50 protein-coding genes, 2 tRNA genes and 2 pseudogenes (1 of these 54 running past the window's edge) are annotated in these 57,671 nt (G+C 50.5%); 21 read left to right on the plus strand and 33 right to left on the minus strand.

Annotated features, from left to right (window positions below; translation table 11 throughout):
* Positions 1-389: 389 nt before the first annotated feature.
* From DRI82_RS19960 to hutW, 3 genes are read right to left on the minus strand one after another with little or no spacing between them, the layout of a single operon-like run.
* Positions 390-1,007, minus strand: coding sequence for an SDR family oxidoreductase (locus DRI82_RS19960; protein WP_114195668.1), 618 nt, complete (start codon positions 1,005-1,007; stop codon positions 390-392).
* Complete coding sequence (hutX, locus tag DRI82_RS19965) at positions 1,004-1,495, minus strand: heme utilization cystosolic carrier protein HutX (RefSeq protein WP_114195669.1); 492 nt, start codon at positions 1,493-1,495, stop codon at positions 1,004-1,006. The genes DRI82_RS19960 and hutX overlap by 4 nt, the downstream gene beginning before the upstream one ends.
* The gene (hutW, locus tag DRI82_RS19970; RefSeq protein ID WP_114195670.1) at positions 1,476-2,804 is read right to left on the minus strand and encodes a heme anaerobic degradation radical SAM methyltransferase ChuW/HutW; all 1,329 of its coding nucleotides are present in this window, start codon (positions 2,802-2,804) and stop codon (positions 1,476-1,478) included. The genes hutX and hutW overlap by 20 nt, the downstream gene beginning before the upstream one ends.
* A 344-nt stretch (positions 2,805-3,148) precedes the next feature.
* Between hutW and DRI82_RS19975 the strand changes: the two genes are divergently transcribed.
* Positions 3,149-3,367 carry a hypothetical protein gene (locus DRI82_RS19975; RefSeq protein WP_114195671.1) on the plus strand — a complete coding sequence of 73 codons (219 nt, stop codon included), beginning with the start codon at positions 3,149-3,151 and terminating at the stop codon, positions 3,365-3,367.
* Between the two features lie 50 nt (positions 3,368-3,417).
* Here the strand turns inward: DRI82_RS19975 and DRI82_RS19980 are convergent, their stop codons facing one another.
* On the minus strand, positions 3,418-4,074 hold the full coding sequence (locus DRI82_RS19980; RefSeq protein WP_114195672.1) for a DUF3313 domain-containing protein: 657 nt from the start codon (positions 4,072-4,074) through the stop codon (positions 3,418-3,420).
* A gap of 265 nt (positions 4,075-4,339) precedes the next feature.
* Between DRI82_RS19980 and DRI82_RS19985 the strand changes: the two genes are divergently transcribed.
* Together DRI82_RS19985 and alr are read left to right on the plus strand one after the other, a co-directional pair.
* Positions 4,340-4,723 (plus strand): VOC family protein, encoded by a 384-nt coding sequence (locus DRI82_RS19985; RefSeq protein WP_114195673.1) that lies wholly within the window; start codon positions 4,340-4,342, stop codon positions 4,721-4,723.
* A 127-nt stretch (positions 4,724-4,850) separates the two neighbouring features.
* Positions 4,851-6,080, plus strand: coding sequence for an alanine racemase (gene alr, locus DRI82_RS19990; protein ID WP_114195674.1), 1,230 nt, complete (start codon positions 4,851-4,853; stop codon positions 6,078-6,080).
* 242 nt (positions 6,081-6,322) lie between these two features.
* Here the strand turns inward: alr and DRI82_RS19995 are convergent, their stop codons facing one another.
* Positions 6,323-7,912, minus strand: a complete 1,590-nt coding sequence (locus DRI82_RS19995; protein WP_114195675.1) for a hypothetical protein — start codon at positions 7,910-7,912, stop codon at positions 6,323-6,325.
* A 112-nt stretch (positions 7,913-8,024) separates the two neighbouring features.
* Between DRI82_RS19995 and DRI82_RS20000 the strand changes: the two genes are divergently transcribed.
* The 4 genes from DRI82_RS20000 (at position 8,025) to DRI82_RS20015 (ending at position 12,803) form a co-directional block, all read left to right on the plus strand.
* Positions 8,025-9,350 (plus strand): Gfo/Idh/MocA family protein, encoded by a 1,326-nt coding sequence (locus DRI82_RS20000; protein WP_114195676.1) that lies wholly within the window; start codon positions 8,025-8,027, stop codon positions 9,348-9,350.
* 4 nt (positions 9,351-9,354) lie between these two features.
* Entirely contained in the window at positions 9,355-10,533 is a 1,179-nt protein-coding gene (locus DRI82_RS20005; protein ID WP_114195677.1) for an oligogalacturonate lyase family protein, read from the plus strand.
* Between the two features lie 15 nt (positions 10,534-10,548).
* Positions 10,549-11,844 (plus strand): ABC transporter substrate-binding protein, encoded by a 1,296-nt coding sequence (locus DRI82_RS20010; RefSeq protein WP_114195678.1) that lies wholly within the window; start codon positions 10,549-10,551, stop codon positions 11,842-11,844.
* 143 nt (positions 11,845-11,987) lie between these two features.
* Complete coding sequence (locus tag DRI82_RS20015; RefSeq protein WP_114195679.1) at positions 11,988-12,803, plus strand: sugar phosphate isomerase/epimerase family protein; 816 nt, start codon at positions 11,988-11,990, stop codon at positions 12,801-12,803.
* A gap of 94 nt (positions 12,804-12,897) precedes the next feature.
* On the opposite strand, the gene gap is transcribed toward DRI82_RS20015, so the two are convergent.
* The 9 genes from gap to DRI82_RS20060 all read right to left on the minus strand — a co-directional run bounded on the left by gap (position 12,898) and on the right by DRI82_RS20060 (position 21,430).
* Entirely contained in the window at positions 12,898-13,908 is a 1,011-nt protein-coding gene (gene gap, locus DRI82_RS20020; RefSeq protein WP_114195680.1) for a type I glyceraldehyde-3-phosphate dehydrogenase, read from the minus strand.
* Positions 13,909-13,985: 77 nt separating this feature from the next.
* On the minus strand, positions 13,986-14,966 hold the full coding sequence (locus tag DRI82_RS20025) for a GlxA family transcriptional regulator (protein ID WP_114195681.1): 981 nt from the start codon (positions 14,964-14,966) through the stop codon (positions 13,986-13,988).
* A gap of 30 nt (positions 14,967-14,996) precedes the next feature.
* Positions 14,997-15,512, minus strand: a complete 516-nt coding sequence (locus tag DRI82_RS20030) for a protein disulfide oxidoreductase (protein WP_114195682.1) — start codon at positions 15,510-15,512, stop codon at positions 14,997-14,999.
* Entirely contained in the window at positions 15,509-16,237 is a 729-nt protein-coding gene (locus DRI82_RS20035) for a DsbA family protein (protein WP_425452682.1), read from the minus strand. Before DRI82_RS20035 ends, DRI82_RS20030 begins: the two co-directional genes overlap by 4 nt.
* A gap of 34 nt (positions 16,238-16,271) precedes the next feature.
* On the minus strand, positions 16,272-18,296 hold the full coding sequence (locus DRI82_RS20040) for a protein-disulfide reductase DsbD family protein (protein WP_114195684.1): 2,025 nt from the start codon (positions 18,294-18,296) through the stop codon (positions 16,272-16,274).
* Positions 18,297-18,348: 52 nt separating this feature from the next.
* Positions 18,349-18,732 carry a copper resistance protein gene (locus tag DRI82_RS20045; protein WP_114195685.1) on the minus strand — a complete coding sequence of 128 codons (384 nt, stop codon included), beginning with the start codon at positions 18,730-18,732 and terminating at the stop codon, positions 18,349-18,351.
* A gap of 250 nt (positions 18,733-18,982) precedes the next feature.
* Complete coding sequence (locus tag DRI82_RS20050) at positions 18,983-20,284, minus strand: cytosine permease (RefSeq protein WP_114195686.1); 1,302 nt, start codon at positions 20,282-20,284, stop codon at positions 18,983-18,985.
* A 20-nt stretch (positions 20,285-20,304) separates the two neighbouring features.
* A complete protein-coding gene (locus DRI82_RS20055) occupies positions 20,305-20,994 on the minus strand; it encodes a helix-turn-helix transcriptional regulator (RefSeq protein WP_114195687.1) in 690 nt (229 codons plus the stop codon).
* A gap of 25 nt (positions 20,995-21,019) precedes the next feature.
* On the minus strand, positions 21,020-21,430 hold the full coding sequence (locus DRI82_RS20060) for a GNAT family N-acetyltransferase (protein ID WP_114195688.1): 411 nt from the start codon (positions 21,428-21,430) through the stop codon (positions 21,020-21,022).
* 722 nt (positions 21,431-22,152) lie between these two features.
* On the opposite strand from DRI82_RS20060, the gene DRI82_RS20065 reads away from it, so the two are divergent.
* The 3 genes from DRI82_RS20065 to DRI82_RS20075 are packed head-to-tail and all read left to right on the plus strand — an operon-like array spanning position 22,153 to position 28,025.
* The gene (locus DRI82_RS20065; protein WP_114195689.1) at positions 22,153-24,492 is read left to right on the plus strand and encodes a tellurite resistance TerB family protein; all 2,340 of its coding nucleotides are present in this window, start codon (positions 22,153-22,155) and stop codon (positions 24,490-24,492) included.
* Positions 24,493-24,495: 3 nt separating this feature from the next.
* Positions 24,496-25,824, plus strand: a complete 1,329-nt coding sequence (locus DRI82_RS20070; RefSeq protein WP_114195690.1) for an ATP-binding protein — start codon at positions 24,496-24,498, stop codon at positions 25,822-25,824.
* Positions 25,821-28,025 carry a DEAD/DEAH box helicase gene (locus DRI82_RS20075; RefSeq protein ID WP_114195691.1) on the plus strand — a complete coding sequence of 735 codons (2,205 nt, stop codon included), beginning with the start codon at positions 25,821-25,823 and terminating at the stop codon, positions 28,023-28,025. Before DRI82_RS20070 ends, DRI82_RS20075 begins: the two co-directional genes overlap by 4 nt.
* Positions 28,026-28,259: 234 nt before the next feature.
* On the opposite strand, the gene DRI82_RS20080 is transcribed toward DRI82_RS20075, so the two are convergent.
* From DRI82_RS20080 to gpt, 6 genes are all read right to left on the minus strand, one after another.
* Positions 28,260-28,335 (minus strand) — tRNA-Thr (locus tag DRI82_RS20080).
* A 165-nt stretch (positions 28,336-28,500) separates the two neighbouring features.
* Positions 28,501-29,754 (minus strand): glutamate-5-semialdehyde dehydrogenase, encoded by a 1,254-nt coding sequence (gene proA / locus DRI82_RS20085; protein ID WP_114195692.1) that lies wholly within the window; start codon positions 29,752-29,754, stop codon positions 28,501-28,503.
* A 9-nt stretch (positions 29,755-29,763) separates the two neighbouring features.
* Positions 29,764-30,867, minus strand: coding sequence for a glutamate 5-kinase (gene proB, locus DRI82_RS20090; protein WP_114195693.1), 1,104 nt, complete (start codon positions 30,865-30,867; stop codon positions 29,764-29,766).
* A gap of 141 nt (positions 30,868-31,008) precedes the next feature.
* Entirely contained in the window at positions 31,009-31,410 is a 402-nt protein-coding gene (gene crl, locus DRI82_RS20095; RefSeq protein ID WP_114195694.1) for a sigma factor-binding protein Crl, read from the minus strand.
* A 61-nt stretch (positions 31,411-31,471) separates the two neighbouring features.
* Complete coding sequence (frsA, locus tag DRI82_RS20100; RefSeq protein ID WP_114195695.1) at positions 31,472-32,722, minus strand: esterase FrsA; 1,251 nt, start codon at positions 32,720-32,722, stop codon at positions 31,472-31,474.
* Positions 32,723-32,906: 184 nt separating this feature from the next.
* Positions 32,907-33,365, minus strand: coding sequence for a xanthine phosphoribosyltransferase (gene gpt, locus DRI82_RS20105; RefSeq protein WP_114195696.1), 459 nt, complete (start codon positions 33,363-33,365; stop codon positions 32,907-32,909).
* A 295-nt stretch (positions 33,366-33,660) separates the two neighbouring features.
* Between gpt and pepD the strand changes: the two genes are divergently transcribed.
* Positions 33,661-35,121 carry a beta-Ala-His dipeptidase gene (gene pepD, locus DRI82_RS20110; RefSeq protein ID WP_114195697.1) on the plus strand — a complete coding sequence of 487 codons (1,461 nt, stop codon included), beginning with the start codon at positions 33,661-33,663 and terminating at the stop codon, positions 35,119-35,121.
* 122 nt (positions 35,122-35,243) lie between these two features.
* Here the strand turns inward: pepD and dinB are convergent, their stop codons facing one another.
* The gene (dinB, locus tag DRI82_RS20115) at positions 35,244-36,302 is read right to left on the minus strand and encodes a DNA polymerase IV (protein ID WP_114195698.1); all 1,059 of its coding nucleotides are present in this window, start codon (positions 36,300-36,302) and stop codon (positions 35,244-35,246) included.
* A gap of 313 nt (positions 36,303-36,615) precedes the next feature.
* Here dinB and dpaA point away from each other — a divergent pair, with 313 nt between their 5' ends.
* Complete coding sequence (dpaA, locus tag DRI82_RS20120) at positions 36,616-37,338, plus strand: peptidoglycan meso-diaminopimelic acid protein amidase (protein WP_114195699.1); 723 nt, start codon at positions 36,616-36,618, stop codon at positions 37,336-37,338.
* Here the strand turns inward: dpaA and DRI82_RS20125 are convergent.
* Positions 37,309-38,076 (minus strand): class II glutamine amidotransferase, encoded by a 768-nt coding sequence (locus tag DRI82_RS20125; RefSeq protein WP_114195700.1) that lies wholly within the window; start codon positions 38,074-38,076, stop codon positions 37,309-37,311. The genes dpaA and DRI82_RS20125 overlap by 30 nt on opposite strands.
* Before the next feature lie 41 nt (positions 38,077-38,117).
* The gene (gene lpcA, locus DRI82_RS20130) at positions 38,118-38,699 is read right to left on the minus strand and encodes a D-sedoheptulose 7-phosphate isomerase (protein WP_114195701.1); all 582 of its coding nucleotides are present in this window, start codon (positions 38,697-38,699) and stop codon (positions 38,118-38,120) included.
* 238 nt (positions 38,700-38,937) lie between these two features.
* On the opposite strand from lpcA, the gene fadE reads away from it, so the two are divergent.
* A complete protein-coding gene (gene fadE / locus DRI82_RS20135) occupies positions 38,938-41,391 on the plus strand; it encodes an acyl-CoA dehydrogenase FadE (RefSeq protein ID WP_114195702.1) in 2,454 nt (817 codons plus the stop codon).
* A gap of 84 nt (positions 41,392-41,475) precedes the next feature.
* Here fadE and DRI82_RS20140 read toward each other — a convergent pair whose 3' ends face one another.
* Positions 41,476-41,943, minus strand: a complete 468-nt coding sequence (locus DRI82_RS20140) for a YehS family protein (RefSeq protein WP_114195703.1) — start codon at positions 41,941-41,943, stop codon at positions 41,476-41,478.
* Between the two features lie 75 nt (positions 41,944-42,018).
* Between DRI82_RS20140 and DRI82_RS23915 the strand changes: the two genes are divergently transcribed.
* Entirely contained in the window at positions 42,019-42,225 is a 207-nt protein-coding gene (locus DRI82_RS23915) for a hypothetical protein (protein WP_157968108.1), read from the plus strand.
* Here the strand turns inward: DRI82_RS23915 and DRI82_RS20145 are convergent.
* Together DRI82_RS20145 and DRI82_RS20150 are read right to left on the minus strand one after the other, a co-directional pair.
* Complete coding sequence (locus DRI82_RS20145) at positions 42,211-42,984, minus strand: amidohydrolase (protein ID WP_114195704.1); 774 nt, start codon at positions 42,982-42,984, stop codon at positions 42,211-42,213. The genes DRI82_RS23915 and DRI82_RS20145 overlap by 15 nt on opposite strands.
* Positions 42,972-44,132, minus strand: coding sequence for a pyridoxal phosphate-dependent aminotransferase (locus DRI82_RS20150; RefSeq protein WP_114195705.1), 1,161 nt, complete (start codon positions 44,130-44,132; stop codon positions 42,972-42,974). The genes DRI82_RS20145 and DRI82_RS20150 overlap by 13 nt, the downstream gene beginning before the upstream one ends.
* Positions 44,133-44,271: 139 nt before the next feature.
* On the opposite strand from DRI82_RS20150, the pseudogene DRI82_RS20155 reads away from it, so the two are divergent.
* Positions 44,272-44,397, plus strand: a pseudogene (locus tag DRI82_RS20155) (acireductone dioxygenase); the annotation flags it as partial.
* Positions 44,398-44,589: 192 nt separating this feature from the next.
* On the plus strand, positions 44,590-45,327 hold the full coding sequence (locus tag DRI82_RS23920; RefSeq protein ID WP_157968109.1) for a phosphoribosyltransferase: 738 nt from the start codon (positions 44,590-44,592) through the stop codon (positions 45,325-45,327).
* A 281-nt stretch (positions 45,328-45,608) separates the two neighbouring features.
* On the opposite strand, the gene DRI82_RS20160 is transcribed toward DRI82_RS23920, so the two are convergent.
* Positions 45,609-46,853, minus strand: a complete 1,245-nt coding sequence (locus DRI82_RS20160; protein WP_114195706.1) for a pyridoxal-phosphate-dependent aminotransferase family protein — start codon at positions 46,851-46,853, stop codon at positions 45,609-45,611.
* A 283-nt stretch (positions 46,854-47,136) separates the two neighbouring features.
* A complete protein-coding gene (gene gdhA / locus DRI82_RS20165) occupies positions 47,137-48,480 on the minus strand; it encodes an NADP-specific glutamate dehydrogenase (RefSeq protein WP_114195707.1) in 1,344 nt (447 codons plus the stop codon).
* Positions 48,481-48,915: 435 nt separating this feature from the next.
* Between gdhA and kdoO the strand changes: the two genes are divergently transcribed.
* Positions 48,916-49,815, plus strand: coding sequence for a Kdo hydroxylase KdoO (gene kdoO, locus DRI82_RS20170; protein ID WP_114195708.1), 900 nt, complete (start codon positions 48,916-48,918; stop codon positions 49,813-49,815).
* Between the two features lie 78 nt (positions 49,816-49,893).
* Here kdoO and DRI82_RS20175 read toward each other — a convergent pair.
* Together DRI82_RS20175 and dnaQ are read right to left on the minus strand one after the other, a co-directional pair.
* A tRNA-Asp gene (locus DRI82_RS20175) sits at positions 49,894-49,970 on the minus strand.
* Between the two features lie 127 nt (positions 49,971-50,097).
* The gene (gene dnaQ / locus DRI82_RS20180; protein ID WP_114195709.1) at positions 50,098-50,856 is read right to left on the minus strand and encodes a DNA polymerase III subunit epsilon; all 759 of its coding nucleotides are present in this window, start codon (positions 50,854-50,856) and stop codon (positions 50,098-50,100) included.
* On the opposite strand from dnaQ, the pseudogene rnhA reads away from it, so the two are divergent.
* Positions 50,810-51,384, plus strand: a pseudogene (gene rnhA, locus DRI82_RS20185) (ribonuclease HI). The gene dnaQ and the pseudogene rnhA sit on opposite strands and share 47 nt — an antisense overlap.
* On the opposite strand, the gene DRI82_RS20190 reads toward rnhA, so the two are convergent.
* A complete protein-coding gene (locus tag DRI82_RS20190; protein ID WP_114195711.1) occupies positions 51,381-52,100 on the minus strand; it encodes a class I SAM-dependent methyltransferase in 720 nt (239 codons plus the stop codon). The pseudogene rnhA and the gene DRI82_RS20190 sit on opposite strands and share 4 nt — an antisense overlap.
* Before the next feature lie 43 nt (positions 52,101-52,143).
* Here DRI82_RS20190 and gloB point away from each other — a divergent pair, with 43 nt between their 5' ends.
* On the plus strand, positions 52,144-52,899 hold the full coding sequence (gene gloB / locus DRI82_RS20195; RefSeq protein ID WP_114195712.1) for a hydroxyacylglutathione hydrolase: 756 nt from the start codon (positions 52,144-52,146) through the stop codon (positions 52,897-52,899).
* Between the two features lie 70 nt (positions 52,900-52,969).
* Complete coding sequence (mltD, locus tag DRI82_RS20200; protein ID WP_114195713.1) at positions 52,970-54,382, plus strand: murein transglycosylase D; 1,413 nt, start codon at positions 52,970-52,972, stop codon at positions 54,380-54,382.
* Positions 54,383-54,562: 180 nt separating this feature from the next.
* Here the strand turns inward: mltD and DRI82_RS20205 are convergent, their stop codons facing one another.
* Positions 54,563-55,363 carry an endonuclease/exonuclease/phosphatase family protein gene (locus DRI82_RS20205; protein ID WP_114195714.1) on the minus strand — a complete coding sequence of 267 codons (801 nt, stop codon included), beginning with the start codon at positions 55,361-55,363 and terminating at the stop codon, positions 54,563-54,565.
* 239 nt (positions 55,364-55,602) lie between these two features.
* Complete coding sequence (locus DRI82_RS20210) at positions 55,603-56,778, minus strand: MFS transporter (protein WP_114195715.1); 1,176 nt, start codon at positions 56,776-56,778, stop codon at positions 55,603-55,605.
* Positions 56,779-56,884: 106 nt separating this feature from the next.
* On the opposite strand from DRI82_RS20210, the gene yafC reads away from it, so the two are divergent.
* Positions 56,885-57,671, plus strand: the 5' portion of a protein-coding gene (gene yafC / locus DRI82_RS20215) for a DNA-binding transcriptional regulator YafC (RefSeq protein WP_114195716.1). The gene runs 110 nt beyond the window's last position; only the first 787 of its 897 coding nucleotides appear in the window; its start codon is at positions 56,885-56,887; its stop codon lies beyond the right edge, outside the window.

The following is a 57,671-nucleotide window of genomic DNA, read 5'->3' on the forward strand; positions in this document are numbered from 1 at the left end:
TTTGTCGGTTGAGGCTTCGAGGCTCAAGTAGAAAAATACATTTATATCAACCGAAACCTGCTCCAAGCCTGCTTTTAAACAATAGTTCACGCATGACCCGAACCTAAAGCCGACCCGTCCGCCGGAGAGATGAGGGAAGGAACCGGCGCAGCCGGCGAGGAGTGCCGCGAAAAAGCCCGGGTTCAAAGGGCCGCGGCGACTGGCGGCCCTTTGTCGGTTGAGGCTTCGAGGCTCAAGTAGAAAAATACATTTATATCAACCGAAACATGCTCCGAGCCTGTTTTTAAACAACACGTCACCTTGAGAAATCAAGTCCAGCATGACAGCTAAAAGCCCCCCACGCAGTGGGCAATAAAGCGTGGCTGCAAGGGGTGCGCTTCACCCCTTGCTTACCGCTTCAACATTGGATCAATTAGCGCATAAATCCGCTGATAACTCCCCTCATCCTCAACCATCTGACTGAGATGCAGCGCCACATCGGCGCGGGTAATCATTCCGTGCGCTTCGGTTTGCATACGCTGGGCGTTGCCTGTCGCGGGCTGATCTAATAATCCACCGGGTCGCACGATGGTATACGTCAGGCTGCTGGTTTGCAGCCAACTTTCTGCCAGCGATTTTTCCCGCACGGCCTGACCAAAAATCGCGCGCGCCTTGGGCGATAGGCTAGGCCAGCTATCACCGCAACCGATAGAGGTAACCAGCAACATACGTTGCAAGCCAAGTTGCTCGGCAGTATCAATAATCAGGCGATTGGCGTGATAATCGGCACTTTTACTGCCCAGTGTCGACACGATCGCCGCCTGCGTCCCGGCCAACCGGCAGGCTGACTGGACACTCGGCGGATCGCAGGCGTCCCCGCACACAACGTTTACGCCGCTGGCGCGCAGAGCATCAGCCTGTTGTGGATTGCGGATCAGCAACGTAACAGGCCGCTGTTGCTGTCGTGCCAACTCAAGCAAACAGGCTCCTATGCCACTCCCAGCGCCAAACAATAACCAGGGCGTCATACTGTATCCTTCAGTTGTTGTGCCAATTCACGGAAAGCCGCAAGTGCATCAGCCCGCAGTTGGCGATGCTCATCCCGCCCGACAAATACCTTCAGCATCACGCCGCCCTGTTGGTTGAAAAACTGCACAGAGGCCGTTTCCATCCCCATGAATGGACGTTCCACCAGCGCAATGGTCTGGCAGTTTTGCGCGCGAATATGACCACTCAATCCCTGTTTGGCGCGCAGATTAAAATAACCATGGCGATGGAAACCGCTTGGCAGCGGACCATGAAACTCAAGAATGACATCGGCTGTGTGCACCAATGTGGTGACCTCGCCCCATTCGGTCATGGTGTCCCAGACCGCATCGAAATGCTCAGCAGAAACTATCGTCCGATGGGGCAGTGCTGACACGACGTCCAGCAATGACACCTGATACTCCGTGGCAATTTGCTCCAGCGTTCCGTCAGGCTGGCTGGCAAGATATTCAGCTAAAGGTTGCTTCATGCAATTTTTCCTTAGTGATAAGTGGAGGAATGAGCTGTTGCAGGGCCTGCATCAGGTTACTGGCCCAGAAACGTCCATGGTTGGTGAGACGCAGACAGAATCCCGCATCTTTCAGCAAATGGTGCTCATGCCATTGGGCAATCAGTGGCATCAATGGTTGAGGGTTATCCAACAGTTCACCCAGATCCAGACGTCCCACCTCAATACCACTCTGTAACTTCGCACGCCAGTTATGCTCAGTATTGGACTGAGTCATCATCATCAGTGGCTTCTTGCCGTCATCAAGCATTTGATAGTAGCGGTCAAGATCCCGGTGCAGCATGTAAGAGTGCCCCCGAAGTGAGCCACCTCCCCCACTGCCGAGGGCCAAACAATCCGCACCTTGCTTAATCAACAGGTTATAGAGATTACGTTCCCGGGTCGTGCGCGCCCAGTGGCTGTTACTCAGTTGATGCCAGCCCGCCAACTCCAGAGTCTCCGCACCCGTGCGATAAAAATCACACTGTTGATCGGGAGAAAGCACCTGCATTCGCTGATTGGCAACTGATTTTGCCAAGGGTGTCGTCGGCAACAAATTAAGTGCGTACAGATCGACGCCATCCAGCGGCAGTTGTTTAACAATCGCCAGATCCTCACGCCAGGTCTCAGGCGTTTGCAGCGGCAAACCAAACATTAGGTCACAGACCACGGCAGCACCGTCTCGATCCGCCAGATCGCTGAGAAAATGAATTGCCTGATCGCGATCTGCCTTGCGCCCCATACGTTGGCGAATACGGGTATCAAAGGTTTGAATACCAATGGAAAAACGATTGGCACCGGCGCTCAGGCAGGCATCAATACGCTCGTCATCAAAATTGAAAATGCGCCCTTCCACGGTGATTTCGCAGTCCGGTGCCAACGGTAAACTCTGGCGTAATTGACGAATGATTCGATACAACTGATCTGCTGAAAGCGCACTTGGCGTCCCTCCGCCAAAATAGACCGCGTGAATGGGACCGCCCTGCAGGAGAGGTGTTTCGGCTTCCAGACTCAGCTCCTGCAAGAGATAGCGGGTGTAGCGCTCAGTGCTGTCCGGTTGCAGGGGGTTTTGATAAAAACCGCAAAAGGTACAGTGAGTTGCGCAGAAGGGAATATGCAGATACAACAGCCGTTTTTTTCGTGGGAGCGGCGTCAACAGTAAATGCTGCCAATGGTCAGTCATTGACTCCGCAGGCAGCGGCCTATTGTCGCGCCAGGGCATGGTCGCCCAACGTTTGGGAAACGGCAACGGACCAGGCTCAGCGAAGTAGGGTGTCAAATCGGGTGTCATGGTTTGCTCGTTAGCTCTCAAATAAGAAACGAAATGATAATCATAAACATTCAATCATAAATTGAGAAAGATGACATTGATTTGAATCACCTTCCTGGCTGGCAGTTTCGGTGAGTGAGTACACAGCTTTCAACGCTTTGAGCATGAACTTAAACAAAGGGTTACTGGCGATGATCGGTTTTATCGCCATCATGAACGAAACTGTGTTAGCGCAAGGCAGCGAGGAGTCAGGTCTGGTAAAATATAATGGTTAATTAGCATACAATTTTCCTATGGGGTTGAATCCTCCTTCTCCACAGGTCAAAATATGTACTGTTTTTATCTAAGGTTTCGTTATCAGAATCATGCGCAGCCCCAAACCACGTCGTCCCCATGGGCGGTGGACTTATTACATTCTGCATGAAGACATCCTGTGGCCTTGCCCCGTTCGTTGGGAGTGGGAAAGTGGCTACGGCGGCTGGCTGCCTTTTTATTACTCCCCAACGCTGGAGTTTGTGGCGGGCGATCCGGACAAAGCGACCAAAGTGGTGAAGGCAAAAACCCAGGCAGGAAGAATTTCCTGAAGACATTATCCCCTGGGAAACCAGGGATAATGTCATGGTCGCTATCAGTGCTACTGTCTGGGAAAATTGACGATATCCGTGACCATATCATCGATCGCAGATTTTACGTCTTCAGCAGTGATCGGCGCATTGCTGTTACTCACTTGCTTGCCCATCCCTTTACGAATTACCGCAAGTACCGTTCTGCCCGTATCCTGATCAATGAACTGAGCCTCAAGAAACAACGTCGTATTCTGCGATCTATTGCCGCTGGCTGCCATCGTCGTGGCCACGACTGCCGCAACAGGAACCACTTCATAGAATTGAATATCTTTGTCTTGCGCAGAGACCGCAGTAATCGCCACCTTGGCGATCAGCACGCGCTTGCCTTTTGGGCTATCCAATACGGTGATACGTTCAGCCATGGCTGCCCTGATGCGCTGGTTGGCATAGCGCCAGATTTTGTCCAACGTCTCTTTGCTGACACGCTGTGTGGGTTTTGCGGAGGGGAAAAAGACAAATGGAGCAAAATAGACACCGCGATAATTAGATTCTTTGAAATCTGGGTCAATCCACCGTAATACGGTATGTCCACTTGGCGTCGTGGCTTCTTGCAGTTTAGTGTAATCGGGAAGGAAACCTGAATACTCTTCCCTGGTTGCGACCTTGGAAGCGCAACCCGCGACCAGTAAAGCTAAAGACAAAGCAGCTATAGTCATTCTTTTCATGGGCACTCCTACATTTAACATTGTTATTAATAATGCTGTTTTATAGTTCCCGAATTTATTGCTGTTAGTCGTTGCTCTTACCCGATCAACAAGAGCCAGCACCTCACAGGCGTTCTTTCCGCTGAAGAAGGGATCTTTAAAAGTAAAATTAATCCTGGATTTACCGGTTAGGATTAACGCCTTAAAGATAAATGATATGAATTAAGGGTAGACTCAAAATATAATTATTACCTGATCTAAACGGTTTTATAGAGAGGGATATTTTATGATCGATCACACGGGCATCAACGTTTCCAACCTATTAAAAAGCAAAGATTTTTACAGTGCACTCCTGCTACCTCTGCGTTATGAAATTCGCTTGAGTCTCGGCACTGCTTTCGGCTTCGGGGCAAAGAATGCGTTGGAGGGAGACGATCCGGGTGGGGATTTCTGGATTTCGCAAGGAATACCCCATTCCCCAAGAAACCACATCGCATTTCGTGCGGCTTCTATGGCAGAGGTCGATCAGTTTTATCACGCCGCAATGGCTGCTGGTGGTGTCTCCAACGGTGAGCCGGGTTACCGCCCCCATTACCATCCCAACTATTATGCCGCATTCGTTCTTGATCCGGATGGCTACAATATTGAAGCGGTATATCACGGCAAGTAAATGCCAATCGTAAAAAGTTGAGTTGCCACGCCTGTTGCAGGTGTGGCCGAGCCCACCACCAGTAAAACATGGATAACAACGGATTCAGGTCGAGCGGCCTGGTTCTGCTAATTGCCAAGGAGATAGCATGCAGTTTCATTTACGCCATTTGGTTTTAATCCCGCTTTTGACGCTCGCTGCCTGTAACCAGTCAGCCACCGTAACCCCGACCAGTTCGCAACCTGCCACATCTAAACATCAGGCGGCGGTGGTGAATAACGCCCGACTTGAGATTTCGGCCAGTGCACTGGAATACAACACACAAAAAGTCCAGAAGCTGTTGGGGAATAAATCCTCACTCTGCGCCATTTTGAAAGGGGATGCCTACGGACACGATCTTTCCCTCGTCGCCCCGGTCATGATGAAAAATAATGTGCAGTGTATCGGTGTCGCCAGTAACCAGGAGTTGCAAACCGTACGCGAGTTGGGTTTCAAAGGACGCCTGATGCGCGTCAGGAATGCCACTGAACAAGAGATGCGCCAAGCCACGGAATATGATGTTGAAGAACTGATCGGTAATCTGGACATGGCCAGACGCCTGGATGCCATCGCCGCGCAGCAGGGAAAAACGCTGCGTTTCCATTTGGCACTCAACTCTGGCGGCATGTCGCGTAACGGGCTGGAAGTCAGCAATACCGCCGGTCTGAACGAGGCCAAAGCGATCTCTCAATTAAGCCATCTGAAAATTGTTGGCATCATGTCCCATTATCCTGAAGAAGACGCCAATGCGGTGCGTAAGGATCTGGCCCGTTTCAACGCCCAGTCAAAGCAGGTTCTCGCGGTTACCGGACTCAAGCGTGATGACGTGACACTGCACGTTGCCAATACCTTCGCGACCTTGACCGTTCCTGAATCCTGGCTCGATATGGTTCGCGTCGGTGGGGTGTTTTATGGCGATACCATCGCCAGTACGGAATATTTACGCGTCATGACCTTCAAGTCGTCCATTGCCGCGCTTAACCACTACCCGAAAGGCAATACCGTCGGCTACGATCGCACTTACACACTGGAACGTGATTCAGTGCTGGCGAATATCCCGGTGGGTTATGCCGACGGTTATCGCCGCGTATTCAGTAACGCAGGCCATGTGCTCATTCAGGGGCAACGTATCCCTGTGGTGGGTAAGACCTCCATGAATACCGTGATGGTAGATGTGACCGATCTGAAAAACGTCAATCCGGGTGATGAAGTCGTGTTCTTTGGCAAACAAGGAAATGCTGAAATCACAGCCACGGAAGTCGAAGATATTAGCGGCGCACTGTTTACGGAAATGTCGATCCTCTGGGGCGCAACGAATAAACGCGTTCTGGTGGATTAATGCAACTGACTGACAGCGGCGCAAGCCGTTGTCAGTCAGAGAGTTTGCTCCCCGCTTTGGCGTAACGGGACGATCGACATCACACTTCCACGCTGTCGACCTGTGATCGCTGTCACGCGCAATCGGCAGGTTCTGTGAAACCTTTCACACTTCCCCCCAATAAACCCCTCTCACCATCCCCGTCCCCCGGCCCCAACGTTTATTCCCCAACGTAAATGCTTATTCTCACCATAAGCGCAGGGTCAGGAGATATCGCGTTCCAGACTCTCCACCAGATTCAGGATCCTTTGCGGGTCCAGCAACAACCTGAACGTGTAAGGGTGCAGTGAGCCTGAGGTGGAAAACCAGTGTTCCAGATCCGCGACGTATTGCCGCAGGGTTTGCAGGGCGAGACGCAACTGCTCTCGTTGCGCGGGATGATCACCATATTTGCGTATCCACAGACGTAGTGCAAAAGCATGGGTGACATAGCTGGAGGCACGGGTGTACCAGAACGCCCTTTCCCAGGCATCGATCAGGGATTGTTTGAATGTTTCGGTCAGCGCCATGGCAGGCAGTTTCTTTCCCACCTGCGTCCGCAGATATTCTGCCAGAAAGCGGGATTTCTGTTTTTCGAGGGTGATGAGTTGCATCTGTTGCTCGCCAACAGGCTCGTCATCAGAAGGCATCAGAGGTTGGAAAGACTGGGACCAGTTGGCGCTGCGGGTATCCATATGCAGCAATTGCAGGGCCTGCTCGAAATCGAGAGGCAACTGGCTGTGACGCTGCAATACCCGCCCGAGCAAACTGGACGTTTTACACATCCAGTCATAGCTGGAAGTGAAAATGGCAAACAGGCTATCGATTTCTTGCTGTGACAACGGGCGCAGGCAATATGCCTCCAGCCATTCACCAAAGATATCGCGCGGTTCTGCCAGAGGGCTGCGAATCAGGCGGGAGAGGCCGTAGAGGTTTAACTCATTGACCGAACCTATCAGTGAATTGCTCGGGAGCCATTCCCAATTGATACGTGCGGTAACTGCCTCGAGTTCGTCACCGAGCGCCTGAGAGGCCCAGTGCAAACGTTTTTGTAGTTCGTCCAACAGGCAGCATGGCAATAGCGCCCAGCCATATTCGATGCCCCAAAGATCGAACTCCACCCATTTGCGGTGACCACCCAGGCTTGTCAGGTTTGGGTTATTGGCGAAGCCGGGTCGATAGTCCAGTTCCGTGGCTTTCATGGACGCCCGGACGTCATTGGGTAAGACATCCAGCGCCGTTTTTAATTGCTGGCGCGGCCATTCCTTATCCTGATAGTCGCGCAGAACCAACTGACAGCCCTGAAGACGCAGGCTTTGATACAGGCGCTGCAGGGCATGTTTCCACTCGTTCTGGCTGACAGTCGGTGTGGAGAGGGAAAGCCGCAGCCCGCGCACCGTGGGCAGGTGGCTCAGAATTTCCGGCAGTGTTTCGCCAAAAAAGAGGTTCAGGAAGGCAGCGTCGTTACGCTCGTCATCGGACAGAAAGTATTCAGGGAATTTGCGGCGCAACTCGTGGTTATTTGGCGTCGCCTCACCCTGTAGCCACAACTGAACGTGGTTTTCTTCACAATAGCGTCCGACCTTTTGCAGGTAATACAGCGCGTTATTGCGCGCAAGAAGCATATGTTCCACGTCCGATCGACGGCATAGCGCAGACGGTTTGGCCAGCAACGCCATTAGCGATTGCTGATGTAGGATAAGCCCGTTGAACTGGAATTTTTGGATATGGCGCATGACATCAATAAACCCTTCCCACTGCCACATCGAGGGAGTGTTTACTTCAAGAAACAGCAGCGGTACTCGGCTACCCATCGTGGTCCTCCAGCGTGCTGTGCGAGTGCGCCATCAAAGTAAGCGGATAGTAGAACGGGGGTTGTGATGAGTCAATCGCGGTCCTGAGAATGCAATCAAAGAGGAAGTAAGTATGAAGACGTATGCACTGGTCGGTACAGGTGGTCGTTCCGGGATGTTTCTGGAAGCCATTGCGACGACCTACCAGAAGTCGGCCCGTCTGGTGGCGTTATGTGATACCAACCAGACCCGCATGGATTATGCCAACCGGAATCTGGAGAACTGGGGCCATGCTGCCGTGGCAACCTGGAAAGCGACGGATTTCGAACAGATGATCGCCCAGCACCATCCTGACATCGTTATCGTTACCAGCGTGGATCGCACCCACGATCGCTACATCATTCGCGCCATGGAACTGGGATGTGACGTGATCACTGAAAAGCCCATGACGATCGATGCTGACCGTTGCATGGCAATTGTTGATGCCGTGGAGCGAACTGGCCGCGATTTGCGCGTCACCTTCAATTATCGCTATGCGCCCCACCACAGCAAATTGCGTGAGTTGATTCTCAATAACACCATTGGCGAGGTTTTCTCCGTCCATTTTGAGTGGTTGTTGAATACCCAGCACGGTGCCGATTATTTCCGCCGTTGGCATCGCGACAAACGCAACAGTGGCGGGCTGCTGGTGCATAAATCCACCCACCACTTTGATTTGGTGAATTTCTGGCTCGGATCTGTACCCGAGTCGGTCTATGCCCAGGGTGATTTGCGTTTCTACGGTAAGGAAAACGCGGAAAACCGCGGGGTTACCGAGTTCTATCCGCGCTGCCACAACCATGAAAATGCCCAGAATGATCCTTTTGCCTTGCATCTGGAAGAGCGGGCCATGCTGAAAAGTCTGTATCTGGATGCGGAACATGAAGATGGTTATCTGCGCGATCAGAGTGTGTTCGGTGATGGCATCAGCATAGAAGATACGCTGGCGGTGCTGGTGAAATATCGCAACAAAACGCTGCTGACCTACTCCCTCAATGCCTACCAGCCGTGGGAAGGACTGAATATTGCCTTCAACGGCAGCAAAGGGCGGCTGGAAATGAAACTGGTGGAGAATTCCTACGTCAATGGCGGTGGGGAACGCAAGGAAGAAGGCAGCCTGATGGACTGCGACATCACTTTTTACCCGATGTTTGGTGCGCCTGAACGTATCGCCGTGGAGTACGGAAAAGGCGGTCATGGCGGCGGTGATGCCTTGATTCTGGAGGAGTTGTTCGGCAATCCCGGCCCTGATCCACTCAAGCGCCGGGCGGGTTATCACGACGGTGCCATGTCTATTCTGACCGGGATCTGCGGCAATTTATCAATGCAGCGCAATCGACCCGTATTTATCGATGAATTACCCGTAGGTAGAAAACTTCTGGCGCGGAAAGCGGATATTTCCAAAAAAAGGGAGCAATAATCAAATGGCCAAGGGCGATATTTACCAACTTGAATACCATGAGTATATCGATGAAGACACCGGCTCTCGGGTGACCAGACTGACTCCACCCGATGTCATCTGCCATCGGAACTACTTTTATCAGAAGTGTTTTCTGGATGAAGGAAGATCGCTGATTTTCGCTGCGGAATTCGCTGGGTTCCGCAACTATTACCTGCTCGAGCTTGCCTCGGGCAAAGCCACACAGTTGACCGAGGGCGCAGGTGACAACACATTTGGCGGCTTCCTTTCCCCTGACGAGCAGTATCTCTATTATGTCAAGGGTGAACGCAACCTGATGCGGGTGACACTGCAAGATCTGACCGAGATTTCCGTTTATCAGGTCGCTGATGAGTGGGTCGGTTACGGCACGTGGGTGGCTAATTCCGAGTGCACCAAATTGGTCGGTGTGGAGATTCACCGCGACAGTTGGCGTCCGGTCAGTGACTGGACGGTATTCCAGCAATTCTACGAGGAAAACCCGCTGTGCCGGGTGATCCGCATCGATTTGCAAACCGGCGAGCGTACAACGCTGCTACAGGAAAACCAGTGGCTCGGTCACCCTATCTATCGCCCTTTCGATGACAATTCGGTGGCATTTTGCCATGAAGGACCGCTGGACCGGGTTGATACCCGGATGTGGTTGATGAATGAAGATGGCAGCGATATCCGCAAAGTGAAGCAACCCGCTCCCGGTGAGAGCTATACCCATGAATTCTGGGTACCGGACGGTTCCGCCATGATGTATGTGACCTATGTTAAAGACAGCCCGACTCGTTATCTCTGCCGCGTCAATCCCGACTCGGGCGTGGACGAAAAACTGGTGCAAATGCCACCTTGTTCACACGTGATGAGCAATTACGACGGACAATTGGCGGTAGGCGATGGCTCAGGAAAGCCTATTGATATCGCCGACAATGAAGGTTATGGCGATATTACCGATCCTTTTTTATATCTCTTTGACCTCAAAAAAAGAAAAACCCATAGAGTTGCCAAACACAGCAGCTCCTGGTTGGTGCTGGATGGCGATCGCCAGGTTACCCATCCTCACCCCTCTTTTACACCCGATGAAAAGCAAGTGCTGTTCTCATCCGATAAGGATGGTAAACCGGCGTTGTACCTTGCCACTATTCCTGACTCTGTTCTCCACGATATTCAATCATAATAAGAGGGTTCAGCTATGTTACTAAGACCAATTACGTTTGCCGCGACATTATTGCTTGCCACTTCCGGCATGGCACAGGCGGAAAATGTGGAATTACGCCTCTCCTGGTGGGGAGGAAATAGCCGCCATCAGGCGACGCTTCAGGCAGTGAAAGCCTTTGAGGAGAAATATCCCAATATCAAAGTCCAGGCCGAATATGCTGGCTGGGAAGGATATTTATCTCGCTTTACCACGCAGATTGCTGGTGGAAAAGAACCGGACGTTATTCAAACCAACTGGAACTGGTTGCCGATATTTTCCAAGGATGGCACAGGTTTTTATGATTTAAATCAGGTGGCCAATAAGCTGGATTTGACGCAGTACGAACCGCAGTCCCTGGAAACGGTGACGGTGAATGGTAAACTCAATGGTATTCCTGTGGCGGCGACCGCACGCAGCTTTTATTACAATAAAAAGAAATGGGAAGAAATGGGTATCGCTTATCCGCAAAGCTGGGATGAGTTGAAGGCAGCGGGCCTCGCTTTTAAGGCCAAAGATGAAAACAGCTATCCATTGGTTCTCGACTATATGGAATCGCTGACCCTGCTGCACTCTTTTATGGTACAGAAATACAATATTCCTGCGATTGACGAGAAGAGCGGAAAATTCCCTTATACGCCAGCCCAATGGGAAGAGTTTTTCCAGGTTTATAAAGACCTCATCGACAGCCATGTTTTCCCTTCCATGCGCGTACTGGCCTCCTACGGCAAAGCGAATACATGGGAAATGAAACCGTGGATTAACAGTGACTGGGGTGGGATTTACATGTGGAATACCAACGCCAACATGTATGAAAACAACCTGGCTGCACCGAATAACAAGTTGGAACTTGGGCCATTCTTTATGCTGCCGGGAGCCAAAGACGCCGGGTTATTCTTTAAACCTACGATGATGTTCAGCATTAGCCGCACGACCAAACACCCTGAGGAAGCGGCCCTGCTGGTTAACTTCCTGATGAATGAGCCTGCCGGGATCAAAGCCATGGGGCTGGAGCGCGGTGTGCCACTGAGTAAAACGGCTTACCAGCAACTGGTGCAGGATGGCACCATTCAGGAAGGCAGCCTTGCGGTCGCGGGTATGAAATCATTCATGGCGTTACCTCATAACGTGCCGACGTCACCTTATTTTGACTACCCGCAATTTGTCGCGCTCTATCATGAAACTATTCAGAATATCGATCAGGGTAATATTACGGTAAAACAAGCCGCCGCTTCTTTTGCAAAGAATGCTGAGAGAATTATGAAACGCACAATGAAAGAGTCAGCAAAATAAATAAACATTGATGTGCCAATTATTTACTTAAAACATCAATTAACAAAAAATTCATTCAACCAGGCATTCATCACTACCTCCCCGGATAAATAGCATTATCCGGGGAGAATCCTCGATTATTACTTATCTGATGGAAGGATATTATGATTACGTTTAGCGCCACCCTCACCTGTCAGTATGACGCTATATTTTCTCCGTTCAGCGCCTCGAATTTTCAGCAGGGATTGGCATGGCTGCAAAACAGCAATTTTGATGCGGCAGAATTATGTATTGCCGATTATAACGATGTGGATGTGATGGCAATAGCCAGAGTATTAGCCGATCACGGTTTGGGTTGTACCACCATTGCGAGCGGGCAGGCACGTAAAAGGGAGGGGCTGTCATTGCTGGCAGAAGACAATTCCCTGCTGCAAAAAACCCGCCAGCGGATCTATCAACATATTGATGCGGCAACAATATTGGGATCTTTTGTCACGATTGGTTCGCTGCGCGCCACCGATTCGCTACTGAGTGCTGAATGCTATAGGGACTCACTGGCCGAAGGGCTACGGCCTTGCATGGATTATGCGCAGAAATGCGGGGTAACGCTGATTATAGAAGCGCTGAACCGTTATGAAGTGAGCCATCTCAACAGCGCCGCAGAGATGCAGGTATTCCACGATTTTATTGGCGCGCCGTCTCACGTTGGAATTCTGTGGGATGTGTTTCATGCCAATATTGAGGATCAAGATTTTGCGCAAGCTATTCAACTTATGGGATCAAAGCTGCGCCATGTGCATTTCGCCGATTCCAACCGCGCTTTTCCTGGCTATGGTCATTTGGACTTTGATGCTATTTATCGCCAGTTGCAGCAAGCCGGTTATCAAGGGGCAATCTCACTGGAATGTCTGTGCAAACCTTCGGCGCAAACGGTCATTGATCAGTCCGGCCCGTTTATCCAGCGATTGCGGCAGCTATGAATAATTGAAACAGGCAAAAAAAGACTGGATGGCGATGACTTAATACGCTTATCGCCCCCAGCCCTTCAGCCGCTTATTTACTACACGTTATTTACTACAGCCCTCGTTTTTCCATCAGAACCGCCAGATCAATCAGGCGGTTGGAAAAGCCCCACTCGTTGTCGTACCAGGCGAGGATCTTCACTAACTTGCCACCGATAACCAATGTGGAAAGCCCATCAATAATTGAAGAGCGCGGATCGCCTTTATAATCACTCGACACCAGCGGTTCATCGCTGTAACCGAGAATACCTTGCAGAGGGCCAGATTCCGCGGCCTTGATAAAGGCAGCATTCACCTCATCCACCGTCACATCGCGCTTCAACGTCACCGTTAAATCGACGATAGAAACCAGCGGCACGGGCACCCGCAGGGAATAACCGGTCAAGCGTCCATCCAGTTCTGGGATAACCTTGCCGAGCGCTTTGGCGGCTCCGCTGGAGTAAGGGACGATCGAGAGTGCTGCGGCACGCGCGCCACGCAAATCTTTTTCCGGTTGGTCGTGCAGAGCCTGACTATTGGTATAGGCGTGCGTCGTATTCATCAGGCCATATTCGATGCCGAAGGCCTGATGGAGCACCTGAGCCGCGGGCGCAAGGCCGTTGGTGGTGCAACTGCCGTTGCTGACAACCTTGTGAACAGCCGGATCGTACTGCTCATGATTGACGCCCATCACTACGGTAATGTCGTCGTTCTTGCCAGGTGCGGAGATGATGACGCGTTTGGCCCCACCTTTCGTAATATGCACCTCGGCCTGAGCCTTGTCAGTGAAGAACCCCGTGGCTTCGATCACGATGTCGACGCCTACGCTTTGCCATGGAATCGAGCCGGGATCCCTCTCGGAGAAGACGCGAACAGGACGTCCATCGATCAGCAGTTGACCCTCTCCGGCTTCAACGTTGACTGGCAAAGTGCCCAAGAGCGAATCATATTTCAACAGATGAGCCAGGGTTTTGCTGTCTGTTAAATCGTTGATCGCAACAACTTGGAAATCACTGCGCCCCAGAGCGGCGCGTAAAACATTTCGACCGATCCTGCCAAACCCATTGATACCTACGTTGACCATGATGAACTCCTTCGTTTTTTGCCTTCTTCAAATGTAGTCCGAGAAAGGTATGGCGTAAATGACATATAAAGATCAATTTAGGCCAACATGCGGGAACAAAAGCGTTCGCGGTACTCCGTTGGAGTGAGTTGCAGATTTCTTTCGAAAACACGGCGCAGGTTGAGACTATTGCCAAAACCGCTATCCACGGCGACCTGCTCAATCCCTTCCGCGCCCTGTTCGAGTCGTTGTCTGGCGGCATTCAGCCGCAATTCTTCGACATATTTGGCTGGGCTTATGCCTGTCTCACGAGTGAAGACGCGCGTGAAGTTACGCGGACTCATGGCAACCCGATCGGCCAGTTTCTCAACCGACAAATCGCAGGCAATGTTGTCGATGATCCAGGCTTGAAGATCGCGGATCGGCCCTGGTTTCTGGGCAGGGTTCAGCAGGTGACGGCTGAATTGAGACTGTCCACCGGGTCTACGCAGGAACATGACCAGATCTTGCGCTACATTGCGGGCCAGAGTGAAACCATAATCGTCTTCAACGAGAGCCAAAGTAAGATCGAAGCCCGAACTCACCCCTGCCGAAGTCCAGATTGATCCGTCCTGTACATAGATCGGCCCTCTCTCGACTATCACGCTGGGAAAGTTGGATTGCAGGGCGTCCAGCGATCGCCAATGGGTGGTGGCCCGACGACCGTCCAGCAGGCCGGTCTGGGCGAGGAGCCAGGCCCCGCCACAGATAGACACTACCCGCCGCGCATGGGGGGCGGCGCGGCGAACCCAATCGACAACGCTACTGCCCTCCTGATCGGTCAATCCTTTTCCGGTGATCATGATCGTGTCACGTTCAAGTTCGGGGTCGAGATCCGAGAGTCGATGATCCGCCAACAGATTCAGTCCCGACATTCCATGCACGACGCGATGGGGTTGCGTCGTGGCAATTGTCACCTGGTAGAGCGGCGTCAGCGAATCCTTCGGCCTCAAGCGGTTGGCTTGCCCCAGGATGTCGGCGATTCCCGCCGCTTCAAATAACATGCCCCCTTCGGGGACGATAATCAGGAAAGTGTTCATGTCCTTAAAATACAAATTAAACAAAAGAAGTCAAGTTACAGCCGGGTTTTGTAACCACCACAACCGCAACTTCAATCCCCACGAACTGCTCCATCCGCTGGTGCTGTGCACCATTTTTCCTTTATCAATAATGATAAACGTGGGCGTGGCGTTGATGCCCCACTCCCTCGCCAATCGCCCCTGATTATCGTTGACCACCGGGAACGTCAGCCCCTTGGCCTTCATGCCACGCAAAAGCCGTTGATCGTCACCGGAGCGAATCGCAATACTTAAAACATTCACGCCATCCGCGTTTAGCGCTTCGACCGTTGGTGAAGTGAATTTACACACCGCGCACCACGTTGCCCAAAGGTAAACCAGCAAAGGTTGGTCAGCGCTGAGTTCTGTCAGAGAAACGTACTGACCATTGGTGAGCATCAGTTCCGACTGCATCGTCATCGTGGTCAGCGGCGCGGGCTTGCGCCACTGATCGACACCCCATGAAATCACAGCCAGCATCAGCGCAAAAATGGCCAGTTCCCTGGCCCATTTCTTCCATTTTGTCATGATGACGTCCTTGCCAATTGAGCCTTCACGACCTGTTCCAAAACGTCATAACTGACAGCGCCAGGGATCATTTGATCGCCGATCAGCGTCGCCGGAGTGCCTTGCACGCCAAGCAGATCGGCGAGACGCAAACTGCTGCGGACTTCATCGAGCGTCTTCTTATCAATGCTCAGGTTATCGTTGCCGGTAGATTTAAGCGCACTGACAATACTTCCCTTGGTGTGATTACCTTTTTTGGACATCAAACGCTGATGCAATGCCAGAAAACGATCGGGCTGCTGTTGCCACAGAGTCAACGCATACTGTGCGGAACTCTGTGAGGTTTCGCCCCTGAACGGTAAAAGCTTCAACACGATCGCGACGTCAGGGTATTTTTTGACGATCTGTTCCAACCTGGGATCAAACTGTTTGCAATACGGGCAGTTGTAATCAGTAAATGACACTAGGGTCAGTTTGGCATTTTTAGCGCCAATTCGTGGGCTGGCGGCATTATTGAACAAGGCGTCTTTGTTCTGCTCGATGATTTTTCCAAGCCGCGCACCGGCCTGTTCAGTACTACGCTGCTCCCATGCATTGACTGCTTCTTCCAGAATCTGCGGGTTATTTACCAACGTGTCACGAATCAATTCCCGCACCTGATTTTGTTGTGCTGATGTCAATGGCTCCGCGATACTGCTGAAACTTATCGCCGCAGAGATCAGTGCAACACATGCCAGCAAAGTCATTTTCAGCAGTCGGATATTGTTCATTTTCATGGCGTTATTCCTTAGCATTATCAAGCGTTTTCAATACGGTCTTGCGATCCAGCAATGGCGATAAAATCTCGCCATCAGGTAGATCGGGACCGTAAATCTGGTTAAATGGAACGGCGACGATGCCACGTTTTTGCAAGAATTGGCTGATAGAGGATGAGCGCGTGGTCCAGTCGCCGCGCAGGGCAACCATATCTGGCTCATTGAGGGCTTTTTGCACGTCATCACGCAGCAATACATTGTATTTATTGACTTTACATGTAATGCACCAGTCGGCGGTCACATCGACAAACACCCGCTTATTCTCACTCAGTGCCTGCGTGATTGCCTGTTCACTCAGCGGTTGCCACTGAACGTTATCCTTCATCGGTAAACGCCCGCGATCGCCATTCAACGTAGCTACGGCAAATGCCACGCCTATCAGCAACAGCAATACTGCGCTCCAGTTCAGGAATATACGGCGACCGTAATGAACGCCGGCCAGCACGCACAGCGTTATCAGTAATGCACCGGCTAGGATCAATGCGGTGACAATACCGGCATGCACAGCCAGCAGACTGATGAGCCACAAACTGGAAACCAGCATCATCAGACCTAATACCACCCGCAGACGGTTCATCCACGGCCCAGGCTTAGGCAACAGTCGTGCCACGGCGGGAAAAGCGGCAATCAATAACCACGGCAAACTCATACCGACACCCAGCGCGGTAAAGACCATCCACAGATCGCCCAACGTTGCGGCCAGCGCAAACGCCACCGCAGTGCCGAGAAACGGTGCGGAACACGGCGTTGCCAGCAAAGTGGCAAATACGCCTTGCCAAAAATGTCCACCGCGACCATTACCACCCGCTGTTGCCAGTCGCGTTGTCGTATTGCTTCCCAAACCAATCGAGAAAAACCCAAATAAATTCGCGCTGAATAATCCGGTGACCAGCACCATCAACCCGATAAACCATGGACTCTGGAATTGAATCCCCCAACCTACCGCTTGCTGACTAAGGCGCAGTGCCGTCATCAATCCGGCCAATGCCCAGAACGACACAATAATTCCGCTGGCCGAGGCCAAAAACTGTCGCCGCACCACGGAGCGTTCGCGGTTCTCCAGTTGTAGTACCGAGCCTAATTTCATCGCCAGCACCGGCAATACACAGGGCATTAAATTGAGGATTAATCCACCAAGCAGCGCCAGCAAAATCGCACTGCCCAGAGGCAGTTTGGACGGCATCACTGGCAGCACGTCACTCACTTCAACCCTCGACTGCTGCGCTATCCCGTTGTCACTTATAACAATGCTCAAGGCTTGTCCAAGCAGAGCGGGGGCATTTCCCTCCCAACCGTCGGTGACTAGAACCTTTGCCACTAACCGTTCGCCGTCAACGTCAACCTTCGGTTTGGCGAAATCAGCTCCCTCCGGCACATCAAAAAATATCTCCGGTTTTTGCCAACCTTCGGCACGATGCGCGCTGACATATAGCTCACCGTTATGATATCCAGCCTGAACTTGCGCAAACATGCCCGCTTTCAGAGGCAATGTTCCCTGAGCCTGAGTAAAGGCGAGATTGAACCCCTGCGGAGCGGGTTGGCGAATATCCAAATCGAAAGGGAAATCGGTCAGCACACAAACACTGCTACAGGTTGAGAGCGTCAGTACGCCCTGCAAACGGCGAGCATCTGGTGGAATTTGCAGCGTCACTGGAAAGGTCGTATCGCCTTGATAGCCCTGAGTTGAGATACCCGAGACATCGAAGCGCTGCGGTGTCGGCCAACCCCAGTCAAGTTTATCGACCTTCGTTTGCCATGTGATTTCCGGCGCAATACCGCCTTCTCCGGGCGAACGCCAATAGGTTTTCCAGCCCTCGGCCAGTTGAACATCCAATAACAACCGAAGGGCACCATTTTCGGCCTGGTCGGTACGAAACTTCACGCGAGCATGGGTATTTAGCGGGCTTTCAAGCCAACCGCTGTCAGCCGCCCACGATGCAGGCAGCCACAAGCACAGGCTTAGCGCCAGCGCTCTTAAAAATAGATACATAGATTTTCTCCAAAAATAAATTTACGACGTCATGGATTAACGAAGTAAATATTTATTCCTGGAAGACACATAACCGGAGATGGACACGCAGCCGCGGTAACGATACGGGCCGGATTGGAGGAAGACGTAGATGAAGTTGTCTGGACGGTTCCAGCAGAAGAACAATAAACAGCAGCAGCGCAAAGAACACGTGTTCCACCGCCATACCGTTAGCCGCCAACAACGATTTGGCGCTCAGTTCACAGGGCGTCAGCGAATCACTGTCCGAACCGCTATCGCTGTTGTTCGCGCCCAACATCACGTTGGTCACGTTGTCGACAGGTTGCAGACTTTTAGCCAGCAGATGCATACCGGCCATGCGCTGCGTCATACATGTCAGTATGACCAGACAAGCCAGTACAAAAAACCACTTCGCGGCACGCTGCTGGGTCGCCATAGTTCATTCCTAAAACCATAAACTGATAAAACATAAGCCCGCCTCATCTTAGCTGGAGTCGCTAGATAAACAACTTGTTATAGAAAACTTTACGTTTTGTTGGGGGTTTGGGGGTGGGTTCAGAGGTATGTGGTTGAGGCATGAAGAGGCTCAACATCAAAAATTAATAATCATGCATTATCAGATTCGCAGAAGACTTTCCCCTTACTCCCCGCTAACCAGGGGAGTAAGGGCGCTATTCGGAATAATGTTAAAGCGCTTCTTCCGTTTCAACTGACTTTTGATTACGACTGACTGCCAATTTGAATAGCCAATATATCAGGCTGGCGACAAGCAGTGAGTTAATGGTCGGAATACCCCATTCGGTCACTAACCCGACAATACTGCCGACAATACTGGCGATAATGGCTACCCAGCCAATGGTCGGTGTTTGGTCAGGTAATTTTCCTTCCAGCCGGCTTTTATCCAGGATTTTACGATGGGAGCGCAGGAGGTAATAATCAACCAGCATAATGCCGATAATCGGCGGAAACACCACGCCGAGCACGGTAAGAAAATCCACAAACCGATCCAGAATCCCCAGTACGGAAAGCGTAGTTCCCAAAACACCGATAATCAGCGTGGTGGAGATATATTTCAGCTTTTTACCGGTGAGCCCCTCAACTGCGTTAACGATGCCAAGTGACGAAGAGTACAGATTGAGATCGTTAACCCTTAACGTGGAGAACACCACGACCAACAGGCCTGCACCACCGGCGACCTGAGACATAATGGTCACCACATCTGCCGTACCGAGTGCTTTGGCAATCAGAATAGCCAGACCGTTGACCACAAACTCCCCGGCAATAATAGTGAAAATCGTCACGCCCAATACATGCTTACCGTTTTTGGAATAACGTGTCAGATCAGGAGTCATGAGGCTCGCGACAATAGCGCCCCCCACCACAATGGTGATACCTGCGCTGATTGACAGAGGGTCACCCGGCGGTACCAACTGGATGATTTCAGGGAGATTATGACCAGACAACGTGATAATTGAGATATACGCCACCAGCATAATAAACATCGGCACAGCGATTCTGGCAGCAATGCGCAATGCCTTGAAACCAAACGCCACCAGAATGGTCAACAGGCCACCGGACAAGGATGCGGCCAGAGCAAAGCCCAGTTTATTGCCCAGGGCGAAATCAAGGGATTTGGCAAAAATGGCGTTTTGTATACCAAACCAACCCAGCAGACTGACAGCTACCACAATACCGATCAACACCGATCCCAGGCGACCAAAACCGCACCAACGTGCCAGCAGGCTACCCGAGATCCCTTCACGCATACCCGCCAGTCCAAGCCCGTAGGTCACTACACCAAATATCAGGCTACCAATAAAGATCGCGGTGAAAGCATCACCCAACGTCATGGAATTACCGAGAACTGCGCCGAGCATGAATTGATCCAACGCGGTCAGCATACCCATATGCACCAGAGCTACGCTTAAAAACGACACTCTTTTATCCTGCGGTACCCGACTCAATGGATAGTCTTCAATTTTGATCACAATGAACTGTTCCTTGTTATTCAGATAAACTGGATTCCTTTCGCCAAGAGACGATCGGGAATATAATTATCCAGGTGCGCGAATTTGCAAAATTCCTCAAACTGCTGCAACGAGTGGACATCAGATTTTTGGTAAATATTGTATATTCTATTTTCTATCGTTTTACTGCTGATGTTATATATCTTGGCGATCTCTTTAACGGAAAGTCTTTGCAGCATTAAAAATATAACATCGAGCTCAGCTTGGGTGAAAGTATCATTATTTATTTCGGTTGAAAGGATACTCGGTTTTTGTTGATTTATATATTTGAGTGGGGATAACGTATTAAACGGTTTGGCATTCCACATAACACCGATAACTTCTTTTCTATCGTTATAAATAGGCAACTTTTCGCTGATAAATGGCGTCAGGTTGTCTTTGCCATACCAATAATGTGTTTCGATAACGGTAACCCGACTCTGCGAGACTTCTGTTCTTTTGTCATGCTCTATCAGATCCGATGCAAATTCGATCCAGTTGGCGGGGAACTCATCGTCCAACTTACCTTCGACTTCGAAATTTAGCGGCGTATTGGTATAGAGGTAGGACGCCTCGTTCATATAGATATGGCGAGAGTCCAGATCTTTGATGCCCCATGGCTCACTCAAGTGCTCCATCATGGCAATAAGGCCCTTGAAAAAACTATCATTTTCTTTATCGGGCAAATCCATAATGACCTCGCCGATCGATAATGGGTTAGATTTCTTTCGCCAGATAGTGTCGCGTATACTTCCTGGCATATTCGCCTAAGTTGCCATATACACGATAACCTAATTTTTCATAAAAGCCTCTGGCCTGGAAATCAAAAGTATCAACGTAGGCCATATGGCAGCCACGTTTCAGGGCTTCTTCTTCGGCTTTTTCCATGAGTTGGCGACCATACCCACTTTTCCGGTATTCATCACTCACCCAAAGATACTGAACCTCAAGCCCGCCCCACCACGTCCTCGCCACCAACCCTGCAACGATTTTGCCATCATCGTTGGTAACGGTTAAGAACAGCGGGTGAATGTCTACAGTTTCGAATTTATCATTATGGGTCCAAAGGCTGTCAATAACATACTCTTCGTCCTGTGGGTTTGGCGCATCCGTAACATTGATGTTCATTTTCTCAACATACCTTTATGTATAAATAATTAAGATTGCAATTAAATTAATTAAACAAAACCAGTTTTAATAACACTTTTCTTAATGTATTTCAAGGGTGCTTTCCACCCTTTCCCACAATGACTATAAGTGTTTATATTGATTGTGACAGAGATAAAAAATATCAACATATCTCGTTGTAGCAAGTAGAAACTTGTACGTTCTACACTCTGTCACTGAATGCTTATTACGCCTCACCAGGGCTTCATCGGGGAAACCTATCTAAATTTTACGGCTCCACCTATAGAGCAGGCTTAACCTGCCAGAGGGGAGCCGATTTCATTTTTGAATCTTCAATGCCAACTGACATCAAGCGACAACCGTGAAACTCCTACATACTGAGCTTCTCTTATTTCTTTTCCTGAAATATCGTCAAAGCTGCACCTTGCCAAACAGTAATTTTCGGGCGCGCTGAGATAGGCATTTTACACCCACACAGATGTCCAGACATTCCCTCACGTACACATCGATAACGGCTAATAATCAGTAGCTGTATGCGAAAGTAAAGAATCTTTGATGATACGCACTTCCACTCTTCTTATCTTCCTAGGATACTATGCATGTATATGCATGATATTCAAATTTTACACCCCATAACTGGTTAACCCAAAGGACATGTAAGTCCCTTTGGTTTGCCAGCCAAAAAGTCGTGGAGTTATATCCATGTATCGAGGATTACTGGCATGGAAGCTTGGTTGTTTTTCATCGGTGTGTTTGTCATTTATTTGCTGTTTTTCAAAAAGGAAAAACCGCCAAACATACGACAAACAGGCATTAATGCCACAAAAAAAAATCGCATTTCCGACCATTCCCCTTCATCAACTCCGGTCAGAACAGTGAAAAGAAATGCTTCTCAATACTCTCACTCCGTTGACGATGATGACCTCGCCACTTTCACCCTAATCGACGGGCAACTTTCAGAATATATTGCAGTTGACAGGGCACCAACCCATACCACAGTTCGGGAAAATAAGACAAAAGGTCGATGGGTAAGGCCGGGAGAAAGCGTAACCATCCAAAATATCGTTATTAACCAAGGGAATTTTTATTATGGAGGGCGATTAAAATCCACACATTCCTCTAATGACAATGGCTATTATCACGATGATAGTACTGAAGCGTCGCTGGTTAACGACGCCCTCACAATTTGCGCTGGCACAAGACACTACGAAGATGAGTCGCTCAGCTACTGGCCCAGATTCGCACTATTATCCCCCCGCTGTCGTGGTGCCTATCTTGACTGGCTTGCAAGCGATCGTTGCGATGCATCCTGTCCCATCGGTTATGTTTTTATTTATTTTTATGGTATTGAACGTAGGATCCTTGTTGATGGAGCACAAGATACCGTTTCTGATATTGAGTTCAGAGCTCTTTTTGACGAAGTAAAGCGTCTGAGAAGCCTTTTTCAGGTAAATCATTCTTTCCGGGCATACTCAACTCGGCTAATTGAGGTTATGTCGCTTCTCAGACCTGGCGTTGCTTATGTTGAAGATAAAGATGAACTTCTTTCCTCTGAAAGCTCTTTGTTATTCCAGTATCACCTCGCGACCACAGTCGAGCAGGGGAATCCTGTTCCCGCCGAACTAGCGCTGGCATGGGTCAAATATTATACCGAATATGCCTTGCGGACTCCTGCTCGTCGATGCGCTGATGAATTCGCCGTGTTATTTAAACAGCGCTACCTCAGAAAATTTGGCGCTGGTCTTATCGTTAAACCGAATAAGACTCGATTAAAACTGGAATATAAACCCGCCAGCAGTACTATCAGAGATGTACGCTTTGAACAATTTGATCTGCCTGATCCCAGTGTTTTGAGAGCCCCCGTTCAAAAACTTGTTTTGATCGCAGAATCCTGTACCACCGATCTGAATGCTTACAGTCGTTATCTTGGTAAAAAAGGCACATCACGAAGTGATATTGCTGCCGTGATGCTACTTCCCGATGAAATCCTTTCTGAAAGCGCTGAGCAATTAATCGCATATTTTAGAGTATGGGCCGACGAGCAAATCAATAACCATAGTGGGTTAGCGTCAGTTGCTGAGTTTTGGTCATGCCTGGGTATATCTGCTCCAGAAAAAATCAATAAAAAGGAAGCGGAACTCATTCAGAGCTTTGCCCAAAAAGCGGGATATGGTGTTGCACCGGATACTCGATATCATCACTCTAAACCAGAGCCTGATGGCTATATCGTTTTGTTCGCAAAAGGACATGGTGAATTTTTTGAGCCTTCAGCCGGGTTTACTTCTGTTTCTGTGGCGTTACGACTAGGTGCACTGGTCGCACAAATCGATAATCATGTTGATGCATCGGAACGAGATATATTGCAGCGGCTTATCGATCATGACATCACATTTTCACCGACTGAAAAGCTTTCTTTACATGCCTACCTTATTTGGCGTCTTAATACGCCAGCCAATATGGCGGGTCTGAAAGACAGAATTGAAAAACTTAGTGATAACGAGAAATCAGCTGTTGGCGAAATTATTGTCAATGTCGCCTGTGCCGATGGCAAAATTGCATCCACAGAAATTAAACAACTGGAAAAAATCTACATCAGTCTGGGTCTTGATAGCAGCTTAGTGACCGGTGCTATACACCGTTTTTCAACATCTAAAAAAATGTCATCGGCGACTTCCGTCACATCTAAAGCGGGAAAAGAATTCTCTCTCAACGAAAATATTCTTGCACGGCATGAGTCAGAAACCAAAGATGTTCATAGTTTGCTGAACTCTATCTTTGTCAACAACGAACCTGGAGAACCTTTTCAGAGAGTGTCATCTGTTCCTCAACCGACATCAGGCAGACTTGATGAGGCTCATCGTCAACTTTATAACCAATTAAGTGAGAAAGATAAGTGGGCAAGAAATGAGGTTATGGAACTGTGTCATCAGCTTGGACTGATGGTAAACGGCGCGATAGAAACTATCAACGACTGGTCTTACGAACAGGTTGAGGCACCGGTTCTGGATGATGACGATGATATTTACGTGGACCTGGAAATTGCACAAGAACTGAAAGGATAACTAATGTCTGGTATTCGTATTCGTCTCAAAGAGAAAGACGCCATTATTCAGTCGTTAAAATCGGGGGTCACCCCGAAGATTGGAATTCAACATATTCAGGTTGGCCGGGTCAATGAACTCAAAGCGTTATATCAGGACATTGAACGCATCGCTGATGGTGGTGCAGGATTTCGTTTGATTATCGGTGAATATGGTTCCGGCAAGACGTTCTTTTTAAGCGTGGTTCGCTCCATTGCTTTGGAGAAAAAGCTGGTAACGGTGCATGCCGATTTATCCCCGGATCGCCGTATCCACGCTTCGGGAGGGCAATCGCGCAATCTCTACTCTGAGCTAATGAAAAATTTATCTACCCGAAACAAACCGGATGGCAATGCATTATTGAGCGTGGTTGAACGCTTTGTCACTGAGGCGAGGAAAGAAGCCGAAGTCAAGGGGGTCGATGTCCCAATGGTGATTCATCAGAAACTTGCTACATTATCCGATCTTGTTGGCGGATATGACTTTGCCAAAGTTATTGAATGTTACTGGACGGGCCATGAGCAGGATAATGAAGTTCTAAAATCGAACGCGATCCGCTGGTTAAGAGGGGAGTACACTACTAAGACAGACGCTAGAAATGATTTAGGTGTACGTACTATTATCTCTGATGCCTCTTTTTACGATGCGCTAAAATTGATGAGTCTTTTTACCCGCCAGGCCGGATACGCTGGCTTGCTGGTGAGTCTTGATGAGATGGTTAATCTCTACAAGCTCAATAATACGCAGGTAAGAGTCTCTAACTACGAACAAATATTGCGGATTCTGAATGACTGCTTACAGGGTACGGCGGAACATATCGGTTTTTTGCTTGGCGGAACGCCAGAGTTCCTTTTCGACCCACGCAAAGGGTTATACAGTTATGAAGCATTGCAATCCCGTCTTGCGGAAAATAATTTCGCCCAACGAGCAGGGGTTATCGATTATTCTGCACCAGCCCTCCATTTAGCCAGCTTGACGCCGGAAGAACTGTATATTTTGTTAAAAAACCTGCGTCATGTATTTGCCGGTGGCGAAGAAGATAAATACCTTGTCCCTGATGAGGCTCTGACGGCTTTTTTGCATCACTGTAGCAATACAATTGGTGATGCTTACTTTCGTACACCAAGAAATACAATTAAAGCATTTCTGGATATGCTCGCGGTTCTGGAACAAAACCCCGCGATTCACTGGTCGCAGCTAATTACAACAATGGATGTAAAAGAAGATAAACCAAGCGATATGGATATCGATATTGCCGCTGACGCAGATAACTGTAATGTAGACGACGATGGACTGGCAGATTTCAGACTATGACAGATGAATATCGGAAGCTAGATCCGCGTGTACAGAAATGGGTATTTAAACAAGGCTGGAAAGATCTCCGAGAGATCCAGAAAAAAGCCATCCTTCCTGTTTTAGCTGGCGATCGCGATGTGCTGATCAGTGCATCAACGGCGGCAGGAAAAACAGAGGCCTTTTTCTTGCCCGCCTGTTCTGCCATTGCTGATATTCAAAGCAGCTTTGGTATTTTATACATCAGCCCATTAAAAGCGCTAATTAATGACCAATACCGGCGGTTGGAAAGTCTGGGAGAAGTACTAGAAATGTCGATCACGCCCTGGCACGGCGATGTTGCCCAGAGCAAAAAGATCAGAGCTAAAAAAAATCCTTCCGGCATTTTGTTAATCACCCCTGAATCATTGGAAGCATTATTGATCCGCTCTTCCAGTTGGCTGAAGCAGGCTTTTGCTAAGTTATCGTATATCGTTATTGATGAATTTCACGCATTTATTGGTGCAGAGCGGGGAATGCAGCTTCTTTCCCTGCTAAACCGACTGGAACATTTACTGGGGAGGCTGGATACCCCAATACCCAGAGTCGCATTGAGTGCAACTCTGGGGGACTTGGAAAAAATTCCTTTATCTTTAAGACCGAACCAGAATTTCCCCTGTGAAATAGTGACAGATAACCATAACCATTCAACTTTTAGAGTTCAGGTCAAAGGCTATCTTGAGCCTTTAACAAATACTGCTGATAAATATCCGCCCTCATCAGAAGAGCAGATATGCCACGACCTTTTCAGATTGTGTCGCGGTGATTCACATCTCATCTTTGCCAACAGCCGCAAACGAACAGAAAGCATCGCGGCATCACTCAGCGACTTAAGCGAAGCAAACATCGTTCCAAACGAGTTTTTCCCTCACCATGGATCGCTATCAAAAGAACTACGTGAAACGCTTGAGTTCCGTCTCCAGAAAGGGGATTTGCCCACCACTGCCATTTGTACCATGACACTGGAACTGGGAATTGATATAGGTAAAGTTAATTCCGTAATTCAGGTGACTGTCCCCCACTCCGTATCCAGTCTTCGTCAGCGGATGGGGCGTTCAGGAAGACGTGGCTCGCCCGCCATTCTAAGGATGTTAATTACTGAGAATGAACTGATTCCCTCTTCTGGGCTTGTTGATCAATTACGTTTACAACTAGTCCAATCGTTGGCGATGATACGTTTGCTTGTCGCCAATAAATGGTTTGAACCCGCAGATACCTGTCAGCCGCACTATTCCACTTTGCTTCATCAGATACTCGCTATAACAGCACAATGGGGCGGAGTGCGTGCAGAGCAACTCTATTCACAATTGTGCCAAAGTGGCCCATTTCAGCAGGTTACAAGTACTCACTTCAGAATGCTGCTACAGCATATGGGAGCGCTTCAGTTTTTAACACAACTGTCCAGTGGAGAACTGGTGCTAGGTATCGAAGGTGAACAGTTAGTCAATAAGTATACTTTTTATGCTGTATTCAATACTCCAGAAGAATTTCGTATTGTGGCAGGCAGTAAAACGCTCGGTTCTATACCAGTGGATTCACCAATAATACCTGAACAGCATATTATTTTTGCTGGTCGCCGTTGGAAAGTGACTGAGATTGATTGTGATAAAAAAATTATTTTCGTTACTGCGACAAAGGGAGGGCAGCCCCCCTCTTTTGGCGGTGAGGGCATGTCTGTCCATGATGTCGTCAGGCAGGAAATGTATAAAATCTATTGTGAAGGTGATTATCGAATTGTAATGGGTGAGCATAAAGTCGATTTTATTGATTCAACAGCAAGAGGATTGTTTGGTGAAGGGCATCATTATTTTCAGGCCAGTAATCTTAGGTCTGAAAGTTTTATTCAGCATGGACAGCGTACATATATTCTTCCCTGGATGGGAGACAAAACGGTTAACACTCTCTCGGCATTATTGCTCCAAAGCGGTTTTAAAACCGGCTCTTACGCGGGGATCATAGAAGTTGAAAAAGCAACAGTAGCTGACGTGAAACAATCGCTAGTCAAAGCACTTCAGAGAGGGTTACCGTCTGAGTCTGAACTGGCACACGGTGTTCCTGAAAAGCACCTTGAGAAATATGATGAGTATTTACCGGATGATTTACTTACTCAGGGTTATGGGCAAAGGGCCTTTGATATTGGTTGCGTTAGTCGTTGGTTGCACAAGGAGTTCTGCAAAAACTGATTATCTATAGCGTAGACTGTCACCGATCGATAGTGATTCGTGACCAATCATTGCACGGGTAAGATCCGTCATTCTCTATTTCAAAGTACCCACCACCAAATTAAGGTACCCGGTTTTGTACCCGCTTCAACTGTTGTCTGCGGGGGATTTGTATGGACTGTGGCAGAAAAATGAGAGATGGAAAGCTATAATCTATTGATAATATTATAATTTATTGATGAGCGAGTGAAATGATGGTGCCGATAATAGGAGTCGAACCTACGACCTTCGCATTACGAATGCGCTGCTCTACCAACTGAGCTATATCGGCTTTGAGACGTGTGCGTGCTACTACGGTGTGACAAATTATTGAAAAATACCGGGCAAGTCAAGAGGCTGACGCGCGTATGCTGCTTTTATCATCACCTTATCAATACTAAGGTTTCCCCACTGCCAGAGTGTCAGGCAGCGGGGAAATATCAGGGGCGTTCTGGCGTTACGGGCGCACCAGATCGTCGCCGTATCCGATCCACTTGTAGGTGGTCAGGGCGTCGAGTCCCATCGGGCCGCGGGCGTGAAGTTTTTGCGTGCTGACCGCCACTTCCGCGCCTAAACCAAACTGGCCGCCATCGGTGAAACGGGTGCTGGCATTCACATACACCGCCGAGGAATCCACTTCGCGCACGAAGCGTTCGGCATTGCTCAGTGAACGGGTCAGGATCGCGTCGGAATGTGCGGTGCCGTAAGTGCGAATATGATCCACTGCACTTTCAAGCCCATCCACCAGCGTGACGTTGAGATCGTTCGACAGCCATTCATCGCTGTAGTTTTCTTCTTTGACGTCAACCACCTTCGCCGCGCCACTTTCCAGATAAGGCATCGCAGAGGCACTGGCGTGCAGCGTCACGCCAGCAGTCGCCATTTTGCTACTCAGCGCAGGCAGGAACGTTGCGGCAACGTCTTGATGCACCAGCAAGGTCTCAACGCTGTTACAGGCACTGGGGCGCTGTACTTTGGCGTTCTCGATAACGGTCAATCCCTTGTCGATATCGACGCTGTCATCAACAAAAATATGACATACACCGATACCCCCGGTGATCACCGGAATGGTCGACTGTTCGCGGCAAAGCTTGTGCAACGCCGCGCCGCCACGCGGGATCAGCATGTCGACGTAGCGATCGAGACGCAGCAATTCATTGACCAGCGCGCGATCCGGATTATCAATCGCCTGCACCGCAGCGGCAGGCAGCCCACAGCGTTCCAGCGCTACTTGAATCACTTTCACCGTAGCTTGATTGGTGTGATGTGTCTCTTTACCGCCACGCAAAATCACCGCATTCCCGGTTTTCAGGCACAGGCTGGCGACGTCAATGGTCACATTGGGGCGCGCTTCGTAAATCACCCCGATAACGCCGAGCGGAACACGCCGACGCTCAAGTTTCAGGCCACTGTCCAGCAGGTTGCCATCAATCACATGGCCGACGGGATCGTGCAACTTGCACACCTGACGCACGTCGTTGGCAATAGCGGCCAAACGTGCGGGCGTCAGCAGCAATCGATCAAGCAGCGCTTCGCTCATTCCGGCTTCACGCGCTGCGGTCACATCCAGCTCATTGGCCCGCAGAATAGTGTCACTTTCGGCTTCAATCAGGTCAGCGATAACCGCCAGCGCCTGATTCTTCTTCGCCGTACTCAGTACGGCTAACTGGTAGGAGGCCTGCTTGGCGGCCTTGCCCATCTGTTCCAGCATGGGATCTCCTTAACTGACAATCATATCGTCGCGGTGAACGGCCACCGGACCGTATTCGTAACCCAGAATATCGCTGATCTGCTGGGAGTGATGCCCGGCAATCAGGCGCATGGCATCGCTGTTGTAGCGCGTCACACCGTGCGCCAGATCGCGCCCCAGCACATTGCGGATGCGGATAACCTCTCCCCTGGAGAAATCACCGCGCACTTCACGGATCCCTTTCGGTAGCAGCGAACTGCCGCGCTCCAGTATGGCGGAGACGGCACCATCATCGACCGTGATTTCTCCCGCAGGAGGAGCACCAAAAATCCAGCGTTTGCGGTTTTCCAGCGGTGTCTCCAACGCCCGGAAACGCGTCCCGACTGAAACACCGGCAATCACGTCACCGATCACACCCTGCTTACTGCCTGCGGCGATAATTACGTCGACACCAGCACGACAGGCGACGTCTGCCGCTTGCAGTTTGGTGGCCATGCCGCCGGTACCAAGGCCAGAAACGCTGTCACCGGCAATACCGCGCAGCGCGTCATCAATACCGGAGACTTCACGGATCAACTCGGCATCCGGGTTTTTACGTGGATCGGCGGTGTATAAGCCAGCCTGATCGGTCAACAGCAGCAATTTATCGGCACCGGCGAGGATCGCGGCCAGCGCAGACAAATTGTCGTTATCACCGACTTTGATTTCAGCCGTCGCCACTGCATCGTTTTCGTTGATAACCGGAACGATGTGGTTGTCCAGCAGTGCGCGCATGGTGTCACGAGCATTCAGGAAACGCTCGCGATCTTCAAGATCGGCGCGGGTCAACAGCATCTGCCCGACGTGTATGCCGTAAATTGAAAAGAGCTGTTCCCACAGTTGAATCAGCCGACTCTGCCCCACCGCCGCCAACAGTTGCTTGGATGCAATAGTGGCGGGTAATTCGGGGTAACCAAGATGTTCGCGCCCGGCAGCAATTGCCCCAGACGTAACAATAACAATACGATGCCCGGCTGCATGTTGCTGGGCGCATTGACGCACCAGTTCAACAATGTGAGCCCGGTTGAGGCGGCGTGAACCGCCGGTGAGCACGCTGGTGCCCAGTTTTACAACCAATGTCTGGCTGCCGCTCATAATTTGTCTGCCGTTGGAGTCGAAAAAGAAGGTTGCTAAGGTCTAGTGTTGTAAAGGTCTTTGTAACAGGAGAGAAGCGTTATGCCAACAGGCATAACGCGAAAAAGCATCAATAGTAGGAATTTAACAGAACGAAATCTGTCAGGCAGGTGTTTTTATCGGTTCGCCAGAGAAATCATCGGCGGGTTCAAGCCCCAACTCCATTTCGACCAGAAGCGCTTTCAGGCGATGGTGAAAGACACTCAGCGTCGTTTCCAATTTATCCTGAACTTCCGCATCCTTGATCTTTTGCTGCTTCCAACTGCCATCTTTGTCAAATAGACCATAATGATAAACATAAGTGAAGCGTTTGGGTTCAGCTTGCAGCTCCAGCCACCAGCCCCAGAACTCACGCTTTTCCGGAGCAGGCTTCACATTGGTACACACAGCTAAACAATCAAAGAAAAACTGGTCGTTCTGGCACTGCCCTTCGCGCAGGTAGGGTCCCAAAGCGTTGAAGCGTTTCATTAGTCGGCTTTTAGGGTGTCCACTCGGTAATGTCATATTCAACCTCCTTATGTTGGCGATCCTTTTTAGCAAACCAATAAATATTAGCAACCTTTAATCAGTCAATTTTTGCTTTTAACCACTGACAGACCTCTTCCAGCGCGTGATGGAAGCTTTCATACTGCGGTTGAGTGGGAATATGCAGCAGTTTGCCTTCGCACGAAGACGAGACAATAAGTTTCGACTCTTCTTTCGGGCTGAACGGATCTTTGTCCCAATACCCTGACAATATCGGCGTTGGGCAGCGACGGCCAAGCAACCCCTGTGTTTTCAACGAATAGCGGTTCATCTCAACTCTCAGTGCAGCATCCGTGGCCGTTGCCATACCAATCCGACTGGCCAGCACATCCATATACATATCCGGCACGCCTGATTGACGACGGCTATCGCACATCAGGCTATGTACCACCGGGCCGAAACAGGCGATAGCGCGGATGCGTTTCGATTCCAGATAGCCGAGGCGTACCGCCACGTTGGCGCCAAAACGGAAACCAAATACGCCAACGCGCAGATGATCCACCCACGCAATGTTCGGTAACTGCATCAATACTTGTTGGTGCAGGAAACTGGTGTCTTGCGTCAGTTTCCAGCGCGATGAGAAACCAATCGACGGCATATCGATCGTGAGCATCGCGATACCCAGCGGTGCCAGATAATCGCGGAACAGGCGATAGTGATCGCTCTGGAGCATATCCAGGCCGCCACAGATCAAGATGGTTGGAAATGGCGCACCGCTCTTGTTCGGTAGATGCAGGAAACCGGTAATGTCGGATCCGCCAGGGATCTTGAAATCGATCTCTTTGAGTTCATAAGGCGAATGCTTGGCGGCTTCCTCGAACGCGCGGTTCGCCAGCACTTCAGCCTGCTCGGCCAGATCGTCCCCTTTCAGGTGCGGATAACCGGCGATACTGTATAAATTGGCCGCTTTCATCCAGTATTCACTGGCCTGATCTTTGTCACTCGCGTCCAACGCTTTTTGCTGCCATTGCATGGCCTGCTGGGACCATTCATAAATCCAGTTACCGCTACGGTAGCCAACGACGGTATCCAGCAGGTTTGCATCGCTGTGTTCGGCAGTACAAACCGCAATGCGCGACAACACTTCTTCCATTTCCAACGGATCAACGCCGCGCCAGGTCCACATCAGGCGATTGAGCATCCGGTACCAATGTTCGGTGGTATCACCATCCAACGCGGAATGGATACCCGGCGATTTCATTTGATGGTGCGCGCGAACGACCAGCGTCGACGTCTCACGGTGTTTGAATGAGGGTTTGAACAGTGTTTCACTTAAATTGGCCTGCGACATAGCAACTACAACCTCCATAAACCTACAAAAAGGTGCGAGTGCAGCCTTGCATGGAGCGGAGTGTAGCAAATTTAGACCCAAGAAATGAAACGCTGGCGCAATAGAATGCTGAAAACACAAAAAGCAGGTGGATATATGGGAAGAGGAATGAAAAACGCCCGGTAATGCCGGGCGTCAGAACAGGTTATCTACCGCCAATAGGTGGAACAAACGTCACTGCCATATCCCACGGCTGCTCAATCCAGGTGTCCTGCGGGATGTCTACCACGTAGTCATCAACCAGTGGACGACCGGCTGGTTTGGCGAAAATGGTCACGAAATGCGCCTTCGGATACATTTCACGAATTGCCTTGGCTGTACCGCCGGTATCAACCAGATCGTCAATCACGATGAAACCTTCACCATCACCCTCAGCACGCTTGATCACTCTCATCTCGCGCTGATTATCATGGTCGTAGCTGGAAATACAGACGGTATCGACGTGACGGATGCCCAATTCACGCGCCAACAGAGAAGCAGGAACCAATCCACCGCGGCTTACCGCGATAATGCCAGTCCACTTTTCAGCAGGAAGGAGACGGTGCGCCAGCTTGCGGGCCTGCATTTGCAACATATCCCAGGTAACAACGTATTTTTCACTCATAGCAATCTGATCCCAGCCGGAGAAGCGTCGGCTTAACATGTATTCAGGGGAAAAAAGGTTGCGCGAGATTATAGAGAGCTACCGCCATAAAAACCAGCGATTATCTTCACGCGTCAGGTCATTTTCCCCGCGATTTAACCGTGTCGGACGCGCGCGGGTTATCAGAAAGTGATATTCTTTTTCCATCACGCCATGTTATATGGTGGGTGGTCATTAACCCTAAAACCCGCAGCATCTCAACTCTTTCCATGCAAGAGAAAGGCCAATATGAGCATGCTGTCACAGGAGACTCACTGTGTCTGAACTGTCTCAATTATCACCACAACCACTGTGGGATATTTTTGCCAAAATCTGTTCCATTCCACATCCTTCGTACCATGAAGAAGAGCTGGCAAAGCACATCGTCGACTGGGCGAAAGAGAAAGGTATCCACGTCGAGCGCGATCAGGTAGGTAACATTCTGCTGCGCAAGCCCGCGACCACAGGCATGGAAAAGCGTAAACCGGTCGTACTGCAGGCGCACCTTGATATGGTGCCGCAGAAAAATAACGATACGGTGCATGATTTTACCAAAGATCCCATTCAGCCCTACATTGATGGCGAATGGATCAAGGCTCGCGGCACGACGCTGGGTGCCGACAATGGGATCGGCATGGCGTCTGCGCTGGCTGTTCTCGCTGACGACAGTGTGGAGCATGGCCCGCTGGAAGTGCTGCTCACCATGACCGAAGAAGCCGGAATGGATGGCGCATTTGGTTTGCAGGCTGGCTGGTTACAGGGCGAAATTCTGATCAACACCGATTCGGAAGAAGAAGGTGAAATCTACATGGGTTGCGCAGGGGGGATTGATTTCATCACCACGCTGCCACTGCAACGCGAAGCGGTTCCGGCAGGTTATACCACGCTGAAACTGACCGTTAAGGGTCTGAAAGGCGGCCACTCTGGTGGCGATATCCACCTCGGTCTGGGAAATGCCAACAAGCTTCTGGCGCGCTTCCTGTTTGAACAGGCGCCGGCATTGGATCTGCGCATTCTGGATCTGAATGGCGGTACGCTGCGCAATGCCATTCCTCGTGAAGCCTTCGCAACCCTCGCCATTGCCGCTGATAAAGTCGATACGCTGAAAGCACTGAGCCAGGATTATCTGGCCGTGCTGAAAAACGAATTGATTGCCAAAGAAAAGAATCTCAACGTCCTGCTGGAACCACAAGAAAGCCAGGCTCAGGCGTTGAACAAAGACAGCCAGAACCGTCTGCTGGCGCTGCTGAATGCCACACCGAACGGTGTGATTCGTATGAGCGACGCGGTGAAAGGCGTGGTTGAGACGTCATTGAACGTGGGTGTCGTAACAATGAACGACAACGAGGCGCAGATCATCTGCCTGATTCGTTCGCTGATCGACAGCGGAAAAGAGTACGTCGTTGGCATGCTGACCGCTATCGGCCAGTTGGCAAATGCGCAAACTGCTCCAAAAGGCGGTTACCCAGGCTGGCAGCCCGATGCTGACTCCCCGGTTATGCATCTGGTCCGTGAAACCTATCAAAAGCTGTTTAACAAAACGCCGAACATCATGGTGATTCACGCTGGTCTGGAGTGCGGTCTGTTCAAGAAGCCGTATCCAGAAATGGATATGGTGTCTATCGGGCCAACCATCACGGGTCCACACTCGCCAGATGAGCAAGTTCATATCGAAAGCGTTGGTCAATACTGGAAACTGCTGACGGCACTGCTGAAAGCGATTCCTGAAAAAGCCTGATGCGCGTTAGCGTTGCAGTCTGGTGAGAAATAAAATGGCGGAGTTTAGTTTTTGCTCCGCCCTTTTTTGACTCGTACCCTCCGAGGATGTCTACGACGTCTTTCTCAACGACAGATATCACGCTATTCCCAGGTCAGAACCAATTGCCGCTCGATTTGCGGATCCAGCAAGGTGACGTGCAACCCCACCAACCGGACGCCACGCCCTGCCCGCCGCTGTTCCCACGCCTGCTTCGCCACAACCAGCAGATCCGCCTTATTCAGCACCGGCCAGACATGTTCCTGCGTCGTGAGCTGGAAATCATGAAACTTCAGCTTCACACCCTGTCGCGCAATGTGCAGATCGGGCTTCACCCGTCTCAGGCGCATTTCCAACTCTTCATACAGGGAATCAATCAGCGCTTCACAACTTGACCAATCGTGAATATCTTCAGCCAGCGTGCGCTCAACCCCAACCGATTTACGCAAGCGCTCAGATGATATTTCCCGCTCGTCAATCCCCTGACAGCGTTCCCACAATATCCGGCCAAACTTGCCAAACTTTTTCAGCAACAGCGCCAAATCGTATTTCTGTACATCGGCGCAGGTCAGTAATCCCACCTCTTCCAGTCGCCTGGCCGTTACTTTCCCCACGCCAGGGATCTTGCGTAACGGCAAGGTGCGAATGAAATCGGCCACCTTATCCGGCGGAATCACGTACTGACCGTTGGGTTTGTTCAAGTCGGAGGCTATTTTGGCAAGAAATTTGATCGGGGCAATGCCCGCTGACGCAGTGAGGTTGAGCTCATCCCAAATGGCCTGGCGGATCTCTTGCGCAATCAGCGTCGCTGAACCGCTACATTGGGTGGTTTCGGACACATCGAGAAAAGCCTCGTCCAAAGACAGCGGCTCAATCAGATCGGTATAACGGGAGAAGATTTGGCGGATATGCAGTGAGGCTTCTTTATATGCCTCCATCCGTCCGGGGATCACTTTCAGGTGCGGGCAGAGTTTCAAGGCCATGCCGGTTGGCATTGCGCTATGGACGCCATATTTACGCGCCGGATAGTTTGCTGTGCTGATCACCCCACGTCGATCGCGGCTGCCGCCGATGGCGATAGGAATATCGCGCAGGCTTGGATCGTCGCGCATTTCTACCGCTGCGAAGAAGCAATCCATATCAACGTGAATGATTTTACGCATAGTCCCTCTCTCCATTACTGTATAAGTATACAGTTGGCAATATGAATGCTCAAGTCGAAGAAGATCGGGTTGGGGGTGCTGATTACGTCATGAACGGTAAATTAATGATCTTTTTGTTCTGTTTTGCGTAATTCATCGTGAATAATGTTTTTAGTACCATTGATAATTATCAAATCACGATTAATATGGACTTCTCCGAAAGGAAAAATAAGAACCTACCTATATCCATGCGGGAAAGGTTCAAAACAGTGGCATGCTGAACGGGGTTTTCATCCCATAAGGCAAATAAAAATATTAATACGCAGGAATAATAATGGGCAAAATCGCGCTGATGCTTGCGATGCTAATCTGTATGCCTTTGGTATCGTGGAGCAGTTCTGCCAGCGATCAGGTACCGGTAAACCCGACGCTGAAACAGCAATTATTGGGTTCACCTGTTTATATCCAGATCTTCAAAGAAGAACGCACGCTTGAGTTGTACGCCAAACTCGGCAATAACTTCCGTTTAGTCGGTAGCTACCGCATTTGTAATTTCTCTGGCGGATTGGGTCCGAAACGCCGCGAAGGGGATTTCAAAAGTCCGGAAGGTTTCTACAGCGTGGATATGCGCCACATGAAGCCTGACAGCCGCTTCTACCGTGCCATCAATATCGGTTATCCCAACGCCTATGATGAAGCGCAAGGCTATTCCGGCAAATATTTGATGATTCATGGCGAATGCAAATCGATTGGCTGTTATGCCATGACCAACGCCTACATGGATGAAATTTTCACTTATGTGCAAGCCGCCTTCCGCAATGGGCAAGGTAACGTGGACATCAGTATTTATCCGTTCCGCATGACTGAATCGAATATGCAGCGTCATCGCTCGTCAACTTACGCCAAGTTCTGGCGTCAATTGCAGCCGGGCTATGAATACTTCGTCAAGAATAGCCAGCCGCCAAGCATTGGTGTAGTGAATGGGCAGTATGTACTTAACCGCCCGATCCTCACTTCAGCGCCAGCATCACAGTACGCGCTCACCGAAACAAAATAATGCGAATTCACCTGGCGCAATCTTGTGCCAGGTTTCGTTGCCCGTCAGAGGTTGCGTCGCGATAACCGTTACCACATCATTCGGCGTTGTCTGCCGCTGAAAATCAATTTCCACATCCTGATCCAGCAACGTCGCTTTGCCAAAAGGTGCGCGGCGGGTAATCCAATACAGGTTGGTTGAACAGTAGGCCATGACAAACCGCCCATCCGACAGCAACATATTGAAAACGCCTTTTTCCCGCAGTTGATCGGCCAGCGAGGCAATAAAGCGGAATACGGCGGGCCAGTTGCCGGGCGTCCGCGGATAACGCTGCGTCAATTCATGCAGTAACCAACAAAAGGCATACTCGCTGTCGGTCTGGCCTACTGGACGCAGATTGCCGGTATCGAGCTGGCGGTAGCCGCGCAGTTGACCGTTATGGGCGTAAGTCCAGTTGCGCCCCCACAGTTCGCGCGTAAAAGGGTGCGTGTTCTCCAGCGCCACTTCGCCACGGTTAGCCTGGCGGATATGCGAAATCACGGCGCAGGACTTGATCGGATAGTCCTGCACCAGACGGGCAATGGGCGAATTGAAACTGGGCTGCGGATCCTTGAAGGTACGACAGCCATTGCCTTCGTAGAACGTAATGCCCCAACCATCTTTATGAGGGCCTGTCCGACCACCTCGCTGCACCAGACCGGTAAAACTGAAACAGATATCGGTAGGTACATTAGCGCTCATCCCGAGCAATTCGCACATCGCCTGCCTCCTCTACGTCTACAACACCGCACAAGCGGTTATTAGTTACCCGCCATCTCTTTTTCGATCAGCAGAATCAGGATATGGATCGCTTTGATATGGATTTCCTGAATACGGTCAGCGTAACCAAAATGCGGTACGCGGATTTCCACATCAGCCAGATCGGCCATCTTGCCACCATCTTTACCGGTCAGGGTGATGACTTTCATCCCCTTGGCGCGCGCGGCATCAATCGCTTTCAGTACGTTGGCAGAATTTCCCGAGGTGGAGATACCGAACAGTACGTCGCCAGAGTGCCCAACCGCCTCAACATAGCGGGAAAAAACAAAATCATAGCCAAAATCATTACTGACGCAGGAAAGGTGACTCACGTCGGAAATGGCAATCGCCGGATAGCCAGGACGGTTCTCACGATAACGGCCAGTCAGCTCTTCAGCAAAATGCATGGCGTCACAATGGGAGCCCCCGTTACCGCAGGAGATCACTTTCCCGCCCGCTTTGAAGGAGTCGGCCAATAAAATGGCAGCACGTTGGATCGCGTCGATATTCGCGTCATCACTGAGGAAATTCTTCAGTGTTTCAGCGCCTTCGTTCAATTCACTACGGATTAAATCGTGGTACATGGCAGCCTCTTTTTATGTCCTGTGGCATCAACAATCTTCCGCGCTCAAGTGTACCGGATCACGCATACAGCGAGAAGCTCTGTGATCTGCCTCTTACATGGCTTTTGATTTTTAATGCTGTCAGATTGTGAGCTAAGTTGTAATTAAGATGTAAATATATTGATAAAGACCTGCACATAAACTAAAACATTTACATCACTCCAACAGGTCAGACCTCCTACTACTCAGGAGCTTCAAAATGATAGTTCTCAGTATCGTTGTGTTTTTGGTTGTTATCAGCGCGTTGTTCTACCACCGCGTGAATATCCATTTCAGCAGTCTGATTCTGCTGGCCTATACCGCCATTATGGGGGCAATTAACCTCTGGACGCTGTGGCTGTTACTGCCATTGGCCCTGATTCTGTTGCCTTTCAATCTGCTACCCCTGCGTCGTGCCCTATTTTCTGGCCCGGCTTTACGCATGTTCCGGAAAGTCATGCCCGCCATGTCACGCACAGAAAAAGAAGCGATTGATGCGGGTACAACCTGGTGGGAAGGCGAACTGTTTCGCGGCAAGCCAGACTGGGAAAAACTGCATAATTACCCTAAACCTCAGTTGACTGCTGAAGAGCAGGCATTTATCGATGGCCCTGTGGAAGAAGCCTGCCGCATGGCAAACGACTTCGAAATCACCCACGAATTGGCCGATCTGCCACCGGAACTGTGGGCGTATCTGAAAGAACACCGTTTCTTCGCCATGATCATTAAGAAAGAGTATGGCGGTCTGGAGTTCTCGGCCTATGCTCAAGCCCGCGTTCTGCAAAAACTGGCTGGCGTGTCCGGTATTCTGGCTATCACCGTTGGCGTGCCGAACTCCCTCGGCCCCGGCGAATTACTGCAACATTATGGTACAGAGGAGCAGAAAGACCACTATCTGCCTCGTCTGGCCAAAGGTCTCGAAATCCCCTGTTTCGCACTGACCAGTCCGGAGGCAGGCTCCGATGCCGGTGCCATCCCGGATTACGGCATCGTGTGTATGGGTGACTGGCATGGCGAGCAGGTTCTGGGTATGCGTCTGACCTGGAACAAGCGTTATATCACGCTGGCACCTATCGCCACGGTTCTCGGTCTGGCGTTCAAGTTGCAGGATCCCGAGCATTTACTGGGCGATACCACCGATTTGGGTATCACTTGCGCACTGATTCCAACCAACACCGACGGAGTCGAGATTGGCCGCCGTCACTTCCCGCTCAACGTGCCGTTCCAGAACGGACCAACGCGCGGCAACGACATTTTTGTCCCTATCGATTACATCATCGGCGGACCGAAAATGGCCGGACAAGGCTGGCGCATGCTGGTGGAATGCCTGTCGGTAGGACGCGGCATCACCCTGCCCTCCAACTCGACTGGCAGCCTCAAGTCTCTGGCGCTCGCGACCGGCGCTTATGCCCATATCCGCCGTCAGTTCAAAGTGTCGATTGGTAAAATGGAAGGGATTGAAGAGCCGCTGGCACGTATTGCCGGTAACGCCTATCTCATGGACGCCGCCGCCACGCTTATCACGACCGGAATTATGCAGGGTGAGAAACCGGCTGTGCTGTCGGCGATTGTAAAATATCACTGTACTCACAGAGGCCAGCGCGCCGTCATGGACGCGATGGATATTACTGGCGGTAAAGGCATCATGCTCGGCGAATCAAACTTCGTTGCGCGAAACTATCAGGGTGCGCCGATCGCTATCACCGTAGAAGGTGCCAACATCCTGACCCGCAGCATGATTATCTTCGGGCAAGGAGCCATCCGTTGTCATCCTTATGTGTTGACCGAAATGGCCGCCGCCGAGGAAAACAACGTCAACAATTTTGACCGGGCGCTATTCGGCCACCTTGGTCACGTTGGCAGCAACAAAATTCGCAGTTTCTGGCTCGGCCTGACCGATGGCCGTACCAGCAGCGTGCCGGTGAAAGATGCTACCCGCCGCTATTACCAACAGATCAACCGGTTGAGCGCCAATCTGGCGTTGCTGGCAGATGTGTCAATGGGTGTACTCGGTGGAAGTCTGAAACGTCGCGAGCGCATTTCCGCCCGTCTGGGGGACATTCTCAGCCAAACGTATCTGGCGACCGCTACGCTGAAACGTTATGAGGATGAAGGACGCAAAGAGGCCGATCTGCCGCTGGTACACTGGTGCGTACAGGATTGCCTGTATCAGGCTGAGCAGGCGATTGACGATCTGCTGCTGAACTTCCCGAATGGTTTTGTTGCTGGCGTGATGCGTTTTGCCATCTTCCCGGTTGGGCGCTTCTGTACTGCCCCATCCGACCATCTGGATCATCAACTGGCGAAACTGTTACAGGTGCCATCTGAAACCCGCAGCCGTATTGGTCGGGGTCAATACCTGACGCCGAGTGAGTTCAACCCTGCCGGTCTGCTTGAAGCCGCCCTGCATGACATTGTTGCCGCAGAACCCATTCACCAGCGTATATGTAAAGAGCTCGGTAAAAACCTGCCCTTTACCCGCCTGGATAAACTGGCACAGCGTGGTCTGGAGGAAGGACGAATCACCGCGGAGGAAGCGAAGATCCTGTCGAAAGCCGAAGAGAGTCGCCTGCGTTCAATCAACGTAGATGACTTTGACCCAGAGGCACTGGCAGTAAAAAAGCCGGAGAAAGCGCAGGAAAAGAGACCGCTGCAACAAACTGAAGCCGCGTAATCTACAGGCAAACCCACTTAAGAAATAATGGGTTACGATAAAAAACAGGGTGCGGCCAGTCGCACCCTGTTTTTTTGGTAAAGACTATTTCTCTTTGCGGATCAAACGGGTCAGGCCGCGCAGGAAATAGCGCATGAACTGATCGCCACACGGACGATAATTTTTATGCCCCTGCTTGCGGAAAATCGCACTCAGTTCCGGCTGTGACACTTTAAAATCAACGCTTTCCAGCACACCCTGAATATCGGTGGTTTTCAATTCAAACGCCACACGCAATTTTTTCAGGATGATATTGTTGGTGACCGGCAGTTCAACGTCCGGTGCCGGGAAGGCGTCATCTTTGCCACGTCGGAAGAAGATCAGGCCGTTAAGGAAATTCGCCATCACTTCATCAGGACAAGGCACAAACCCTTCTTCATCCTCTTTCTTCAAATAGCTGACGATATCCTGGGTGGTGACTTCTGTATCCGCCAACGCCAGAATGCTGACGAGTTTCGCGTCGTTCAAATCCAGCATGTAACGCACGCTGCGTAATACATCGTTGTTCATCATGTTTACTGTTCCTGATTGAGAGCCTATCCCAATAGACTGTTGCGATTTTGGGCTTGGGCAGTGCTCTAGGCGCGAGTGGCAATTCGCTCCAGCCGTTTTTCCGAGGGGCATTATAAAGAATTTACAGGCAGGCGACAGGACAAACGTCATTTTATCCCCGCCGCCGTGACGCTGCGCCGGGGTAAAGAGGCAGAAAGGGATCATCAGATCCTCACCTTGGCTGCGAACTGTTCAGCGCTCGACAACGTTATTCGTAGCGTAAAAACGTTAGTCGTGACGTAAAAACGTGTCCTGATCCAGCCACGCCGGGAAAGCCTGACGGTAAGTTTGCAGCATTTCCAGCGACAGTTCGGCTTCAACAATCGCCGGGACATTGGGTTCAGCCTGCGCCAGAATTTCCCCCTGCGGATCGTGAATTACGCTGTCGCCGCGGTAGCTGTGGCCATTGTCATCCTCGCCCACCCGATTACATCCCGCCACATAACACTGGTTCTCAATTGCACGCGCTGCCAGCAGAGTCTGCCAATGTTTGGCGCGAGGCGCGGGCCAGTTGGCGACATACAGCGCAAGATCGTAATCCTGCTGGCAACGGGACCAGACGGGGAAGCGCAGGTCATAGCAAATCTGCGGTAGAATCCGCCAGCCGCGCCACTCGATGATTTCACGGCGCTTACCGGCCAGATAGTAGTGGTGCTCGCCAGCCATACGGAACAGGTGCCGCTTGTCATAGAAATGCACCCGGCCATTTGGCTCGACCAGCAGGAAACGGTTCACCGCCCCTTTTGGCGTAGTCAGCGCCACACTGCCGCCGATCAGCGCATTACTGGTGTGCGCCCAACGCTGCAACCATCCCACCACCACCTTTTCTGGCAACGCACTGTCCGGCGCCTGCATGGCAAAACCGGTGGTAAACATCTCTGGCAGCACGATGACATCGCGGTCATGGATATTTTCCAGCAGATAATCGAAATGGCGCAGATTCGCCTCACCATCGAGCCAGGTGAGCGGCTGCTGTAACAACGTCAGTTTTAAAGTTGACACAATAGCTCCGCGGCAGCATCCAGCGTGGCATCCTGTTTAGCGAAGCACAACCGGATCAGTTTATGAGGGAAAGGATCGGCGCAAAATACCGACAACGGTATCGCAGCCACACCTACATGTTCGGTCAACCATCTGCAGAAAGCAACATCATCCAGTTCAGAAATTGCACTGTAATCGGCCAGCAGAAAATAGGTGCCCTGACATGGCAATACTTCCAGCCGACTGGGTGCCAGCGCCTGTATAAAACGATCGCGTTTGGCGCGATAGAATTCAGGCAATTTCTGCCAATGCTCAGGCTCGTTGCGCAGCATATCTGCCAAGGCCAATTGCAACGGGGTGGTAATCGCGAAGGTCAAATACTGATGTACTTTGCGCAACTCGGCGCTGATCGCAACCGGGGCGACGCAATATCCCACGCGCCATCCAGTCATGTGAAATGTTTTGCCAAAGGAAGAAACCGACACGGCCCGCTGACGCAATTGCGGATGCGCCAATACGCTGGCATGGCCTTGCGCGGTGAAGCAGATGTGTTCATACACTTCATCACTCAGCACGAATATTTCGCGCTCGGCAATGGCCTGCCAGAGCTGGTCAAAGTCCTGTGACTGCCAGGAGGTAGCGGACGGATTATGCGGCGTATTCACGATGACCAATCGGGTGCGATCGCTGAGTTGACTGGCGAAATGCGCCCAGTCAACGGCAAAGGCAGGCGGTTGCAACGCAATACGTTTCAGCGTCCCCCCCGCGAGCTGGACTACCGGGCCATAACTGTCGTAACTGGGGTCGAAACACAGCACCTCATCACCTGGCCGAACGAGAGCGGTGATCGCCACATACAGCGCTTCTGTCGCACCGGACGTAATGGTGACTTCACTGTTTGCATCAGGCTGCCAGCCATAAACCACGCCCGTTTTTTCAGCAATGGCTTCACGCAGCGGGGCGACACCCGTCATGGGCGCATACTGATTGGAACCCTGATTGACGTGATAGGCCAGACGCTCTTTGAGATATTGCGGACCGTCGTAATCAGGGAACCCCTGAGAGAGGTTAATGGCGTTGTGTTGCTGCGCCAGTGCGCTCATCTGGGTGAAGATGGTAATGCCAAGTGCGGGTAATTTACTGTGCGGAATAAGGGATGCGCTGCTCATGGCGAATGACTACTCCTGGAGCCTGTGTTGCCGTCAATATAACACGATGTTAATATTTGGCAATCAAGACGCTTAGATGGCTAAATGCCTTTAAGCTCTATCTCATAGCTAAAAAGACTATCGGCTTTCAGTTTACCCTTGGTTTGATATGGGAGCCGCCCCGCACTTTGTCACCATCCGCCTGTTCGACAATCCCGATGGCTGGATTGCCCACTTCACCGGTGACAAAATCGCCGATGCCTATCCACGGCTGGAGCGGGAATAATTCCCACGCGGGTATTACTATTTGAAATTCCGGGGCGTTGGTTAGCGCCTCGAGGTTTGTACTAATTCCTTTATAAACATCTTTTTTGGAAACTTAGAACCTGTCTCGCAATATTTCAACACCTCGTATATAGGTTGAATAATATGGGCTCCGTATAATCAATTGATTCTTTTCTTTCGTGGGTAGGCGAAATTGGGGTTTGAAATTGATGTTTTAACAAAGACTGTCACCGTTAACCACAGCCACAATAATTATGCTAATACGGCGATAAATGGTAATCCTGATATTAAGCATTTCGATGGATTAAAAGTCACCTCAATATTTAAAAGGACAAAAGGGCGAAGAGATAAAAATACACCGGGCGACAATAACCCGATGCTGTATGCGCTTAAAAACATGCAGGGGCTAAAAACCACATTTCGGAGTATTTGTCTTCTCTGGGGTTCTTACGACCAGTTAGTCCGTTTACTCCTTCAAAGAACAGTATATGATTGTATTATTCCTTTGCCCTCTTCAAGCCCAATTGCTGGTTTGATAGCAAAAAACATCAATAAGCGACAACCAAAATCATCCCGCTATTTCAATGCGTTAAAAAAAATTTCAGCAGAAAGAGTATTATTTACAATCAGTGACTTGCGGATTATATCCTCGAAAAAAGCGACTCTTCGTCAGGATGTAAAACGCTTTATAGCACATCATGGAAGAAAAGCTGATTTCCAAATGAAATCGATTATCAGACCCAAACTCAGAAAACATATAAACCCAATTGTATGGGGCGAAATAAATATATCACCTCCACCTATCAATATCTTACTAATAGATGACATGGTCACTTCGGGAGCATCCCTGCTTTCAGCCAGAGATGCTCTTTTAATTCATTATCCAGGAATATATATTGAATGTTTGACCCTGTTCGGTTCATCACGTTAATTCTTGGTGAGATTGACAGCAAAAGATGCCGCAGGTAATATGTAATCAAGAGCTGGTATGAGCCGCCCTGCTCTATAAATTATCAAACGCGGAGCGCGCTGCGCGTGTGTAGCCAGGTCGTAAGGACCAAAATTCACATCTTATGAAGCGATAAGACAACACAGCAGGTTGTAAAATTGTCAAATATTGGGGACCGCAAGGTCCCCTATTTTATTTATTCATCTTTTTATTCTTATTATTTTCCTTACTTATAGATAGGAGGATCATCTGCGGTTTTACCATCAGCGGTTTCCCTGCAGATCGTAATGATCCCAGGCACTCTGCGCGGCCGATCCTTGCGGCGAGGTATACCCCAAACGGTTCAGAACCGCTTCGAGCGCGGTCAGCGTTTGCATAACGCAATCTTTGCGTGCGTTGTATCCCATGGTGCCAATGCGCCAGATCTTGCCAATCAGCGGCCCAAACGACGTACCGATCTCAATGGAGAAATCATTCAGCAGCATCTGACGCACCTGCTCACCGTGGATCCCGTCAGGGATAACCACGCCAAGCACGTTATTCATTTTGTGTCGCAGATCGCCAAATACGGCCAACCCCATACCCTGAATCCCGGCCAGCAGCGCTGCACCGTGCAATTCATGCCGGGCTATCGCGTTGTCCAATCCCTCTTCGAGGATCACCCGGGCGCACTCGCGGGCGGCAAACAGCATGCTGGTGGCTTCTGTATGATGATTCAGCCGTTCCGGTCCCCAATAATCCATGATCATGCCCAGATCAAAATAATTGGAGTAGATCATCTCTTCTTCACCATCGTTGTGCTCAGCAGTACGGATGCCCTGCTCAATGCATTTGCGACGGCGGATCTGTTCCTCAAAACGTGGACTGATGGTCACTGGCGAACTGCCTGACGGACCGCCCAGACATTTCTGTAATCCTGCGGAAACCGCGTCAAGTCCCCAGGCATCGGTGTCCAATTCGTTACCGGCGAAAGATGCGGTGGCATCGGTATAGAACAACACGCCGTGACGGCGGCAAATTTCGCCCAATTGGTCCAACGGTTGCAGCATAGTGGTCGAGGTATCGCCCTGAACCGTCAGCAGCCAGCGGGGTTTAACCTGCTTGATAGCATCTTCAATCTGTTGCGGATCAAACACTTCCCCCCACGGTACCTCGACGGTATATACCTCGGCACGGCAGCGTCGGGCGATTTCACACAGCAAATGACCAAAACGGCCAAATACCGGTACCAGCACCCGATCACCTGGGCGAATCCCCGACAGCAATACGGCTTCGATTCCGGCGCGCGAGGTGCCGTCAACCAGCATCGTCCAGCGGTTTTCGGTGCGGTACAACTGGCGGTACAACGCCATGACCTGATTCATATATTCGGTCATCACCGGATCGTACTGACCAAGTAACGGGCTGGCCATTGCACGCAGCACGCGCGGGTCGGCGTTGATAGGTCCGGGTCCCATCAGTAAGCGGGAAGGTGGATTGATCTGGCCTAAAGTGGGGCTATCTAACATATTGGTTCCTTTATATTTTCACCCCAAAATGACATAAAGGGGAGCGATCAGGCATCCGCCAGGCCGCGAACCGAGGCAATAAACTGTTTTTACAGTTTCATACTGTATTCCCAGATTGGGAACAATGAAACGATAGGTTCTTTTAGAATATCTTTAGAGATTGGCGGGGAGAAGTAGGGTTGGTAGATAGTAATTACAATGAAAAATGAATAAAGCCAATCACCCGGCACAAGGATGATTGGCAATCATCAGGCAAAATTGCGTTCTGCCTGAGGAGGTGATTTTACAGCACGCCCTGTCCCAGCATGGCATCAGCCACTCTGACAAAGCCAGCAATGTTCGCGCCGCGAACATAATGGGTCTGTTTGCCTTCACCGCCGTACTCGACGCAGGACTGATGGATATCAGCCATGATATGACGCAAACGCACGTCGACCTTTTCTGATTTCCAGCTCAGGCGCGCGGCGTTTTGCGCCATTTCCAGACCAGACGTTGCCACGCCACCGGCGTTTGCCGCTTTGCCCGGCGCAAAAAGTACGCCAGCTTCCAGGAACGCATCCGTCGCCTGAATCGTCGTTGGCATGTTTGCCCCTTCGGCGACAGCTTTAACGCCATTTTTAATCAGCACGCGTGCAGCATCGATATCCAGTTCATTTTGCGTGGCGCATGGCAGCGCGATGTCTACCGGAACACTCCACGGCTGTTGTCCGGCCAGATACGTCAGTTGACGCTCACGCGCATAATCTTCAACGCGACCAAAACGCTGATTTTTAATCTCAGACAGATGCGCCAATTTCTCGGTGGTAAAACCGGCTTCATCAACAACGGTGCCCGCTGAGTCAGACACGGTGATAACCCGCGCGCCCAGTTCCAGGGCTTTCTCGATGGTATATTGCGCCACATTACCCGATCCGGAAACGGCAACGCGCATACCTTCAAAACCCAATCCGTGGCGTTTCAGCATGGATTCCGTGAAATAAACCAAACCATAACCGGTCGCTTCAGGCCGAATCAAACTGCCGCCAAAGGACAACCCTTTACCGGTAAACGTACAGGCGGTGTTGTTGGACAGCTTTTTCATCATGCCAGCCATAAAGCCCACTTCACGCCCGCCCACGCCGATATCACCCGCTGGAACGTCGGTATCCGCACCCAAATGACGATACAGTTCAGTCATCAGTGCCTGGCAGAAGCGCATGATCTCAGCGTGGCTTTTGCCTTTGGGATCAAAATCAGAACCACCTTTTGCCCCACCCATTGGTAACGTGGTCAATGAATTCTTCAGCGTCTGCTCAAAACCCAAAAACTTCAGAATGGATAAGTTGACGGAGGGGTGAAAACGCATCCCACCTTTGTAAGGTCCCACGGCCGAGTTGAACTGTACGCGATAGGCGCGGTTCACCTGTACCTGTCCACGATCGTCCATCCATGCCACGCGGAACTGGATTGTGCGCTCAGGCTCTACCAAACGTTCCAACAGACCGTATTCGCGATAGCGCGGATTCTCCTCCAGAAAGGGCCAAAGCGAGGTAAATACTTCGCGCACGGCCTGAAGGAATTCAGGTTGATGGGGATTATGTTGTTGCAGTGAAGTTAAAAACGATTCTAGAGAGGCGCTGTTATCCATTACGGTTCCTTGCAGTTATTTAATTTCCCTGACGTTTCTTATGGAGTTAGAACGAATATGCTGGGAATAATGTTGTGTTCACCTGAACTATATCACTGAGGGATGTGCGTAAATCAAGCATTAATATATGGCTTATTTCTTAAAAACCACTTAATTCGAGAAGGGGAAAATGGCGCGGAGTGAGGCGCAGTACCGATGTTTTCAGGGTTAGGTCTGATTTTTACGAAAGAATTTAATTATTTTTTATCGTCAAAAGGGCAACGACATAAGAACAATTAATTATTATCACCTATTTGCTGAATCATCGGTGTATTGTGTCTGGATCCCTATCACCCACGCGGAACGGGTTCACTTGAAAGTGAAAGGAAAAATCACGCCTTAAGAAAAAGAACTATCATTCTTGAAGCTAACTACGTGGCTTAGGAAATCAACGTCATGAACAGTGAAAATAAAACGGCAGAGTCGCTGATTGTCACCCTTCCCTGTACCGGTTGGGGCCAGAATGAACCCGCGAATCCCCAGGCCGTCGAGGCTTTGGAACAAGGGAAGGTGCTTTATTTACCCAATTTGGCGTTTATGCTGAGCGAGGAGGAAAAACAGCTACTCGACCCCAGTTTAGTGGATGTCAAACGCAAGAATATCAGTTTCAAACCGGTGGAAGGAACATTGACTGGCATAACCGACAGCAGTAAAGAGCCGCTACTGCGTGGGCTACTGCAACGTTATTACCAGCACAGTCTCAGCCTGATGAACCAGTTGCTCCCGGACTACACCACATCACTTTGCCATCCCACCAACAGCCTGCGCCTGCATCCTGTTTCCGCCTGGCGTGATAAAACCTCCTGGCGCAAGGATGACAGCCGACTTCATGTTGATGCATTTCCCTCCAGACCGAATTACGGCCAGCGAATTCTCCGCCTGTTTAGCAATATCAATCCGTATGGAGAACCGCGCTCATGGCGGGTGGGTGAAGATTTCAGGCAACTCGCCAGCCGCTATCTGCCCCAGCTCGATCGTTTCTCGCCATTCAGCAGTTGGTTGCAACATAAAGTCGGTATCACCAAGAGCCCAAGAAGTCACTACGATCACCTGATGCTGCAACTCCACGACAAGATGAAATCAGATGCCGAATACCAGAAAAATGGCTTGCAGATACCGTTTGATTTCCCCTCGGGCAGCAGTTGGATCTGTTTTTCCGATCAGACGCCACACGCAGCAATGAGCGGGCAATATATACTCGAACAAACCTTTTTGCTGCCAGTGAGCGGAATGAAACACCCCGAGCAATCGCCGCTGAAGATCCTCGAATCCCTCACTCATGAAACCTTGGTTTGACATCCTTCGCGCCTAAAGGACGGGGGAGTAGAAACGACGAAGCCCTGAGCTATTGCTAACTCAGGGCTTCTGAATAATTGGCGGTGCGGACGGGGCTCGAACCCGCGACCCCCGGCGTGACAGGCCGGTATTCTAACCAACTGAACTACCGCACCACACTACTATTCCATTCTGGTTCAGTGAAGAACGGAACGAGGCGGATATTACGGTTGAGACCGTTCTGCGTCAATACTTTTTCTTACGAAATGAACCGGTTGCACAGTTTTGCTTCACCTTGCGGGTTTACGCGTCGATGTGCTCGCTTTCGGGGTCGATACGCCACAAACAACTGCCACCTTTCTTCTGCACCAGATCGAGCCGGGACTCGTGCGACACGCACTCTTCATCGCTGGCGTAAACCACTTTCAAACCGGAAGCCGGACGGACGATGCGCTGAATATCCTCTTGTTGTTCCTGGTCGATATTGTCCGTTTCTGCCGAGAAAGAGAGCGTGGTCTGCCCACCCGTCATTGCCAGATAGACTTCTGCCAGTATTTCGGCATCGAGCAATGCGCCGTGCAGCGTTCGCTTGGTGTTATCGATCAGGTAGCGGTCACATAACGCATCCAGATTATTACGCTTGCCGGGAAACAGGCGACGCGCCATAAACAGGCTGTCGGTGATGGAACAGAAAGTATTGGTTTTGGGAATACTGCGTTGCAGCATGCCAAATTCGTAATCCATAAAACCGATATCAAACGGCGCGTTGTGAATGATCAGTTCACCGCCGCGAATGAAGTCGAGAAACTCGTCGGTCACCTGCGAAAAAGTCGGTTTGTCTGCCAGAAACTCATCGCTGATACCGTGAACGCCATATGCTTCAGGATCGATCAGGCGATCGGGTTTCAGGTAGACGTGAAAATGCCTGCCGGTCAGCCGACGGTTGATGACTTCGACCGCACCGATCTCAATAATCCGGTGCCCTTCATAGTGAACCCCCAGCTTATTCATACCGGTGGTTTCAGTATCCAGAACAATCTGTCGTGTAATTGCAGTGCTCATAGCGCTCGTTTATGTCAGACTTAACGTTTAAAAACTGATGGAAAGAGTCTACCAGAGATGCTCAAACAGGTAGAAATTTTCACCGACGGTTCTTGCCTTGGCAATCCCGGCCCCGGTGGTTATGGCGCAATCTTGCGCTACAAGCAACATGAAAAAGAGTTCAGTGCCGGTTATAACCTGACGACCAACAATCGCATGGAACTGATGGCGGCAATTGTGTCGCTGGAAGCACTGAATTCCCCCTGCGAGGTCATCCTGAGTACGGACAGCCAATATGTCCGCCAGGGTATTACCCAATGGATCCATAACTGGAAAAAACGCGGCTGGAAAACCTCGGATAAAAAACCGGTGCGCAATGTCGATCTCTGGCAACGGCTGGATAAAGCCATCTCCCAGCACACAATCAACTGGATGTGGGTGAAAGGCCACGCCGGGCACCCCGAGAATGAGCGATGTGACGAACTGGCGCGCAACGCTGCGGCTGCCCCAACCCAGGATGATGTTGGCTATCAGCCCGATAAGGGCTAAGGCCGGTTGCGGTAACTTTTCGTCGCCCCCACGGCCCGGCTTAGGCTCGGGTTGCGGGCACTGACTTTCAACGCGGTTGGCGTGAGGGGCAACGTGCGCTTACGCGCGACGATCAGGCTCATGCAGCCCAGCGCGGGTAAGTGGGTACTGATGACCTTGCCCCCCAATTTGCACCACGGCAGCACCTGAAAACGCGCCTGATGCATCACTTCGAAATTCAGCAGACTCAGCCAATCCATGAGTCGCATTTGCGTAAACATGCGGCTGCAATAGGGCTGCCGCTTGCGCAATCCCGGCACCAACTTGCCAAGCCCCAGCAAACTGACCGGATTGAAGGAACTCAGAATCAGCCAGCCGTCATCAATCAGTACCCGATCTACCTCACGCAACATCCGGTGGGGATTGTCCGCATACGCTAAAGTATGTGACAAGAGGCACGCGTCTACCGATTTGCCCGAGAAAGGAAGTTGATACGGATCCGCCAGCACCTGCAGCTTTTCTCCCTCCAGGCCGACATTGACCTGATGGGAAATCGCACAGTTTTCCGTATCAATTTCCGCACTGAGAGTGCCAATTTTCAGCAGATGGAAACCAAACAATTTTGGCCACCACGGTTGGAGATGCTCTTCTAATGCGGCACGATGATACTCTCCCCACGGCAATTCGGACCATGAGTCTGGGGATGACATTTCTTTGGACGTACGCGCTGCTCGCATATTTTATTATCTTCTTTCAAGCGTTTGCCAACGAGAGGTAGCTATGAATCTTATCAGCATTCCGGCCTTCCAGGACAACTACATTTGGTTAATGGATGACCAGAACGGGCACTGTATTATCGTCGATCCCGGTGAGTCTGCCTCGGTCTTGCGTGCTTTGCAGGAAAAAAACCTTACTCCCGACGCGATTTTTTTAACCCATCATCACAATGATCATGTCGGGGGTGTTGGCGACATCGTGCTTAAATATCCATCAATCAAGGTGTATGGACCGCAAGAAACTGCCAGCAAAGGCGCTAAGATAATTCTGAAACAAGGCGATCTGGTCGAATGTGGTGCACAAAAATACCAAATTTTTCACGTTCCGGGTCACACAAAGGGGCATATTGCTTACTATAGCGCCCCTTATCTTTTTTGCGGCGATACGATGTTCTCTGCCGGATGTGGTCGATTGTTTGAAGGCACTCCCGAGCAAATGTACTTGTCGTTTCAACAGTTAGCCGCCCTTCCCGACGAAACGCTGATTTGCGCCGCCCACGAGTATACGTTGTCAAATCTCAAATTTGCACGATCGATTTTACCTCAAGATAGCGATATTGAAACATATGAGCAACAAGTTACCCAGATGCGCAAAAAAGGACTTCCAACCCTGCCTTCCACCCTTAAAATCGAGAGGAAAATTAATCTTTTCTTACGATGTCATGACATTGATTTACAAAACAAATTAGGCATCAGCACCCCAGTTAATGAACCTTCGCATGTTTTTGCCCTTTTACGGCAGCAGAAAGATAGCTTCTAAACCTTTTAGTTGTGTTTTTTGACGAAGCAAAGTATTATTGCTCGTCTTTTAAGCAACTATTGACACACACATGAAGGCTAAAGCGATAATTCTCGCCTCCGTGTTGCTAGTGGGTTGCCAGGCGTCCAGGCAGGACGCACAGGTGCCAGAACAACATGCACAGAGTTTGTCTTCGGCAGGTCAAGGTGAAGCAGGAGAGTACACAGGGGATGGTCGAGAGACCTCGGCGCGATGGTTGACTGATAAAAACGGCCTCGCGCAGCAAGACCTGTGGAACTTCATTAGCGACGAGCTGAAGATGGAGGTTCCGGATAATCCCCGGATCCGTGAACAAAAAAGAAAATATTTGCAACACAAGAGCTATCTCCACGATGTAACATTACGGGCAGAGCCGTACATGTACTGGATAGTCGAGCAGATTAAGAAGCGTAATATGCCGATGGAACTGGTACTGCTACCCATAGTGGAGAGCGCTTTTGACCCCAAAGCAACGTCGTCCGCCAATGCCGCAGGGCTCTGGCAGATTGTACCGAGCACGGGTCGCAATTATGGTTTGAAACAAAACCAATGGTACGACGGTCGCCGCGATGTGGTGGCTTCGACTACTGCTGCACTTGATATGATGCAGCGCCTGAACCGTATGTTTGATGGTGACTGGTTATTGACCATAGCCGCCTACAACAGTGGTGAAGGCCGCGTTATGCAAGCTGTAAAGGCGAATAAGGCCAAAGGTAAGCCGGTTAACTTCTGGGCTCTGGCGCTTCCTCGTGAAACGTCGATTTATGTTCCGAAGATGCTCGCACTTAGCGATATTCTGAAGCATAGCCAAAAGTATGGCGTTAGCTTGCCGAAGACCAACGAAAATCGTGCTCTGGCACGGATTGAAGTCGGTCAACAGATGCAGTTAACTCAGGCGGCTGAGATGGCTGGATTGCCCCTGAACAAATTGAAAGCCTATAACACAGGCTATAAAAAGGGTGTAACGGCGCCAAATGGCCCGCACTACATCATGTTGCCAAAGTCACATGCCGACCAGTTTAAAGATTCATTGGCCGACGGTGATATTGCAGCAGTTCAGGATACAAGAGTAGCCAGCAACACATCTGCCGGTTCAGCAACTACACAGTACAAGGTTCGCTCTGGCGATACGCTTTCTGTGATAGCCAACCGGATGAATGTGAAAACCAGTGATTTGCAGCGTTGGAACAATTTGCGCACGTCTAGCGTGCTGAAAGTGGGTCAAACCCTGAAAGTCGCAAGTAACCTCAAGATGGGTGAGTCTGTAGCCACTAAAACGGCTGATAACAACAGCATCACTTATCAGGTGCGTAAGGGCGACTCGCTGTCGAGCATTGCCAAGCGTCACGGCGTTAACATCAGTGATGTGATGCGCTGGAATGCGGTGATTAACAAAGCGAACAGCTTGCAACCTGGTGATAAATTGACATTGTTCGTCAATAACAGGATGTCGCCAGACACCTAATCACTAAACTGGCATCGTTAAGAACGTTCAAAAAAGCACCCTGAACTGCGGGGTGCTTTTTTTATGGCCAGGGTTTAGAAGCCAGGGGTTTAAAAGCTGGAGGCTTGGGTTTAGGGGCAGGTTTGTGAATAAAGTCATTGCCCGGTTTTGGTCAACGTTTGATACTGAACGCTTGGGACTCTAGAGCAGAATTTTAGGATCCTGGTAAAACTCCACCAGCAGAGGGTTATGGTCCGATGCGCGGGTAACCAGAACGGAAGCCTCAACCACGTTCAAACCACGGTAGAATACAAAATCCAGCGGCTTACCAAATGCCTTACGCCGGTTGTCATCGGTGAATCGCACCTCTCGCAGCGACATTGTGCGCGCGAAACCAAACAGGGCATGCATCCTTGGCCGACTCCAGGCATTGAAATCACCAGCCATTATCACCGGCCCCGCATGATTGGCAATCTGTTCCCCAATCGGATCGAGCTGCTTGCTGTACACGTCTACACCAATGCTGAAATTCACCGCGTGAATATTCACGACCATCAATAAACGACCATCCAGCAATGGGTATACCGTTATGAGTGCCGATTTAGAGAGCCGTAGAAGCGGTTCTCGCTCGCGTAAGGGACAACAGTAGACCGGATGGGCAGCGGCCAGCGTCATCACGCCAGAGGGGTGCTGAGGCAGCGCAAATGCTGGGACCTGATCGGCTGCAAGATAATTGGAGGTGGCGAACTTAATCAGTTCCGGGGTAGTTTGCGCTTCCTGTAACAACACCAACTGAGCATCTTTACCAAACCCCTTGAGGACGGAAAGCCAGTCAGCACGCTGCTGTTTGAAGATATTCCATACCATGACTGTGAGTGTGTCTGAATTTGGCAACGCTTCACCGGGAGGCAAAGCCTGTCCGAGTTGGGCTACGGCCCCAGGGAAAATACGTTCCACTGGTTGACCCGCAACATACCTCATTGAATATGTTCTTTTCGGCATGTTTATCGCCTATTGCAATTCAAAATCGAGCTGAAACGGGTTTCACCGCCAGCGGCATATTGATTATACGCGCAGATGCCCTCAGGCAAAATCTGTTTCGCCGTTATCCTCTTTTCAGTTATAGGGGCTGCCCGCTGCTATTTCAATCGGCTTTCGGCGATTCTGTGTAAAGGTTAGTCAGGTGTAGCCCAAACGCAAAACAGCCCGCAACTTTGTGGGCTGTTTCGGGGCTAAATAATTTAACAGACCAGACGTAACTGGCGTCTGTCAAGAAGACCGCTAAAGGCAATCAGCAGTAGCGCACCTAAAACAATCACCGCCCCAATCCAGGGAGTCTGATCCAGTCCCAGCGTGGCAACTGTCTGCCCGCCAATAACCGAACCGAGTGCAATACCGACATTGAACGCAGCAATGTTCAGTCCCGATGCCACATCGACCGCATTAGGGGTGTACTGTTGCGCCTTTTGCACTACATAAACCTGAAGTCCAGGTACATTGCCGAAAGCAAATACGCCCATCACCAACAGCGTCAGCAGTGCAGGAATACTCTGGCCAGAAGTGAACTGGAACACGAATAACAAGACGGACAGCGCAGCAAAAATAAAACTCAGCGCGGGAACGGCACCGTGCCTATCGGCTAATTTACCGCCCCAGATATTCCCGATAGCCACCGAAACCCCATACGCCAGCAAGATCCAGCTCACCATCGACGCCGAAAAACCGGCCTGCTCCTGCATCATCGGCGCCAGAAAAGTAAAGGTGGTGAATACGCCGCCATAACCCAATGCCGTTACGGTGTAGATCAGCAGCAACCGTGGATGGGTCAGCACCTTGAGCTGGTCGCGAAATCCTGCCGATGGCTGATTGCGGATAGTATTTGGGATCAGAAGCTGGCTGGCGATGATCGCAACGACGCCAATCATTGATACGGCCAGAAAAGTTTCACGCCAACCGAAATGCTGGCCGATAAACGTTCCCAACGGCACGCCGGTCACCAACGCCACGGTCAGCCCGCCAAACATCAGCGCGATTGCCGATGCCGCTTTCTCCTTCGCCACCAGACTGGTGGCGATGGTTGAACCGATAGAAAAGAATACGCCATGCGCCAGTCCGGTTAATAAACGGGCGATCACCAGCGTGTTGTAGCCTGGAGATAACCAGGCCAACAGATTGCCCAGCGTAAAAAGGACCATCAGGCTTATCAGTAACATTTTGCGCGGAACCCGGCTGGTTACCGCGGTCAGTACGGGCGCACCAATGGCCACGCCAATAGCGTAAATAGAAACCAACAGGCCGGCAGATGGAACCGTCACGTTCAGTTGCGACGCGATGGTTGGGATCAGACCAACGATAACGAACTCGGTGGTACCGATAGCAAAAGCACTGATTGTCAGCGCCCATAATGCGAGAGGCATAGCAACACTCCAGGAGAGATAACGATTTGATGGCTGCTATTATCAGGCTGTACTTAAATGACTAAAACAGCCAGAATATCAAATTATTTATGCTCAGATGACAATAATGAAAGCGACATCAGAAGAGTTGATCACCTTCGTGACAGTGGTCGAAAGCGGCAGTTTCAACAGAGCGGCGGAACAACTTGGGCAAGACAATTCCGTGGTCAGCCGCACGGTCAAAAAACTGGAGACCAAGCTGGGCGTCACGTTGCTCAATCGCACCACCCGCCAATTAAGCCTGACAAATGAAGGTGAAAGTTACTTTCACCGGGTACAAAAGATATTGCAGGAGATGGTATCGGCGGAGAATGAGCTACTGAAAGACAGCCATGATCCGCAAGGGTTGCTGCGAATTGATGCCGCCACACCCGTGATGCTGCATGTGATTGCTCCGTTGCTGACGGAGTTTACCGAGCGTTACCCCAACATGATTCTATCGCTTGTCTCATCCGAGAGTTTTATCAATCTGATTGAACGCAAGGTCGATGTGGCTATTCGCGTCGGCGTGTTGAGAGACTCCACGTTGCGGGCACGAAAATTAATGGTGGGTTATCGCCACGTACTGGCCTCACCAGCGTATCTCGAGAAATGGGGGACGCCCGCCAACGCCGATGATTTGAAACATCATCGCTGTCTGGGATTCAATGAGGTGGTGTCGCTAAACCGCTGGTCGGTGCTGTGTTCGGACGGCCAGCAAGCAGAAGTGAGCCCGTTTCTATCGGCCAACAGCGGGGAAACCTTACGACAGCTGGCACTGGCGGGCAATGGAATCGTCTGTCTTTCTGACTTCATGACCGATCAGGATGTGGCGAAGGGAGATTTGGTTGTCCTGATGAAAGAGGATACGATCC

This window comes from Edaphovirga cremea, assembly GCF_003332275.1.
In the GTDB taxonomy this organism is placed as follows: domain Bacteria; phylum Pseudomonadota; class Gammaproteobacteria; order Enterobacterales; family Enterobacteriaceae; genus Edaphovirga; species Edaphovirga cremea.

Excerpts from the sequence above, each read along its gene's own strand:
- hutX (WP_114195669.1), bottom strand. The coding sequence starts at position 1,495 with ATGAAGCAACCTTTAGCTGAATATCTTGCCAGCCAGCCTGACGGAACG.
- DRI82_RS20125 (WP_114195700.1), bottom strand. The coding sequence starts at position 38,076 with ATGTGCGAATTGCTCGGGATGAGCGCTAATGTACCTACCGATATCTGT.
- DRI82_RS20030 (WP_114195682.1), bottom strand. The coding sequence starts at position 15,512 with ATGACAAAATGGAAGAAATGGGCCAGGGAACTGGCCATTTTTGCGCTG.
- fadE (WP_114195702.1), top strand. The coding sequence starts at position 38,938 with ATGATAGTTCTCAGTATCGTTGTGTTTTTGGTTGTTATCAGCGCGTTG.
- crl (WP_114195694.1), bottom strand. The coding sequence starts at position 31,410 with ATGACATTACCGAGTGGACACCCTAAAAGCCGACTAATGAAACGCTTC.
- DRI82_RS19995 (WP_114195675.1), bottom strand. The coding sequence starts at position 7,912 with ATGGGTAGCCGAGTACCGCTGCTGTTTCTTGAAGTAAACACTCCCTCG.
- DRI82_RS19985 (WP_114195673.1), top strand. The coding sequence starts at position 4,340 with ATGATCGATCACACGGGCATCAACGTTTCCAACCTATTAAAAAGCAAA.
- hutW (WP_114195670.1), bottom strand. The coding sequence starts at position 2,804 with ATGACACCCGATTTGACACCCTACTTCGCTGAGCCTGGTCCGTTGCCG.
- DRI82_RS20075 (WP_114195691.1), top strand. The coding sequence starts at position 25,821 with ATGACAGATGAATATCGGAAGCTAGATCCGCGTGTACAGAAATGGGTA.
- alr (WP_114195674.1), top strand. The coding sequence starts at position 4,851 with ATGCAGTTTCATTTACGCCATTTGGTTTTAATCCCGCTTTTGACGCTC.
- DRI82_RS20040 (WP_114195684.1), bottom strand. The coding sequence starts at position 18,296 with ATGTATCTATTTTTAAGAGCGCTGGCGCTAAGCCTGTGCTTGTGGCTG.
- DRI82_RS20025 (WP_114195681.1), bottom strand. The coding sequence starts at position 14,966 with ATGAACACTTTCCTGATTATCGTCCCCGAAGGGGGCATGTTATTTGAA.
- proB (WP_114195693.1), bottom strand. The coding sequence starts at position 30,867 with ATGAGCGGCAGCCAGACATTGGTTGTAAAACTGGGCACCAGCGTGCTC.
- kdoO (WP_114195708.1), top strand. The coding sequence starts at position 48,916 with ATGAACAGTGAAAATAAAACGGCAGAGTCGCTGATTGTCACCCTTCCC.
- DRI82_RS20015 (WP_114195679.1), top strand. The coding sequence starts at position 11,988 with ATGATTACGTTTAGCGCCACCCTCACCTGTCAGTATGACGCTATATTT.
- DRI82_RS19975 (WP_114195671.1), top strand. The coding sequence starts at position 3,149 with ATGCGCAGCCCCAAACCACGTCGTCCCCATGGGCGGTGGACTTATTAC.
- proA (WP_114195692.1), bottom strand. The coding sequence starts at position 29,754 with ATGCTGGAACAGATGGGCAAGGCCGCCAAGCAGGCCTCCTACCAGTTA.
- DRI82_RS20140 (WP_114195703.1), bottom strand. The coding sequence starts at position 41,943 with ATGATGAACAACGATGTATTACGCAGCGTGCGTTACATGCTGGATTTG.
- DRI82_RS20060 (WP_114195688.1), bottom strand. The coding sequence starts at position 21,430 with ATGAACATCAATGTTACGGATGCGCCAAACCCACAGGACGAAGAGTAT.
- DRI82_RS19960 (WP_114195668.1), bottom strand. The coding sequence starts at position 1,007 with ATGACGCCCTGGTTATTGTTTGGCGCTGGGAGTGGCATAGGAGCCTGT.
- DRI82_RS20190 (WP_114195711.1), bottom strand. The coding sequence starts at position 52,100 with ATGCGAGCAGCGCGTACGTCCAAAGAAATGTCATCCCCAGACTCATGG.
- DRI82_RS20070 (WP_114195690.1), top strand. The coding sequence starts at position 24,496 with ATGTCTGGTATTCGTATTCGTCTCAAAGAGAAAGACGCCATTATTCAG.
- lpcA (WP_114195701.1), bottom strand. The coding sequence starts at position 38,699 with ATGTACCACGATTTAATCCGTAGTGAATTGAACGAAGGCGCTGAAACA.
- DRI82_RS20150 (WP_114195705.1), bottom strand. The coding sequence starts at position 44,132 with ATGAGCAGCGCATCCCTTATTCCGCACAGTAAATTACCCGCACTTGGC.
- dinB (WP_114195698.1), bottom strand. The coding sequence starts at position 36,302 with ATGCGTAAAATCATTCACGTTGATATGGATTGCTTCTTCGCAGCGGTA.
- frsA (WP_114195695.1), bottom strand. The coding sequence starts at position 32,722 with ATGTCGCAGGCCAATTTAAGTGAAACACTGTTCAAACCCTCATTCAAA.
- mltD (WP_114195713.1), top strand. The coding sequence starts at position 52,970 with ATGAAGGCTAAAGCGATAATTCTCGCCTCCGTGTTGCTAGTGGGTTGC.
- gpt (WP_114195696.1), bottom strand. The coding sequence starts at position 33,365 with ATGAGTGAAAAATACGTTGTTACCTGGGATATGTTGCAAATGCAGGCC.
- DRI82_RS20160 (WP_114195706.1), bottom strand. The coding sequence starts at position 46,853 with ATGTTAGATAGCCCCACTTTAGGCCAGATCAATCCACCTTCCCGCTTA.
- dnaQ (WP_114195709.1), bottom strand. The coding sequence starts at position 50,856 with ATGAGCACTGCAATTACACGACAGATTGTTCTGGATACTGAAACCACC.
- DRI82_RS20055 (WP_114195687.1), bottom strand. The coding sequence starts at position 20,994 with ATGGATTTGCCCGATAAAGAAAATGATAGTTTTTTCAAGGGCCTTATT.
- gdhA (WP_114195707.1), bottom strand. The coding sequence starts at position 48,480 with ATGGATAACAGCGCCTCTCTAGAATCGTTTTTAACTTCACTGCAACAA.
- DRI82_RS20035 (WP_425452682.1), bottom strand. The coding sequence starts at position 16,237 with ATGACTTTGCTGGCATGTGTTGCACTGATCTCTGCGGCGATAAGTTTC.
- gap (WP_114195680.1), bottom strand. The coding sequence starts at position 13,908 with ATGGTCAACGTAGGTATCAATGGGTTTGGCAGGATCGGTCGAAATGTT.
- DRI82_RS20000 (WP_114195676.1), top strand. The coding sequence starts at position 8,025 with ATGAAGACGTATGCACTGGTCGGTACAGGTGGTCGTTCCGGGATGTTT.
- DRI82_RS20010 (WP_114195678.1), top strand. The coding sequence starts at position 10,549 with ATGTTACTAAGACCAATTACGTTTGCCGCGACATTATTGCTTGCCACT.
- DRI82_RS19980 (WP_114195672.1), bottom strand. The coding sequence starts at position 4,074 with ATGAAAAGAATGACTATAGCTGCTTTGTCTTTAGCTTTACTGGTCGCG.
- DRI82_RS20205 (WP_114195714.1), bottom strand. The coding sequence starts at position 55,363 with ATGCCGAAAAGAACATATTCAATGAGGTATGTTGCGGGTCAACCAGTG.
- gloB (WP_114195712.1), top strand. The coding sequence starts at position 52,144 with ATGAATCTTATCAGCATTCCGGCCTTCCAGGACAACTACATTTGGTTA.
- DRI82_RS20005 (WP_114195677.1), top strand. The coding sequence starts at position 9,355 with ATGGCCAAGGGCGATATTTACCAACTTGAATACCATGAGTATATCGAT.
- DRI82_RS20210 (WP_114195715.1), bottom strand. The coding sequence starts at position 56,778 with ATGCCTCTCGCATTATGGGCGCTGACAATCAGTGCTTTTGCTATCGGT.
- DRI82_RS20045 (WP_114195685.1), bottom strand. The coding sequence starts at position 18,732 with ATGGCGACCCAGCAGCGTGCCGCGAAGTGGTTTTTTGTACTGGCTTGT.
- DRI82_RS20065 (WP_114195689.1), top strand. The coding sequence starts at position 22,153 with ATGGAAGCTTGGTTGTTTTTCATCGGTGTGTTTGTCATTTATTTGCTG.
- dpaA (WP_114195699.1), top strand. The coding sequence starts at position 36,616 with ATGGGCAAAATCGCGCTGATGCTTGCGATGCTAATCTGTATGCCTTTG.